The sequence below is a fragment of the Acrocarpospora macrocephala genome, from assembly GCF_009687865.1.
In the GTDB taxonomy this organism is placed as follows: Bacteria; Actinomycetota; Actinomycetes; order Streptosporangiales; family Streptosporangiaceae; genus Acrocarpospora; species Acrocarpospora macrocephala.
The window spans coordinates 175,516-219,848 of the sequence record NZ_BLAE01000012.1 but is presented as its reverse complement, the minus strand read 5'-3'; the positions used below and the strand labels follow the sequence as shown (position 1 = coordinate 219,848).

Sequence of the window (44,333 nt, the reverse complement as noted above, 5' to 3'; positions counted from 1 at the left end):
CCATCGGCCTGCACCTGACCCCCGACCTGATTTCCGCGACCCTGCCCCCCATCGGCCTGCACCCGACCCCCGACCTGATCTCCGCGTCCACGGACATGTCCGTCGATCGACCGGGTTCGCCCTTCCCGCGCATGTCCCCGGGACCCGAGCACGCGGTTTCCCCCTCCGCAGGCTCATCGGACTTGCTCGGCGTCGCCTCCTTCCTGCACGGGACCGTGGATCTGGGCACGTCCGGATGGCGTCGGGAGCTGGACCGGCTGGTCGCCGCCGAGCTCCCGCTCACGCTGAGCGCGGTGTGCTCGGCGCCGGGTCAGCTCGCCGCGCTGAGGGACGCCTGGCCGACCTCCGGCGGGGGCACGCTGCTGGTGTTCGACCGCGCGCACGGCACGCCCAGGGAGCTGGCGGCCGAGGCCCGGCACGCCTTCGCGGGCACGCCGGTGCGGATCGGCGGCGGCAGCCGGGCCCACTTCGCCGAGCTGAACCGGGCCGAGGACTTCCCGGCCGACCTCCTCGACCTGGTCGCCTTCCCGATCGCGGCCCAAGCGCACCACGCGGACGAGGCGAGCATCCGGGAGACGCTGCGGGTCCATCCCCTGGTCGTCCGCCAGGCCACCGAGCACGGCCGGCCGGTGTTCGCCGGGCCGGTCGGGCTGCTGCCGTCCTTCGGCTTCGCCGCCCCCGGCGACAGGCCCCCCTCCGCCCTCTTCCGCGCGGCCTGGCTGGTCGGCGCGCTGAGCGCCCTCACCGGGGCGGCGGCGGTCAGCCTGGACGCGGCGGCCCTGGCGGATTCGCCGGCCCACCACGTCCTGGCCGCGCTCCGCCCCTTCACCGGCGGCCGTCTCGCCGATCCCGCCCTGCCCGCGGGACTCACCGGCCTTGCCGTACGGCGCGGAGGGCGGCTGCTGGTCGTGGCCGCGGCGTTGGACGGCGGGGAGCCGATCGTCCTGGACGCCCGCGGCCAGAGTCTCACCACGATCACCGAGGCGGACTCCCGGACGGAGCCGGACACGCCCGCCAACTCGCGGGAGGACAGCGGGTGGATCGTGCGGGAGCGCCCGCGCGGCGCCCGCGTGAGCCTGCGCCCTCCCTCGATCGCGATCCTCGTCACACCCCCAGGAGGAGACCACTGATGCCTTTCAGGATCGGCCTGACCCGCGACTTCCTCGACTCGGACGGGAATGTCGGGTGGGGCGACATCGGCCTGGCCGCGCTCGACGAGGCCGACGGCGTCGCCTGGGACTTCATCGACGTCACCTCCGGCGATATCCCGCCGGAGGCCGTGCGCGGCTACGACGCGCTGATCGTGCTCACGCCGAGGGTCACCGAAGACACGCTCAAGGGCGCCGACCGCCTGGCGCTGGTGGCCCGCTTCGGCGTCGGCTACGACAACGTGGACGTCGAGGCCTGCACCCGGCACGGTGTCGTGGTCACCATCACCCCGGACGGCGTGCGCGTCCCGGTCGCCGTGTCGGCGCTGACCCTGCTGCTGGCCGCCGCGCACCGGCTCAGGGAGAAGGACGCCCTGGTCCGGACCGGACGCTGGGCGGACAAGCTGGCTTATATGGGCACCGGCCTCACCGGCCGGGTCCTCGGTCTCGTCGGGTGGGGCAACATCGGCCGCGAGGTGTCCCGGGTGTGCGCCCCGCTGGGCCTGCGGCAGCTCGCCGCCGACCCCTTCGCCGATCGGGACGCGGCAGAGGCGGCCGGGGTGACGCTGGTCGAGCTGGACACGCTGCTGGCCGAGGCCGACTTCGTAGTCGTCACCTGCGCCCTCACCCCCCAGACCCACCATCTCCTGAACGCCTCCCGGCTGGCCGCGATGAAGCCGAGCGCCTTCCTCGTCAACGTGGCCAGAGGCCCGATCGTGGACCAGGCCGCCCTCACCGAGGCGCTCACCGCGCGGCGGATCGCCGGGGCGGCCCTGGACGTCTTCGAGGTCGAGCCGCCCGACCCGGCGGATCCGCTGCTGGCGCTGGACAACGTGCTGCTCGCCCCGCACGCGGTCGCCTGGACCGACGAGCTCGCGCTGGGCAACGGCTGCGGCGCGATCCAGGCCGCCCTGGACGTGGCCGCCGGGCGCGCGCCCGCGCACCCGGTCAACCCGGCCGCCCTCGACCATCCCCGCTTCCTTTCCAGCCCCCGCTTCCTCTCCAGAAAGGCATCCCGTTGACCATCAAACAGGCCCTCCGCAGCGGAGAGCTCGTCCTCGGCACGTTCGTCTTCGAGTTCGCGACCACCGGTATCGGCAGGCTCGCGGCCGGGGCGGGCGCCCGTTTCGTCATCTTCGACGCCGAGCACACCGGCTGGGGCTGGGAGACGCTCGGCCGGGTCGTGGCCACCACCCGGCCCACCGGGGCCGAGCCGTACATCCGGGTGCCCACCGCCGAGCGGACCCAGATCTCGCGCGCCCTGGACACCGGGGCCCGCGGGATCATGATCCCGATGGTGGACTCGGCCGGGCAGGCGCGCGATGTGGTGCGCTGGGCGAAGTACCCGCCCGACGGGGTCAGGGGCGCGGCGTTCGGCGTCGCCCACGACGACTACGCGGCCACCGACAACGTGGCCTACATGCGGGCGGCGAACGCGGACACGATGGTGATCGCCCAGATCGAGACCGTCGCGGGCCTGGAGTCCGTCGAGGAGATCGCCGCCGTGGACGGGGTGGACGTGCTGTGGGTGGGGCACTTCGACCTGACCAACAGCATGGGGATACCCGGCCAGTTCGAGCACCCCGACTACCTGGCGGCGCTGGAGCGGGTGGCGAAGGCCGCGAGCGCGGCGGGCAAGTCCGCCGGTTTCATGGCCGGGAGCCCGCAGGAGGCGGCCACGCTGATCGCCAAGGGCTTCCGGATCCTCGCCTACGGCGGCGACCTGTGGATCTACCAGGCCGCGCTGCGGGCCGGACTGAGCGAGGTCAGGGGACTTGGCTGACGTGGTGGATCATGTCGATCACATCGGGATCGCCGTCCGCGATGCCGACCTGGCCCTGCCGTTCTACGTGGAGCGGCTGGGGCTGACGGTGATCGGTGACGAGCTGGCCGACGATCCCGGGGTGCGGCTGGTCTATCTCGACGGCGGCAACGTCATGCTCCAGCTCGTGCAGCCGTACCGGGAGGGGCCGGTGGCCAGCTTCCTGGCCGAGCGCGGGGAAGGACTGCACCACGTCTGCTTCTGCGTGGGCGACATCCCGGCCACGCTCGCCGCCCTGCCCGGGCAGGGCGACGCGCCGATCTTCATGGGCGGGCGGGGCCGCCGGGCGTGCTTCCTGCTGGCGGAGCCGAACGGCGTACGGGTGGAACTCACCGAGCGGGAGCCGATCCGATGACCCGCGTGATCGTCCTGGACGACGACCCGACCGGCACCCAGGCGGCGGCCGGGGTGCCGGTGCTGCTCGACCTCGACGCCGAACTTCCCCCGGACGAATCCTGCTTTGTCCTGACAAACACCCGCGCGATGGAGGAAGATCAGGCGGTGCGCCTGATCCTCGGCCTGCGCGAGCGTTTCGGCGACGCGGAGTACGTCCTGCGCGGCGACTCCACCCTGCGCGGCCACGTGTTCGCCGAGTCCGACGCGCTCGGAGCCGCCGCCGGGGTGCTGCTGTTCGTCCCCGCCTACCCGGCGCTCGGCCGGGTGACGCTCGACGGCGTCCACCTCGTCACGGTGGACGGCCGCCGCATCCCGGCCGCCGAGACCGAGTTCGCCGCCGACCCCGTCTTCGGCTTCACCGCACCGACGCTGACCGCCTGGGCGCGCGAGGTGGGCGACCGCGCCGCGGCCTCGATCCCCCTGGATTCGGTACGCCAGGGCGGTCTCGCCGCCGCCCTCCGCCAGGCCCCGCCGGGCAGCGTGATCATCCCCGATGTCGAGACCGACGCCGACCTCATGGCCGTCTCCGCCGCGCTGGATGAGGCCCGCTCGGCCGGGGTTCCGGTCGTGCTACGCTGCGCCGCGCCCCTGGCGGCCATCCGCGCCGGGAGGCCCGCCGGCGGCCTGCTGGCACGGCCCGTCCCACGGCGACCCGGCGGGACGCTCGTGGTCTGCGGATCCCACACCGAGGCCAGCGGTGATCAGCTGGCCGCGCTGGCGGACGTCCTGGCGGCCCCCGTGCGGACCGTGTCGACCGACGCGGTCTTGTCAGGCGGTCCATCCGGGCCTGAGATTGAGGGACGGCGGGTGGCCGGGCTGGCCCGGGGCGACCTGGCCGAGCGGGGGGTGGCTATCGTGGCGAGCGAGCGGGTCAGGCGGGCCGGGCACGGCACGCTACGGCACGGCGCGCGGGTCATGACGGCCCTGTGCGCCGCCGCGTCCGCGCTTCGCCCCCAGCTCACCGCGGTGATCGCCAAGGGCGGCATCACCTCGGCGCAGGTGGCCCGCGACGGCTTGGGCGCGGGCGCCGCGCAGGTGCTCGGGCCGCTGTATCCCGGCGTGGCCGTCTGGGAGTTGCGGCCATCGGGCGCGGCTACGATCTCCTACGCGGTGGTCCCGGGAAACGTCGGGGACGCGCGGACCCTCGTGCACGTGGCCCATGCCTTCGGCCTGGAATCATCGCCCGCGACCTCGGAAGCCCGGCTCGGAGTAAGGAAGGGATGACGGTGGTGGAGCCCGAAGACAAGGGCAAGCGGATGGGCCGGCCGGGAACGCCCGCCATCACGTTGGCCGCGCCCCAGCGCGAGAGCGCCGTGGTCGACATCGCCAGGCAGTTGCTGTCCCAGCTGCTGAACGGGCACCTGAGGCCGGGCACTCGCCTGCCGTCCGAGCGGCAGCTGTCGGAATCCCTCGGCGTGGGCCGCTCCACGGTCAGGGAGGCGCTGAAGGCGCTGGACGTCCTGGGCATCATCGAGGTCAGGCAGGGCGACGGCACCTACCTCACGCGGGGCACGTCCAGCCTGCTGCCCAGCGCCATCGAGTGGGGCCTGATGCTGGGCCAGCCGCAGGTCCTGGACCTCATCGAGGCGCGCAAGCACATCGAGGTGATCATCGCCGAGCTGGCCGCCCAGCGCGCCGGCGCCGAGGACGTGGCAGAGCTGCGCACCCACCTGGCGGGAATGCGGGCCGCCCCCGACGCCACGGCCTTCGTCGAGGCGGACATCGCCTTCCACCTCGCGCTGGCCAACGCGGCCGGGAACTCGGTGCTCAGCGACATCCTCGGCAGCATCCGGTCGCTGCTGCGCGTCTGGATCCGGCGGGCCATCCACGAGGCGGGCGAGACGCAGACCACGATCGACGAGCACGCCGCCGTCCTGGCCGCCGTCGAGACCCGCTCCCCGTCGGCGGCCGGTGCGGCGATGCGCGGCCACATGGACGCCGCCGGGGGCCGCCTTCACCGCTCCCTCCAGGACGAGGTCTGACAGAGCCGATTACTTGTCGATTTACTTGTCGATGTCGCCCACGACGAAGAACATCGAGCCCAGGATGGCGACCATGTCGGCGACCAGGTGGCCGGGGAGCATTTCGCGGAGGACCTGGATGTTGTTGAAGGAGGCGCTGCGGAGTTTCAGGCGCCACGGGGTCTTCTCGCCACGGGAGACCAGGTAGTAGCCGTTCAGCCCGAGCGGGCTCTCCGTCCACGCGTAGGTGTGGCCTTCCGGCGCTTTGAGGATCTTGGGCAGGCGCTGGTTGATCGGTCCAGGCGGGAGCTCGCGCAGGCGTTCCAGGCAGGCGTCGGCCAGGTCGAGGGAGACCTTCAGCTGGTCGAGCAGCACCTCGAAGCGGGCGTGGCAGTCGCCGGCCGAGCGGGTGACCACCTTCACCGGGAGTTCCCCGTAGGCCAGGTAGGGTTCGTCCCGCCGCAGGTCCAGGTCCACGCCGGAGGCGCGGGCGATCGGGCCGCTCACGCCGTACTGCAGGATGGTTTCGCGGTCGAGCACGCCGACGCCGGTGGTGCGGGCCAGGAAGATCTCGTTGCCCATGATCAGGTTCTCGATGTCGGGCAGGCGGCGGCGCACGTCGGCGACGGCCCGGCCGGTGCGCTCCAGCCAGCCGAGCGGCAGGTCCTCCTTGAGGCCGCCGACCCGGTTGAACATGTAGTGCATGCGCCCGCCGGAGATCTCCTCCATCACGGCCTGGATGGTCTCCCGCTCCCGGAACGCGTAGAAGACGGGGGTGATCGCGCCGAGTTCGAGCGGGTACGACCCGAGGAACATCAGGTGGTTGAGCACCCGGTTCAGCTCGGCCAGCAGGGTGCGCGCCCAGACCGCGCGGACCGGGACCTCCATGCCGAGCATGCGCTCCACCGCGATCACGACGCCGAGCTCGTTGGCGAACGCCGACAGCCAGTCGTGCCGGTTGGCCAGCACGATGATCTGCCGGTAGTCGCGCACCTCGAACAGTTTCTCGGCGCCCCGGTGCATGTAGCCGATGATCGGCTCGGCGGAGGCGATGCGCTCGCCGTCCAGGGTCAGCCGCAGCCGCAGCACGCCGTGCGTGGACGGGTGCTGCGGGCCGATGTTGAGCACCATGTCCTCGGTGGCGAGCTCCTTCGGCACGGCCGAGGCCCCCGCGCCGACCCCGACGACGATCTCCTGTGGCTCGCTCACCGTTTCATGCTCCCACGCGCGATCGATCACGAACAGGCGCGCAGGGCGGCCAGCAGCCGATCGATGTGCTCGTCGGTGCTGCCGATCCCGATCGAGGCCCGCACCGCGCCGCCGTCCTCGTCGCAACCGCCCTCGCCCGTGCCCAGCAGATGCCGTACGAACGGGTGCGCGCAGAATTTACCGTCCCGCACGCCGATGCCGTGCTCGGCCGACAACGTCTCGGCCACCTCCCGGGCCGACCGGCCCTCGACGACGAAGGAGACGATCCCGACCCGGGGATGGTCGGCCGGCCACAGCGCCAGCTCGTGCACGCCGTCGATGGCGGCGATCCCCGCCCGCAGGCGGCCGAGCAGGCGCTCCTCCTCGCTGATCACCGTGGCCCAGTTCGCGGCCAGATGATCGCAGGCCGCCGCCAGCGCGATCGCGCCCAGCACGTTGGGCGTCCCGGCCTCGTGCCGGGCTTCCGGGTCGGTGCTCCACTCGGCCTGCTCGCCGACCGCGCGCACCGCGCCGCCACCCTTCAGGTACGGCTCCGCCTGCGCCAGCCAGTCCCGTCGCCCGACGAGCGCGCCGGCCCCGAAGGGCGCGTAGAGCTTGTGCCCCGAGAACGCCACGTAGTCGAGATCGAGTGCGGCGATGTTCAGCGGGCGATGCGGGACCAGCTGGGCCGCGTCCACGGCGATGCGCGCGCCGTGCCGGTGCGCGATGTGGGCGAGACCGGCGATCGGCCACAGTTCGCCGGTGACGTTGGAGGCGGCGGTGACGACCAGCAGCGCGGGGCCCTCGATCGCGGCGAGCGCCTCGTCGGCCGCCCGGAGTGCTTCGCCGGGGAAGGCGGGGGGCGCGAGCCGTACGGGGGAGGGCCAGGGGAGGAGGGTGGCGTGGTGTTCGGTGTCGAAGACGACGACCGTGGTGCCGTCGGGGAGGCTGCGGGCGAGCAGGTTCATCGCGTCGGTGGTGTTGCGGGTGAACACGAGCGCGTCGTCGAGGCGGGCGCCGGTGAAGGCCTTGATCGTGTGCCGGGCCTGCTCGTAGCGGGCGGTGGTGACCTGGGAGGCGTACCCGGCGCCGCGGTGCACGCTGGAGTAGGCGGGCAGCGCGTCGGCGACCGCCTCCTGGACGGATTCCAGACAGGGCGCGCTGGCCGCGTAGTCGAGGTTCGCGTAGGGGACCAGCGCGCCGCCGCGCACCGGGACATCAAGGGACAACAGAGCGGACATGTACGCCTCCAGAGGCCACGCGCTTGCCCGCCGCACCCCGCGACAGGCCTGGTCCTCACCCGGGGCACCCCGCCGCGGACGCGAGGGTTGCCGGCCAGCAAGCCGGGGCTGTGCGCTGGCACTCATGACCTATGCGGAACTATAACCCACGCCGGACGCATGGGAAGACCCACCTACCATGTGATTTGTGAGGTTTGATCCGTGGAATCCCGCCTTCGTGGCCCACCCCTACGACGCCTACGCCGAGCTTCGTGACACGAGCCCGGTGAGTTTCTTCGAGCCCACCGGCCAGTGGCTGGTCGCCCGGCACGCCGACGTCAACGCCCTGCTCCGAGACCGCCGCCTAGGTCGCTCATATCTCCATATGGCCACCCACGAGGCCTTCGGCCAGGAGCCAGAGCCGGAGTTCCAGGAGCCGTTCTGGCGGGTGATCCGGGCGGGCATGCTCGACGTCGAACCCCCGATCCACACCCGACTGCGCCGCCTGGTCTCCAAGGCGTTCACTCCCCGGATGGTCGAATCCCTGCGCCCGCGAGTCAGGAAGATCGCTACCGAACTCGCTGAGGGCCTGGTCGAACGCGGCGGTGGCGACCTGATCAGCGAGGTGGCCGAACCGCTTCCGGTGACTGTGATCGCCGAGATGCTCGGCATACCAGAACAGGATCGGCCGTTGCTGCGGCCCTGGTCGGCGGACATCTGCGGCATGTACGAGCTCAACCCCACCCTGGACGTCCAGCACACGGCCGTCCGCGCCGCCCAGGAATTCGGCGACTACCTGCGCGACCTCAGCCGCACCCGCCGCGACAATCCCGGCGACGATCTGGTCTCCTCCCTCGCCCAGGTCCTCGACGAGGGCGACCGGCTCACCGAGGACGAGCTGATCGGCACCTGCGTGCTCCTGCTCAACGCCGGCCACGAGGCCACCGTGAACGTCACCGGCAACGGCTGGTGGTCCCTGTTCCGCAACCCAGCCGAACTCGACCGCCTGCGCGCGGACAGGTCACTGCTCCCGACCGCCGTCGAGGAGCTGATGCGCTGGGACACCCCGCTGCAGATGTTCGAACGCTGGGTGCTGGAGGACATCGAGATCGGCGGCGTCCAGATCCCGCGCGGCGTCGAGGTCGCCCTGCTGTTCGGCTCCGCCAACCGCGACCCCGAGGTGTTCGCCGACCCGGACCGGCTGGACGTCGGCCGCCAGGACAACCCGCACATTTCCTTCGGCGCGGGCATCCACTTCTGCCTCGGCGCCCCACTGGCCCGGGTCGAACTGATCGAGTCCTTCGGCGCGCTCCTCGACGCGAAACTGAATCTCGTCGAGGAGCCCACCTGGAAACCCGGCTACGTCATCCGGGGACTGCGATCGTTGCGGGTGACGGTCTAGGCGCGGTTGGCGATGGCGGTGACGAGTGGCTGGATCGCTCGCGCCGCCAGGGGGCCGAAGGCGGCCAGGATCAGCACGTAGCCGGCGGCCAGCGGGCCGAGGTCGGGGTGGACTCCGGCGCCTACCGCGAGACCGGCGATGACGATGTTGAACTCGCCCCGGGGGATGAGCGCGATTCCGGCGCGGACCCGTCCGGCCCGGGCGATCCCGGCCCGATGTGCGGCGTACGCGCCGGTCAGCAGCTTGGTGATCATGCTGACCAGAGCCAGCAGCGCGGCCAGACCGGCCACCGGCAAGATCTTGGCCGGATCCGTCTGCAGCCCGAAGAAGACGAAGAACACCGCCGCGAACAGGTCCCTGATCGGCATCAGCAGGGCTCGGGTCTCGTGGGCCAGCTCGCCGGACAGGGCGATGCCCACCAGGAACGCGCCCACCGCCGCCGACACCTGGAGCTCCTGAGCGATCCCGGCCACCAGCAACGCCAGGCCGATCACCTTCAGCAGCAGCACCTCGGAGTTGGGGCTGGACACGAACTTCTCGATGAGATTGCCGAACCTGAGCGCGATCACCAGCACGACCGTGACCGTGCCCAGCGCGATGGCCACGGTGATCGCCCCGGCCAGCAGCCCGACCCCGGCCAGCAGCGCGGTCAGAATCGGCAGGTAGATGGCCATCGTCAGGTCTTCGAAGACCAGCAGCGAGAGCACCACGGGGGTCTCCCGGTTACCGATCCACCCCAGATCAGAGATGACCTTGGCGGTGATGCCGGAGGAGGTGGCGTAGGTCACCCCCGCCATGGCCACGGCCCCGACCGGACCCCAGCCGAGCAGCAGCGCGGCGATCGCGCCGGGGGCGGCGTTGAGCACCAGGTCCACCAGGCCGCCGCGGGCGTTGCTCTTCAGGCTGGTCACGAGCTCGTCGGCGTTGTATTCCAGGCCGAGCGTGAGCAGCAGCAGGATGACGCCGAGTTCGGCGCCGACGTGGATGAACTCCTCGCTGGTGGCGAGCGGGAGGATGCCGCCGGTCCCGAAGGCCAGACCGGCGACCAGGTAGAGGGGGATGGGGGAGATGCCGACGCGCAGCGCGAACGCGCCGAGCACGCCGAGGGCGAGGATGACCCCGCCGAGTTCGAGAAAGAGGATTGCGACAGAATCCGATGATGCGATGAGTGCGGGCACGCGGCGGCCTATCCGTCGGTGAGGATGTTGGCGACGGCGGCGGTGTTCTCCTCGTCGCCCACCACGACGACCACGTCCCCGGCGAGGAACCGGAAGTCGGGTGTCGGGCTGGCGTTGACCTGGCCGCCCCGGACCACGGCGACCACCGAGGCCCCCGTCCTGGTCCTGATCGCGGCCTCGCCCATCGCCCTCCCGTCGTACGGCGAGCCGGAGACGATCGGGAGTTGCACGCTCACCAGGCCCTCCACTTCGCGATGCAGGTCGTTGAGGCGTTGCACGATCCGAGGCGCGCCGAGCAGTTCGACCAGCGCGTCCGCTTCGTCGTCGTTGAGTTGCACGTTCTCGCACGCGCGGTCAGGGTCGGCTTTGTCGTAAATGATCAGGTCACGCCGGCCGGTACGGTGCGAGACCACCCCGATCCTCCGGCCGGTGTGGGTGGTGAACTCGTGTTTGAGTCCGATCCCTGGTAGCGCAGTCTGTTCGATCTCCACACTGTTTACCGTAGATGAGCACGTAACCCGGCGGCCACCGGGCCGAGATCGGGATGGACTCCGGTGCCCACCGCGAGCCCGGTGATGACGATGTTGAACTTGCCCCCGTTACCTTTCACGTCCCCGCTGAAGGGCGGGGAGCCAGGTTACCCGGCCCTGTATGACTCAAGCCCCCTGTCGCACCCATGATCCGGGGGCGTTGTCACCGGGCCCGGGTGGCGTCGGTGGACCGCTGATAGGGACAAGGCGCCGGTCAGCAGTTTGGTGATCATTAGATGATCGGGTCACGGCGGCCGGTGCAGTCTGCGACGTCCCCGATCCTGCGCCCGCATTCCTTGATCATGATGTCCTCGCAACGGCGCAGAGTCTGTCGTCGACGGCAATCCGCCGATATGCGGTCATATGGATCAGGTGGAGGTGAGGCGCGCCGGTTATGTGCCGGTCACGCTGGTAGTCGGCTCCCGCTGCCATCGGCTATGCGTTAGTGTGTTCGAGTCGTGACGGTGTGTGGCTGGTGCGAGAGGGGGTTCGGGGTGAGGCTGCGCTACAACTATCGGCTTTACCCCGATGCCTTCCAGCGTCAGGCGTTGGCGCGGTTGTTCGGTTGTGTCCGGGTGGTGTGGAATGACGCGCTGGCGATGCGCAAGGCCGCGCGCAAGGCCAGGCTGCCGTGGATCGGCGGCGGTGATCTGCAGAAGATCTGCATCACCGCGGCGAAACGGACGCCGGAGCGGGAGTGGCTGGGTGAGGTGTCCGCGGTCCCGTTGCAGCAGTCGCTGCGCGACCTGGACCAGGCGTACCAGAATTTCTTCGACTCGGTCACTGGGAAGCGTAAGGGCCGACGGATGGGGTTGCCGGTGTTCAAGTCGCGCCGGGATCGTCGTCAATCGGCCCGGTTCGCCCGCAACGCATTCAGCTTGGGCGGTGACGGGACGCTGCGTCTGGCCAAGATCGGGAAGGTTGAGGTGCGGTGGTCGCGTGAGCTGCCGGCGGCGCCGTCGTCGGTCACGGTCGTTCAGGATGCGGCGGGTCGCTTTTTCGCCTCGTTTGTGATCGAGGTCGAGGAGGCCGGGCAGGTGCTGCCCGAGGCGGAGGCCGAGATCGGGATCGATCTGGGGTTGACCCATTATGCGGTCCTATCGGACGGCGCGAAGATCGCCAATCCGCGGTGGTTGCGCCGCCGGGCCAGGCGGCTGGCCCGGCTGCAGCGGGCGCTGTCACGCAAACAGAAGGGATCAAAGAACCGCGAGAAGGCACGGATCGCGGTGGCCCGCCAGCACGCCAAGGTGAGCGACGCGCGCCGGGATTTCCTGCACCAGACCAGCACATCGATCATCCGCGATAACCAAGTGGTTGCGATCGAGGATCTGGCTGTGCGGGGTCTGGCCCGCGGCCGGTTGGCCAAGTCGGTCAGCGATGCGTCCTGGGGTGCGTTCCGTACGCTGCTGGGTGGGAAGGCGGCCCGCTATGGGCGCACAGTCATCACGGTGGGCCGCTGGTTTCCCTCCTCTCAGCTGTGCCCGTGCTGCGGGTGGCGGAACGGGAAGGTGCCAGTTGAGGTGCGGGAGTGGGATTGCCCGTCCTGCGGGGAGCACCACGACCGCGACTTGGCGGCCGCGTTGAACATCCTGGCCGAGGGCCTCCGCCTGCGTGGGCAGGCGGAGGCGGCCTCTGCCGGGGGAGGGCAGGACAAGGAGATGGTGGCCGCCGGGCTGGCGGACACGCGAAACGACTGTGGAGGGCGGGTAAGACCAGGCGAGGCAATTCCGACCCTGGCACCGCCCGCAACCTATGACGCTCACGCGGCGTAGCAGAAGCAGTAAGGACTCCACGGTGACGTGGGGAGCCCCGGCTTCACGCAGGGGAGGATGTCAACGTATACAGGTCAGCCACCCGAAGGCACCCAGCCCTCCGCGGTCGATCAGCTCCGCCTCCGCGGCCGCGGCTGACAGCGCTCGCAGGTAACCCGCGGGATCCCGTCGTGCCTGGTCAAGCGGCGGTCGTTCACCGTGCACCCCCAGCCGCAGGAGGGCCTCGCGCTGGGTCGTCAAGGTGCCCGCGCAGGCGTCCAGCGCCACGTGCGCGGTGAGATCGCATGACCCGTCCGGCACCGGTCGCACCCATGATCCGTCCCGATACCCGATCAGCGTGCCCATCGGCGGGCGATCACTCCGTACATGCGAATAATCCACGGCCACGGCCATCCCCGCGGCCAGCCTGCCGACCAGCCCGGCCCACGCCTCGTCCCGAGGCCATCCGATCTCGGCCCGCTCCCCGACCGGCCACCACCGCTCCAGCCAGTCCCGATCCTTCGCGTCCAGGTCGCCCAGCCGCTCTTCCCCCGACGCGGGATCGACCAGCACCAGCCGGGGCCCTTCGGACGTCCACTCGGCGACGTCCACCGGCACGTTGTCCAGCCACTCGTTGGCGAAGATCAACCCCGTCACCCCGTCCGGTACGGCATCCGCCCATTGAACCCGCTCATCCAGGCCCTCCGGCCGAGCAGACAGATCCACGGCGGTCACACGGAGGCGGCTCGCCAGGTCGGCCGGGGCGCCCGCCAGAACCTGGGAGGCCAGCAGGCCGTCACCCGCGCCCATGTCGACGAACTCGATCACCCGCGGTCGGCCGAGGCGTTCGTCCACCTCGCCGAGCAGCCGGGTCACGGCCGCGCCGAAGGCGGGGGAGGCGTGCACGGACGTGCGGAAGTGGCGGTGCGGGCGTTCACGCCGGTAGAAACCGTCCGCGCCGTACAGCGCCTGGCGCATCGCCTCTCGCCATCTGAGCCACACAACGGTTGACCTTATCGCGACACGCAGAGTAGTTAGATGACTACGATCTGTATATTCTTTGCGGTAACGTTGCCTGGTGTCGGCGGCTGGCCCGGCCCGCTCCCCCAGCGGGCGCGGTCCGGCCACCCCACCCGGAAGGATCTGGAAGATGAGGCCGGGCAATCGGCGGATGACCGGCCTGCCGCGCGCGGGCTCTGGCGTCTGGAGGGACACCAGAGCCCGCGCCCGCTCCCGTTGCCGTAGTTATTCACCCCTCCCCGTTACGCTGGCGAGCGGGAGGACGGCATGGACACAAGCGATCGCCCCGCACGATTGGCCGTGGGGGTGCTCGGAGCCGGTCGAGTGGGTTCCGTTCTCGGGGCCGCGCTGATGCAGGCGGGCCATCGGGTGGTGGCCGCCAGCGGGGTCTCGGACGCGTCGCAGCGGCGCGCGAGTGAGACGTTGGGTGTGGAGCTGACCAGGCCGGAGATGGTCATCGAGCGGGCCGAGCTGGTCCTGCTGACCGTGCCGGACGATGTGCTGCCCGGTCTGGTCTCCGGGCTGGCGTCGACCGGCGTCGATCTACGCGGCAAGCTGCTCGTGCACGCCAGCGGAGCCTTCGGTCTCGGCGTGCTCGGGCCCGCGGTCGAGGCGGGCGCGGTGCCGCTGGCGCTGCACCCGGTGATGACCTTCACCGGCCGGGGAGACGACCTGAACCGGCTGACCGGCTGCTCGTTCGGCGTGACTGCGCCGGTGCCGCTGCGGCCGGTGGCCGAGGCGCTGGTGATCGAGATGGGCGGCGAGCCGGTCTGGATCGCCGACGCCGACCGGCCGCTCTACCACGCGGCCATCGCCGGGGCGGCCAACCACATGGTCACCCTGGTCGCCGAGTCGCAGGACCTGCTCGCCGGGATCGGGGTGGAACATCCGGGCCGGATGCTCGGGCCGCTGCTGGGCGCGGCGCTCGACAACGTGCTCAGGCTCGGCATCAACGGCCTGACCGGTCCGGTCGTGCGCGGCGACGCCGGGACGGTGCGCAAGCATGTGGACGCGCTCATCCTGGCCGCGCCGGAGGCGGCCGACGCCTACATCGCGCTCGCCAGGCTTACCGCGGACCGGGCGCTCGCCGCCGGGCTGCTCAAGCCCGAGGCCGCCGAGCTGCTGCTGGACGCTCTGGGAGGCAACATATGGACGTGATCGTCGCCGGAAACCGCGAAGAACTGGGCAAGGCCAGGGAGGCGGCCGGTCCTGGGCGGTATGCGCTGGTGCCCACGATGGGGGCGCTGCACGAGGGCCACCGCTCGCTCATCCGGCTGGCCCGGGAGCAGGCCGACCAGGTGGTGGTCAGCATCTTCGTGAATCCGCTGCAGTTCGGGCCGCATGAGGATTTCTCCCGATATCCGCGGACCTTCGAGGCGGACCTGGGGGTCTGCGCGGAGGAGGGCGTGCGGGTGGTGTTCGCTCCGGCGGTGGCGGACATGTACCTGCCCGACCGGCAGATCGCGGTGTCGGCCGGGGCGATGGGCTCGGTGGTCGAGGGGGCGTTTCGGCCCGGCCATTTCGACGGAGTGCTGACCGTGGTGCTGAAGCTGTTCAACCTCGTGCAGCCCGATGTGGCGGTGTTCGGGCAGAAGGACGCGCAGCAGCTGGCGCTGGTCCGGCGCATGGTCGCCGATCTGAATCTGCCGATCGCGATCGTGGGCGCGCCGACCGTCCGGGAGGCCGACGGGCTGGCGCTGTCCAGCCGGAACCGGTATCTGTCACCGGCGGATCGGGTGACCGCGCTCAATCTGTCGAAGGCGCTGCGGGCGGGAGCCGTGGCAGGGGCGCAAGCCCCACAAAGGGAGCCTGAGCGGATCAAGGATGCGGCGCGGGCCGTGCTGGAGACGGCGGCGCGGTTCGATCCGCCGTTGTTGCTCGACTATCTGGCGCTGGTCGATCCGGCCACGTTCACCGAGGTGACGGAAGATCACCGGGGTGAGGCGATCCTGGCGGTGGCCGCCAAGGTCGGGACCACCCGGTTGATCGACAACGTGGTGCTCACCCTGGGCTGACCTGGGCTGATACCGGGGTGGGTGCCCCGGGAAGCGATCACGGCGCGCGAGGCGTTATCGTCATGTTGACGAAAGGGGCTCGCGATGACCACCATGCCGAGAAAGCTGACCGCACCCTCACCCGGCTGGACGGTGACGGCGGACGTGGTCGTGGTCGGGTCGGGCATCGCGGGACTCACCGTCGCCCTGCGATATACCGAACTGTCGCCCGAGGGCCGCGTCCTCGTCGTCACCAAGGACGTGCTCTCCGCCGGTTCCACCCAGTGGGCGCAAGGCGGCATCGCGGCCGTGCTCGATCCCGAGGACACCCCGGCGGAACATCTCAAGGACACCCTGCTCGCGGGGGCCGGGCTGTGCGACGAGGAGGCCGTCCGGGTGCTGGTCACCGAGGGTCCCGACGCGCTCAAGCGGCTCATGGAGCATGGCGCCAGATTCGACCGGGACGCCGACGGGGAACTGCAGCTCACCCGGGAGGGCGGCCACCGCCGTAACCGGATCGTGCACGCGGGCGGCGACGCCACCGGCGCCGAGGTGCAGCGCGCCCTGATCGAGGCGGCGGCGCACGAGCCCAGGATCGAGGTCATCGAGCACGCCCTGGCGCTCGACCTGCTCAAGGACGCGGCAGGCCACACCTGCGGGGTCACCCTGCACGTGATGGGTGAGGGCGCCAGGGACGGCGTCGGCGCGGTCAGGGCGGGCGCGGTGGTGCTGGCCAGCGGGGGCATGGGGCAGGTCTACGCCGCCACCACCAACCCGATCGTCTCCACCGGCGACGGCGTGGCCCTCGCGCTGCGGGCCGGCGCGGCGATCAGGGACCTGGAGTTCGTGCAGTTCCACCCCACCGTGCTCTGGCTGGGCGAGGGCTCCACCGGCCAGCAGCCGCTCGTCTCCGAAGCCGTGCGCGGCGAGGGCGCGGTGCTGGTCGACGCGGCCGGGGAGCGCTTCATGGCGGGCGTGCACGAGCTCGCCGACCTGGCCCCGCGCGACGTGGTGGCCAAGGCCATCATGCGGCGGATGGCGGAAACCGGCGCGGACCACGTCTACCTGGACGCCCGCCACTTCGGCGCGCGGAAATGGCAGGCCAGGTTCCCCACCATCCTGGCCGTCTGCCGCGACCACGGCATCGACCCCGTCACCGAACTCATCCCGGTCGCCCCCGCCGCGCACTACGCCAGCGGCGGCGTCCGCACCGACTTAAAGGGCAGAAGCACCGTCCCCGGCCTGTACGCCTGCGGCGAGGTCGCCTGCACCGGCGTCCACGGTGCCAACCGCCTGGCCTCCAACTCCCTCCTGGAAGGCCTGGTCTTCGCCGAACGCATCGCCTCCGACCTGATCGCGGTACGGCGCAGCCCCGGAACCCCCCACGACGACGGCCATGAAAACAGCCTGATCGACCCCCGCGCGCGCGGCCGCATCCAGGCGTTCATGAGCCGGGGCGCCGGAGTGCTGCGCAGCCGGGAATCCCTGGCCACCGTGCACCGCGCGCTGGCCGACGCCCGCTGGACGCCGATCGCGGTCGAGCCCTGCACCGAATCCTGGGAGGCCACCAACCTGCACACGGTCGCCACCGCGCTGACCGTCGCCGCCGGGCTGCGCGAGGAGACCCGGGGCTCGCACTGGCGCGAGGACCACCCCGACCGCCGCGACGACCAGTGGCTCCGCCACATCGATCTGACCCTGACCGAGAAGGGCGAACTAGCCATGGAATCCGCCGACGCGCTCGACATCGAGAACCTGGTCACCCTCGCGCTCCGCGAGGACCTGGCCGGCGGCGAGGATGTCACCTCGGCCGCCACCATCCCGCCGGATCAGGAGTCGGTCGCCGACGTCGTCGCCCGCCGCGACGGCGTGGTCGCCGGGCTGCCGGTGGCGGAGACCGTCTTCACCCGCGCGGGTCTCCAGGTCGAGCGCCTGGCCAGGGACGGCGACGAGGTGCGCAAGGGCGACGTGCTGCTGACCGTGCGCGGCCAGACCCGAGCCCTGCTCACCATGGAACGTACCGCGCTCAACTTCCTCACCCACCTGTCCGGCATCGCCACCCAGACCCGCCTGTGGGTCCGCGCCATCGACGGCACCGGGGCCAGGGTCAGGGACAGCCGCAAGACCATCCCCGGCCTGCGCGCCCTGGAGAAATACGCGGTGCGCTGCGGCGGCGGCGTCAACCACCGGATGGGCCTGTACGACGCCGCCCTGATCAAGGACAACCACGTCGTCGCCGCCGGAGGCGTGGCCGAAGCCTTCCGGGCCGTACGCACGACGTACCCGGATATCACCATCGAGGTAGAGGTGGACAGGATCGACCAGATCGAGCCGGTGCTGGCCGAGGGCGCGGACGAGATCCTGCTCGACAACTTCACCGTGCCGCAGCTGGCCGAAGCCGTGAAACTGGTCGGCGGACGGGCCCGGCTGGAGTCCAGCGGCGGGCTTACCCTGGACGTGGCCCGCGCGGTCGCCGAGACCGGAGTCGATTACCTCTCCGTGGGCGCGCTCACACATTCCGCCCCCGCTCTCGATATTGCTTTGGATCTTCGTAGTGCATAATCAGGAGATGCTCCTCACCATCGACGTCAGCAACACCCACACGGTGCTTGGCCTGTTCGAGGGTGATGAGGTCCTTGAGCACTGGCGCATCGCCACCGACCCGCGCCGGACCGCCGACGAGATCGCCGTCGTCCTGCAAGGCCTGCTGTCCCAATCGCCAATCCTGAAAAATGCGGACATTGCTGGTTTGGCTATCTGTTCTACCGTTCCATCGGTTTTGAACGAGATGCGGGAAATGTCGCGTCGGTATTACGGTGATGTCACCACCGTGGTCGTCGAGCCGGGCGTCAGGACCGGAGTCCCCGTCCGGATGGATAACCCCAAAGAGGTCGGCAGCGACCGAATCGTCAACGCCCTGGCCGCCACCACCCTCTACGGCGGCCCCTGCGTCATCGTCGACTTCGGCACGGCCACCTCCTTCGACGCGGTCTCCGCCCGAGGGGAGTACATCGGGGCGGTGACCGCCCCCGGCCTGGAGATCTCCGTGGACGCGCTGGCCACCGCCGGCGCCCAGCTGCACAAGGTCGAGCTGATCCGCCCCCGCCAGGTGATCGCCAAGAACACCGTGGAGGCCCTGCAGTCCGGCATCATCTACGGCTTCGCCGGTCTGGTGGACGGCATCGTGGACCGGATGACCGCCGAGCTGGCCGACGACCCGGAGGACGTGACCGTCGTCGCGACCGGTCCGGGCGCGCCGCTGGTGGTCAGCGAGGCGCGGACCATCGACGAGCACGAACCCTGGCTGACCCTGATCGGCCTGCGCCTCATCTACGCCCGCAACACAGGGTGAAAGCCCACCCCCTCGCGCGAAGGGGCGGGCTCTCGATCTATATGGATCACTCGTTCTCGGCGGTGTAGAGGTAGTTCCAGTCGCCGCAGCTCGAGACGTGCTTGGTCTTGTGGTGGATCTGGCAGACCTTGAACCGCAGGCTGCTGACGCCCTTCTTGCCGAAGGCGAAGTGCTTGGCCGTGCCGTAGCCGCAGTGGGTGTACTTCTTGGTCGTGTACCAGTGGTGGCTGTACAGGTTGGAGACCTGGAACTTCACGTAAGCGCACTTGCCGCCGTGCTTGTAGTAACGGCTGTCGTCGTCCCACAGCTGGCCGGTCACCTGGACGAGGTTGTTGGTCTGCTGCTGGTTCCAGGTGATGTCGATCGTGCCCTTCACGCGGGCCAGATCGTTGTGCGAGTAGTACGGGCCCCACTCGTTGGCGGGGTTGGCGTTCGCGGCGGCGGGAAGGGCGAGGACCGCGGCGGCGGTGCCCGCGGCCAGAGCTACCATCGCTCGGGTCATGCGCTTCATTTCGGGGTCTCCTTCTCGGGGTGTGATACATGAGTACGCCCACCCCCTTTCACGCCCCCTGACGCGCGCTGTCACGGAACTTGCAATCGTGTTGCAGCGCCGTGCAATGGAGACAATCTTGTTCCGGCCGGGTAAGTCCGGCCGCCGCGGCCGGCGGCCTGGCGCGGGCTGGACCGTCCCTGATCGGCGGGGCACAGGGGCCGCCGATTCCGGGCCACCGGCATGATCGAGTTCTTCACGAAGTGATTGCCAAGTCAATGCGGCTGCTTGACGACCTTTCACGACGGCGTTTACCGTCCCCAAGGGTGGCGAAAATCATTCGTCGTGGGAGAGGGGCTCACGATGTCGTTTTCTGAGGTGGTTGCCCGGAGCGAGGTTGTCCGAAAAGAGTTGGACATGGAGCGTGCCGGTCTCACCGATGACGAACTGCTGCTTCTCGCCGAGCTGGCGAAAGGTGTCACGGTGGACCGGGTGGGCCGTCGGCTGGATGTGAGCGGCCGCACGGTCCGGCGCAGGCTCCGGGGTATCTGCGATCGGATTGGAGTCGCGACCGCGATCGAGGCGGTCGCCTGGGCGGCTCGCCGCCGGTTGATCTGATCCCGCTCCGGCGGGGTCGGATCAACCTGCTCAGTCGGCTATCCGGACAGCTCCGGCGAACGGCCGGTTGCCGATCGAGGCCACCCGGACCACGTCGCCGGTCCGCGGCGCGTGCACCATGTAGCCGCCGCCGATGTACATGCCCACGTGGTGCAGGTCGTTGTAGAAGAACACCAGGTCGCCCGGGCGCAGGTCGTCGCGGCTGATGTGGGCGCCGGCCGTCCACTGGTCGCCGGTGTAGTGCGGCAGGCTGATCCCCACCCGCTGGTAGGCGGCCATCACCAGGCCGGAGCAGTCGTAGGAGTTCGGCCCCTCGGCCCCCCACACGTACGGCTTGAGCTGCTGGGTGAGCGCCCACCGCACCGCCTGGGCGGCCTTGCCGTCGCCGACCACCGGCAGCGACAGCCGGGTGGCCCGGCTGACCTTGCCCGCGACCTGGCGGTAGAGCGAGCTCTCGGTCTTCTTGATCAGCTTGCGGATCTTGTCCTGCCGGGAGTCGATGCTCCTGAGCAGCTTCGCCACCTCGTCCTGGCGGGCCTTGGCGCCCGCTCTGGCCCGCTTGGCGGTCTCCATCGCCTTCTCGACCTGGAGCACCTGCTCGCCGGTCTGGAGTTGCAGCGCGTAGGTGGTGGAGGCGATGTCCAGATAGCTGTCCGGGTCGGCGGCGCGCATCAGGCCGAAGCCGGTCGCCGCGCCGCCCGTCATGTAGGAGTTCTGGGCGAACAGGCTGGCCTTCAGGCGGCGCTCCTCCAGGTCGGCCTCGCTCTTGGTCAGCGTGGTCTTGGCCAGCTGGGCCGCGCGCTCGGCCTCCTTGAGCCGGACCTTCTCGCCGTTGTGCTCCTCGGTGAGCGTCTCGATCTCGATGTAGAGGTTCTCCACCTCTTTGGTCAGCTCTTTGAGGGTGGGTTCCGGATCGGCTGTGGCCGAAACCAGCGGAGCGCCCACGGTGATGACGGCGAGCGCGGCGCCGAGGACGGCGAGCCGCCCAAGGATTCGAGTGCGCAAGCAATCTCCTTCTCCGGGGCCGTGGTCCCGCTGGACATTAGTGCACGTCCGGTTCGTCCTCAACCGAAACTGAGGATTCCGTCTAGATTCAGCAACTGAACGATCACGACCAGGTCACACGTGATATGCGCATAACGCGAGCGTGTGGCTACTCTGGGCGAACGTTTCGGGTTTTCGGCAGGACCGTTTTTCGCGAGCCATGAGCGCCGGGCTACTACGCTTCTCAGCATGGTGGTGCAGTCGGTCGAGCAGACAGTCCCGCAATCGGTGGTGGTGCGCCGGGCCCGCACGGCTGATGTGCGGGTGATCCGGCAGTTCGTCGACTCCCACTCCGGCAGCGAGCGGCGCCTGCTGAAGAAATCCACTGTCACGTTGTACGAGGACGTGCAGGAGTTCTGGGTCGCCGAGGTGGACGGGGTGGTGGTCGGCTGCGGCGCCCTGCACGTGCTCTGGGAGGACCTGGCCGAGATCCGGACCGTGGCCGTGGACCCGGGCTCCCGGCGGCTGGGCCTGGGGCACCGGATCGTCGCCGCGCTCATCGACACCGCCCGCGAGCTCGGCGTGCACCGCGTCTTCTGCCTCACCTTCGAAGTCGACTTCTTCGCCCGGCACGGATTCGTGCCGATCAACGGCACGCCGGTCTCGCCGGAGGTGTACGCGGAACTGCTCGCCTCCTATGACGAAGGTGTCGCGGAATTCCTCGACCTGGAACATGTGAAGCCCAACACGCTGGGCAACACGCGCATGATTCTGCACCTCAGGCCGCCGGTCTGACCGGTTCTTTGACCAGGGGGGAATGGTGACGGTGGAATCGGCGCTGGTTACCTTGGGTATATCTAACGTGTGCCATGCCCGAACGCGAAGTGAGGTGACACGGTGAGCACCCAGCCGCCGTACCCGCAGGACGATTCGGCCGGCGACGCGTCGGCGCCGCCCGAACGCGGGGAGCAAGGCGCGGAACAGCCCGCGCAGGAATTCGATCCCGACGTCACCATCATGAGCCGCAATCCCGCCGGGACCGGGTCGCGGCCGGTGTACGGCCCGCCGTCGTCAGGGGCGTACGGACAGGCGGGCGGCACCGGCGCCTACGGCCAGGGTTATCCGCGGCAGCCGGCTCCGCCACCACCACCGCCGCCGCCCGGGAGCGGGCAGAACGGCTATGGCCAGGGTTACGGCCAGTCCCAGCCCGGTCAGGGTTACGGGCAGGGGTATGGCCAGCAGGGGTACAGCCAGGAGCAGCAGTACGGGGGTTACGGTCAGCAGGGCGGGCCGCAGCCGTACGGTCAGCCTGGCCACACGCAGCCCGTACAGGCCCAGCCGGGTTACGGTCAGCAGCCTGGGTACGGTCAGCAGCCCGGCTATCCGCCGCCCGGTTACGGGCAGGGTTATCCGCCGCCCGGCTACGGGCCGCCGCAGGGCTACGGTCCGGGCGGTTACCCGCAGCCGCAGGGATACGGCTACGGTCCGGCGCCCATTCCGCCGGGCGCCCCGGCGCCGCTGGCCGAATGGTGGCAGCGGCTGGTCGCGCGGATCATCGACGTCGCGTTGTACGGCGTCGTGCTCATCGCGCTCGGAATCATCGCCGGAGGCATTTGGGCGAGCACCGACCGCTTCGACATCGAGACGCAAACAGTCACGCCAGGGACGTTCCTCGTCTACCTGGTGCCCGCGCTCCTCGCCACACTCGCGCTCTTCGGCTACGAATTCCTGATGCTGAAGCAGCGCGGCCAAACGCTCGGTAAGATCGTTATGGGAATCAAGGTGGTGCGCGTGGGTCGCGGCCTTGATGGCGGTCTCGACAATGACGCCGCCTTGCGCCGCGCGGGCGCGCTCGCCGGGCCGTTGGTGTTGACGTGGATTCCGGGAATCCGGGTGATTGGCGCCTGGCTCGTGTACCTGTACTGGCTCGTGGGTCTGCTCTGGCCACTCTGGGATAAGCCGTTGCAGCAGTCCCTTCTGGACAAGGCGGCGAACACGGTGGTCGTCAAGGTCAAATAGTGACATAGAACCGCCGCAAACAACGGAGCGGGGCCGATGGAACGAACCATTGGCCCCGCTTTCGTGCACGCAGCGTGTTCGCTTCGTTCCATCCGAAATAACACCGCAAAAGCCGTAACGGGTTACTGCTACCGTGCGATGGGACCTAGAACACCCCGTCCCCCATAGATGTCACGAGAGGTAACCAAATGAACCCGGAACCTCCCCCCGGCCAGAACCCTTATGGGTCGGCTCCCCCTCCGGGTGGATACCCGCCGCCTCAAGGCGGATACCCCCCACCCCAAGGCGGGTACCCGCCGCCTGGTGGATATCAGCAACAGCAGCCTGGTTATCAGCAACAGCCTGGTGGATATCAGCAGCAGCAGCCCGGTTATCAGCAGCCTGGCGCTTACCCGCCGGCTGGTGGATACCCGTCCGCCGGCGCCTACAACGCGCCGATGGGCATGCCACTCCCGCCGGGAGTCCCGGCGCCACTTGCCGAGTGGTGGCAGCGTTTGGTGGCACGCCTGATCGATGGCCTTATCCTCGGTGTGGTCGTCTACCTCATTATCAGCAGGATCATCCAGAGCGCGTTCTCCACGACCGAGACGATCGAGTTCCTGGGCACCAGCACAACGGTGTCCACTCCTTCCTTCCTCGGCCTGCTGATCTCGTCGATCGTCAGCTTCCTGCTGTACGCCGCTTACGAGTACTTCATGACCTCGCGTGACGGCCAGACAATCGGCAAGAAGGTCATGAAGATCCGCATCGTCAAGCTTGGCGGAAGCGTTCACGGGGGTCTCGACACCGAGACTCTGGCCAAGCGGATCGGCGTACTATGGGGGCCGCAGCTGCTCGCCTTCAATTGGATCCTCAACGGTCTGGGTGGGCTCTTCAGCCTGGTGAACGTCCTCTGGCCGCTCTGGGACAAGCCGCTCCAGCAGGCGATTCACGACAAGGTCGCCGGAACCGTCGTGGTGAAGCTGTAGTCAGGCGTCGCGTTCCAATCAGTGGGGTGACCGCCCTGGCGGTCACCCCACTGCCATTCCTGGGTACGATTTTGTTCTATCGGGTAAGCGTTCTGACCACCGCAGAGGATACTTCCCGCGCGGTGGAGGCTATGGACAGGCGCGCCTCGGTGGGTCATCAGGCGCCGGTTCCCCCTATTTCACAGGGCTTCCGGTTGAATCCGGCGGCAGCGGACCCCAAGGGAGTGATGAGGAATGACCGAGGTAATCTCCGCGTTGATACCGCCGCTGTTGGTCGGCGCGGCAGTCGTCTACGGCGTGGTTAAGTTGGTACGTTCGGACGCCGCCGGTCTGCGCGGAAGGCGCGAACCGGGAGAAGAGCCATCGGACAAGACCTCTTCCTGAGAATACCGCCGCTCGAATTGTCATCCGGGGTAACTGGGTATATGTTTGGCTGCAGAATCAAACTATGCTCTGCCGAAAGGATTGCCGGATGGCCAAGCACACGCAGGTGATTCTCATCGACGACCTCGATGGTGGCGAGGCCAATGAGACGGTCACCTTCGCGATTGACGGCCTGCCTTATGAGATTGACCTGAGCGACAGCAACGCCAAGAAGCTTCGGGAAGCCCTGGCGCCTTTCGTCTCCAGCGCCCGCAAGGGCGAAAGCGGGTCAACGCGGGGCCGTCGTCGTGGAAGCGGTGGGACCCAGCGGGCCATGACTCGGGAGAAGAGCGCGGAGATCCGCGCCTGGGCCAAGGCCAACAACCACCCGGTGAGCGAGCGCGGCCGGATTGCCGCCTCGATCGTCGAGGCCTACGACGCGGCGCACTAAGTCGCCGCTACTTCTTGATCGTGCGGTTATGCCGGCTGCCGGTTCTCTGGCGGCCTGCATGACCGCACGATCGCGTTATCAGGTAATAAACGTCGTTCGCTTGCGGCGTATCGGGAACACCTGGCCCCCGATCGGTAGTTGGATGGAGGGTGAACGCCCTGCGCCCGGGGAACGTCTCCTGTCATAGAAGCGGTCGCCGGGCCAGAGCTGGCATGCGGAACGACGGGGCCGGATCATCCGGGCTCGTCTGACCGCTCTGTGAGGAGCGACGAGATGTTCGAAAGGTTCACCGACCGTGCGCGTCGGGTTGTCGTCCTGGCCCAAGAAGAGGCCCGGATGCTCAACCACAACTACATCGGTACTGAGCACATTCTTCTTGGCTTGATCCATGAAGGTGAAGGCGTTGCCGCCAAGGCTCTGGAGAGCCTGGGCATCAGTCTTGAAGGCGTGCGTCAGCAGGTCGAGGAGATCATCGGCCAGGGCCAGTCGGCACCGTCGGGGCACATTCCCTTCACCCCACGGGCCAAGAAGGTCCTTGAGCTGTCGCTCCGTGAAGCCCTGCAGCTGGGCCACAACTACATCGGCACCGAGCACATCCTGCTCGGGCTCATCCGCGAGGGTGAGGGTGTGGCGGCCCAGGTGCTGGTGAAGCTGGGCGCTGACCTGAACCGGGTGCGGCAGCAGGTCATCCAGTTGCTGCACGGTTACCAGGGCAAGGAGCCGGCCGCGGCGGGTGGTCCCCAGGAGGCCGCGCCGTCCACCTCCTTGGTGCTTGACCAGTTTGGCCGCAACCTGACCCAGGCGGCCCGGGAGGGCAAGCTGGACCCGGTGATCGGCCGGGAGAAGGAAATCGAGCGGGTCATGCAGGTGCTGTCCCGCCGCACCAAGAACAACCCCGTCCTGGTGGGCGAGCCCGGCGTCGGCAAGACCGCCGTGGTGGAGGGGCTGTCCCAGAAGATCGTCAAGGGCGAGGTGCCGGAGACGCTCAAGGACAAGCAGCTCTACACGCTCGACCTGGGCGCGCTGGTGGCGGGCTCCCGCTACCGGGGTGACTTCGAAGAGCGCCTGAAGAAGGTGCTCAAGGAGATCCGTACGCGCGGCGACATCATCCTGTTCATCGACGAGCTGCACACGCTCGTCGGCGCGGGCGCCGCCGAAGGCGCGATCGACGCCGCCAGCATCCTCAAGCCGATGCTGGCCCGCGGCGAGCTGCAGACCATCGGCGCGACCACGCTGGACGAGTATCGCAAGCACCTGGAGAAGGACGCCGCGCTCGAGCGCCGCTTCCAGCCCATCCAGGTGGCCGAGCCGTCCCTGTCGCACACCATCGAGATCCTCAAGGGCCTGCGCGACCGGTATGAGGCGCACCACCGCGTCTCCATCACCGACGGCGCCCTGGTGGCGGCCGCCCAGCTGGCCGACCGCTACATCAGCGACCGTTTCCTGCCCGACAAGGCGATCGACCTCATCGACGAGGCCGGGTCCCGGATGCGCATCCGCCGGATGACCGCTCCGCCGGACCTCCGGGAGTACGACGAGAAGATCGCGAACGTCCGGCGGGACAAGGAGTCCGCGATCGACGCGCAGGACTTCGAGAAGGCCGCCGCCCTGCGCGACCAGGAGAAGCAGCTCCAGATCAAGCGGGAGCGCCGGGAGAAGGAGTGGAAGGCCGGCGACATGGACGTCGTGGCCGAGGTCACCGAGGAGCTCATCGCCGAGGTGCTCGCGACCGCCACCGGCATCCCCGTCTTCAAGCTCACCGAGGAGGAGTCCCAGCGACTGCTCCGGATGGAAGACGAGCTGCACAAGCGGATCATCGGCCAGGACGACGCCATCAAGGGCCTGTCCCGCTCGATCCGCCGCACCCGCGCCGGTCTGAAGGACCCGCGCCGTCCCGGCGGCTCGTTCATCTTCGCCGGCCCGTCCGGCGTCGGTAAGACCGAGCTTTCCAAGGCGCTCGCCGAGTTCCTGTTCGGGGACGAGGACGCGCTGATCATGCTGGACATGTCCGAGTTCATGGAGAAGCACACCGTCTCCCGGCTGTTCGGCTCCCCGCCCGGTTACGTCGGGTACGAGGAGGGTGGCCAGCTCACCGAGAAGGTGCGGCGCAAGCCGTTCTCCGTGGTCCTGTTCGACGAGATCGAGAAGGCCCACCCCGACATCTTCAACTCGCTGCTGCAGATCCTGGAGGACGGTCGCCTGACCGACGCCCAGGGCCGGGTGGTCGACTTCAAGAACACGGTCATCATCATGACCACCAACCTCGGCACCCGGGACATCTCCAAGGGCATCGGGGTCGGGTTCGCGAAGAGCAACGATGTCGAGGGCAACTACGACCGGATGAAGTCGAAGGTTCAGGAGGAGCTCAAGCAGCACTTCCGGCCCGAGTTCCTCAACCGCGTCGACGACACGGTCGTCTTCCACCAGCTCACCATGGGCGAGATCATCAAGATCGTCGACCTGATGCTGGCCCAGGTGGACGCCCGCCTCAAGGACCGGGACATGGGTCTCGACCTGACCCCCGCCGCGAAGAAGCTCCTCGCCGACCGGGGTTACGACCCCGTCCTCGGCGCCCGCCCGCTTCGCCGGACCATCCAGCGGGAACTCGAAGACTCCCTCTCCGAGAAAATCCTGTACGGCGAACTCCGCCCTGGCCAGATCGTCAAAATCGACATCGAAGGCGAAGGCGACGCCGCCATCTTCACCTTCGTCGGCGAAAACAAGACCCCTCAGGTCCCTGACTCCGCCGCGTCCATCGTGGAGACGATCCAGAAGTAATTGAACCGCTAAAGCACCCCTCGCCGTTGGACGGCGGGGGGTGCTGCGCTTTTGGCGGGGGGTTGGATCGGTGGCTGGGCACCTTGAGGGCGCGTCCTTCTTCGTGTCGCGGAGTGCTTTGCTGCCTCCGTCAGATGGTCCGGAGAGTGGCGAATTCCCTCATGCGCCGGCAACAGGCTCAGCGCGGCGACGGCAGTACGGACAGCTCGCAGGCGTAGGCGTCAGCCGGTGCGCTCAGCGCCCAGACGATCATCGCGGCCAGCGTCTGCGGCTGGATGCACAACTCAGGATCGTATGGGCGCCCGAAGGCGCTCCTGACCTCACCCAGCAGGTCGGTCGCCGTCGCCGCGGGATAGACCGTGGTGACGCGTATCCCATGGGCGGCCTCCTCCTCACGCAATGAGTCGGCCAGTTCCCGCAGCGCTGCCTTGCTGGCGACGAACGCCGACCAGCGAGGGACGCCGGTCATTCCGGGTGAGGCGTTAACGAAGATCACATGGCCCCGGGACCGCCGCAACGCGGGGAGCGTCAGCCGTACCAGTTCGGCGGCGGAGGCCACGTTCACCGCCAGCGTCCGCCGCCACGTCTCGGGGCCGGCCTCGGCGACGGCTTCGACGGGGGAGATTCCCGCGCAATGCACCACCGCTTGCACGTCCTCCAGTTCTCCCGCATCCTCCAGCGCTCCCACGGCGGCAGCCAGCGTCCCGGGTTCGGCCAGATCCGCCTCGATTCCGTGTACGTCCAGCCGCCCGACATCGCGCCCCACGGCGATCACCCGATGTCCGGCCGCCACGAGCGCGCTGACCAGCGCCGTCCCAATCCCTCCCGTGGCTCCAGTCATCAGCACATTTCCCATGACGGCTCCCGTTCTCCGCGTCGCAATGGCTGATCATCGCCAACAAGTCCACGATCGGCACGACCGAGCGTATCGACCTCGGCAACGGCACCATCGCCCTGCACTCCCGGGCCAACAACACGCGCCCAGGACGTCGGCGGCGTTGGCAAACCCGCCCCCGACCTGTTCCTCCATGCCGCCGCCTCGTTCGGCACCGACCCGCGCGACTGCCTGGTCGTCGAGGACCGTATGTCGCTCGGAGGCCGCTGGAGCCCAGCCGGGGATCGCCAACCGTACCGCCATCGGCCCCTGGGAACGGTTTGACCTTGGTGGCAGCTGAACCCGTATGCCTTCCGGAGCCGCGCGCCGAACGGTTCCGGAAGGCGTACGCGAATGTCGGCAACGGCACCATCGCCCTGCACTCCCGGGCCAACAACATGTATGTCGCTGCGGAGCCCGCCGGAGCCCAGCCGCGGATCGCCAACCGTACCGCCATCGGCCCCTGGGAACGGTTTGACCTTGGTGGCAGCTGAACCCCGTATGCCTTCCGGGGCCGCGCGCCGAAGGGCTCCGGAAGGCATAAGCAAATGTCGGAATTTTTCGGTATTCAAGAACCTTTATGATCTTTCTGGGCAAAGAGAGGGTTCGCGGAGTGTTCCGACAGCGGTTGGCGGCAATTGTCATCGGGCTCTACCTCGTCGTGACCGCGATAGCGGCGGTGCTCGGCGTGGTGAGCGACGATATCTACGCCATCCGGCGATTCGTGGCTTCCCTCCACTTCGGCTGGGAAATCGACGAATACTGGCAGAGCGAACGCGGCCTCGCGGTTACGCTGATCGTCGGGACCCTCGCCGTCAACCTCTGGACGCTCCGCCAGGTCTTCACCCTGCCGCCACGCGCCCCCCGCCCGGCCGACCCGCGGGTGCGCTGGCTGCGCCGCCTCCTCTACCTGGCTGTTGCCGACGTCCTGGTCCTCGACTCGCTCACCGACCTGCTGCTTCCCGATGGCCTGGCCGACACATTCACCCTGCTGGTGTGGGGCCTGATGCAGGTGCTCTTCGCTCTGGTGCTCACCGGTGTGCTCCGCGGACTGGCGCTCACGCTGGCCGTCCTCGACGTGCTGGGCATGGCGGTGGAGGTGGCCGACGAGTTCGGCGCGGACATCCCCAACGCGTTCGAAATCCTCGGCCTGGTCTACCCGTTCTGGCTCCTGCTGATCCTCATCGGCCAGCACCGGGACGGCCGCTGGCGCAGGACCACCATCATCACCGGCTGGACCTTCCTGATCACAGTGCTGGTCCTGCCATTCGTCGCCTTCGCTCTTGAGCGTTTCGGGGATATCCCCATTTTCTCCATCTTCACCGCCTTGGCGATGTTCACCATCCTGAACGCGGCTTGGATGGCCCGCTCCGCGCACGAACTCCACAACCTCGACCCCACGCCCACCCTTCCCCGCCGACGTTCCGGCGGCCTGCGCCTCCTGTCCGCCGTCGCCGTCCTCATCCCGGTCCTCGCGCTGGTCCACCCCGAGGAGACCGCCCGCTTCACCTACACCGGCTGGGAGGACGAATGCATGGACTGGACCGTCCTGCACAAGAAGTTCGGCGACACCCGCCCCCAGGACCGGGATAAAGCCTTCCTCTGCCTCGCCCGCAGCACCATGGACGGCGTCCCGCCGATGTTCGACGACACCGTCCCCGACCAGCGCATCCTCGCGTACGGCAGACGCCTGTGCGACGCCACGACCAGGGAGGAACAGGAAGCGCTGCTGACCCAGGCGGGCAGCCCGCGCCCGGCCTGGGGCGCCGACCCCTGGGACCTCGTTTTCATCTGCCCCGGCAAAATCAGCGAGCAACAGCCCCACCTGCTCGATTCGGAGGCTGCGGAAAAAGCCTCGGCCGCCGCCTGGATAGCCGAGGAGAACGCCAAATGCACCGACCCCTGGCCGAAAGTCCCTGCCAAACGCCAGGGCACGGCCGCCTACTTCCTCTTCGAGGGCGGCGGCTACTCCATCTTCGACGCCAATGACAACTCCGAGGAGGATTCCTTTTCCGCGGCGATCGACGACGGCTTCGTCGCGGTGACCGGCAGCTCCGCCTCCGTGATGACCTACAACGAGAACGAGCCGATCTGCCTGACCGCCAAAGCCTTCCCCACCGCACCCCCACTCCGCCTCAAAGGCTGGGACGAGGTGACCGAACTGAGCATCCTCAGCCGCACCGGCCACCTGGGCATCCCCCTCATGGAGGAAGGCATGGACGAAGGCGCCGGCGCATCCCTCCCCAACCTCGCCCTAACCGGCCCCGGCCGCTACCGCCTCCGCGTCTACGCCCGCGGCGAGGAATTCGCCCCCGAGCAACACCTCATCGTGATCTACCCCGGCCCCTCCACCAAAAAGATCGTCTACCGCCAGTGAACCACCATGACAACACCTGATTGAAGCTCCGGAGGTGTTGGGGTCTAGGCGGCGAGTTTGAGGCCTAGGGCGGTGAGGTTGCGGCGGGTCCAGTCGAGGTCGTCGGCTAGGCGGGCTACCAGGGCGGCGGGGCCCTTGGTTTTGGGGGTGGTCCAGTCGTGGGCCTCGACCTCGATGTGGGCGCTGCCGTTGACGGCGCCGGAGAGGAGGGCGGTGAGGGTGTCCTGGAGGACTGGCTGGGTGCTGGGGATTTCCTGGCTGTGGTTGTGGACGTGGCCGAGTTTGACGACGGGGGCGCCGGCCATGGCCAGGCCGCGGAGGGCCGAGGCGGTCTCTTCGGTGCCGCAGGAGAGGTGGCAGGCGTCCAGGCAGACGCCGAGGTGTTCGGAGTCGATGCCGCAGACACGCTGCAGGGCCTGCTCGGTGGTTTCCAGGACGCAGCCGGGCCAGGGCTCGAACCCGACGCGGATGGTCTTGCCGGTCACGCTGGAGAGACCGCGCAGCTCGCGGGAGAGGCGCTCCAGGCGACGTGAGGCGATCGAGTGCAGGTCGGCGGGCCAGTCCCGGCGCCACCCGATCGGAATCGTGGAGATGCTGCCGAACCGCACATCCTCGGGCAGCAGGAACGCCAGGATCTTCGCGAGCGACATCGTGTACCGGTACCGCTCGGGCTTGGCCCAGTCCGGGCCGGGCGCCTCCTGGTTACGCCCACCCGTCCCGTTGAGGCTCACGACCTCAAGGCCGCGCTCCTCAAGCGAGCGCCGGAGCCGTACCAGCTCGATACGGTCGGCGATCAGGTGGTCGGCCACCGGCGGCGCCAGCCACAGGCCGATGCCGAGCCGGTCCACACCCAGCCGCTTGCGCACAGGCACCGCATACCTGGTCAAGTGCGCGATCAAGTTCTCCAGGTCCTCCGCGGGATGCACACCCGCGTTGTAGGCCAGGTGAACGAGCGTCCCGTCGTCGTGGCGCAGCCGCATCGATGCCTCCAAGCTCCGACCCCATTGGCCCACACGACCTGTCCTGACCGCATGGGACACGAGTCCCTCCGTGCCGGGAATCCGGCCCGGTACGGCGAGCTTGCTCTCGTGCACCGGTCTACGCGTCCGCCCCGCAGCTGATTTCCCGGTAAGCCGCTAGGGTGACGTCGGCAGCGGTCTCACCGTAAGAACGGCGACTTGTGATCCACTTTGGGCGAGACTTGGCCGAATTCGCTCTACGCAGTGTAGTACTACAACCCGTCGCGCGAACACCTTACGTCGGCAAGGCGTAGAAATCGTTGTCGAGAAGTTCGGCGAGACCGTCCGTCAGCAGGCCGTCGAGGGCACGTTCGCGTTGCGCGGTGTTGGACCAGGCGGCGTCGAGAGCGGCCTTGGGCACCGGGCCGGGGGCGTCGCGGAGGACGGCGAGCAGGGCGCCGCGGCACTGGCGGTCGGTCCCCGCGTAGGTCTGGCCGCGGCGGGGCGGACCGTCATGGGCGGGTTTGCCGGTGAGCAGCCACTGACAGCGGCCGGAAACAGGGCAGTCGGCGCAACGGGGGGCGCGAGCCGTACAGATCAGGGCGCCGAGCTCCATAACGGCGACCGCCCAGCGAGGAGCGTCCACAGGCGGGATGAGGGATTCGGCGAGTTTGCGCTCGGGCGCCGTGGTCGCCGTCGGCGGGAACTCCTCGCCGCGGATCGCCCGCGCCAGGACTCGGCGCACGTTCGTGTCGAGTACGGCATGACGCCCGCCATACGCGAAACTGGCCACGGCGGCTGCCGTGTAGTCCCCAATCCCCGGAAGCGTGCGCAACTCGTCGTACGTCGCGGGGACGGTGCCGTCGAAATCGGCCGTGATGGCTTTCGCGCAGGCGTGCAGGTTCAGGGCCCGGCGGGGGTAACCCAGGCGTCCCCAGTGGCGTACGGCTTCGCCTGGGGGTTCCTTGGCGAGAGCGTCAGGGGTGGGCCAGCGGGTGAGCCATTCCTCCCAGATCGGGAGAACCCGGATGACCGGGGTCTGCTGGAGCATGATTTCGCTGACCAGGATGCCCCACGGGGTGGCCTCGGGGCGGCGCCAGGGGAGGTCTCTGTTGTGCTCCGCGTACCAGTCGAGGATCGGGGCATGAAGAGTCACGGTCAGACTCTAGCGGTGTGTGACACCGTACATACTCCGCATCTCGATCTCCCTCGGCGAGGCGTGACGGAGAGTGGACCACGACTCTCCATACTGTCCGTATGGATCCGGACACGTTCCGTGGTGATGTTGGAGTCGAGGGCGGTGACGTCTACTGGCGTCGCCGGGTGTCGGTGCTCACCGGCATGCTCGTGGTGGTGGCCGTCGTGGCCTGGGGCTGCGCCAGCGGCTCGGACAAGCCGACGACCACTCCGAAGGCGGGGTCGGGCGGAACCGACGCGATGGTCGTCTCGCTCCCGTCGCCCAAGGTCTCGCCACCGGCCGCGTCACCACAGCCTTCCGGTAGCCCCACCCATGGACCGCATGGATCGCCGTCCCCGTCGCTCCCGCCGCGCAAGAACGGCGAACCCTGCGTCGCGAACGACCTGGTCGTGAGCCTGAGAGCCAGCCAGGAAATCTACAAAGGCGACCAGATCCCAGGATTCCTCCTCACCGTCGTCAACATCGGCCAGATCGCCTGCACCGCCGACCTGGGCCCCCGCGCCCTCGAAATGCGCATCTCCACCGGCGGCCAGCGCATCTGGTCCACCGCCGACTGCGTGGCCGGCGAAGGCGTCGACCGCCAACTCCTGCACCGAGGCGTCCCCTTCGTCCGCTCCATCCAATGGCCCCGCTACCTCTCCGGAAACGACTGCGCCGCCGACCCCCCCACCGCCCGCAAAGGCAAGTACGTGGCCTTGGCCCGCTTCGGCACCTTGAAAAGCTCCAGAAACGTCTTCCAACTCAAGTGATGTGGAGATCGGCTTAGACGTACCGCTCGAGGATTGAGGATTCGGCGAGGCGGGAGAGGCCTTCGCGGACGTTTCTGGCGCGGGTTTCGCCTACGCCGCCGACGACCTGGAGGTCGTCGATGCTGGCGGCGAGGAGTTTCTGCAGGCCGCCGAAGTGGTCGACGAGGCGGTCGACGATCGTGGTGGGGAGGCGGGGGACTCGGGCCAGGAGGCGGAAGCCGCGCGGGCTTACCGGGGTGTCGAGGGGGTCGGGGCCGGTGTGGCCGAGGATCTGGGCCACGCGGGTGAGGTCGAGGAGGTCCAGGGCGGAGAGGTTGTCGAGGTCGTGGATGGCTTCGGTGAAGCGGCGCGGGCGGCGGGCGCTCGGGGCCGGGAGGTAGTCGCGGATGGTCAGGGCGCGGTCCTCTTCCACGCCGCTGACCAACTCGTCGAGCTGCAGGGAGATGAGGCGGCCGTCGGTGCCCAACTCCACGACGTACCCTTCGATCTCGACGGAGATCCGGCGGACCATCTCCAGGCGTTGCACCACGGCGGAGACGTCGCGAACGGTCACCAGGTCCTCGATTTCGAGGGCGGACAGGGTGCCGGAGACCTCGTCGAGGCGGAGTTTGTAGCGTTCTAGGGTGGCGAGAGCCTGGTTGGCCTTGGACAGAATGGCGGCGGATTCCTCCAAGACGTAGCGCACGCCGTCGAGGTAGAGCGCGATGATGCGCATCGACTTGCTGATCGCGATGACCGGGAACTCGGTCTGGCGGGCCACCCGCTGGGCGGTTCTGTGGCGGGTGCCGGATTCGTCGGTGGGGATGCTCGGGTCGGGCACCAGGTGCACGGCGGCGCGGACGATGCGCAGGTCGCCGCTGTTGAGGACGATCGCGCCGTCCATTTTGGCGAGTTCACGGAGCCGGGTGGCGGCGAACTCGACGTCCAGTTCGAAACCGCCGGTGCAGAGTTCTTCCACGGTGTCGTCGTAGCCGAGGACGATCAGGCCGCCGGTGTGGCCGCGCAGAATGCGTTCTAGCCCGTCGCGAAGCGCGGTTCCAGGGGCGAGGGAGGCCAGTGTGGCTCGTCGGCGCTCGTCCCAGGCTTTGTCGTTGTGCACGTCATGACCCCCGCTGGTCGTGTCTCTGCGCCCAGACGGTCTATCCGCCTCGCGACCGTTCGGTCCGGCCCCGCCGCGGCCCAACTCAGCAGACCCATAGCACCGTCCAGTTTAACTGGGTAACGACATGCTCACCGGATGTGCGTCGGACGCTCCAGACGTTCTCTGCCTCTGTAACGTCGAAGCCGCGCGAGAAGTTCGTGGGGACGCGGTCAGCGGACGTGTTTCAGGGCGTCCCAGACGTTCTCCGCTTCGGTGACGTCGAAGCCGGGTGAGAAATTCGTGGTGCGGATTCCGGTGGGGCGGACTGCCACGAGCTCGCCGCGGCTGGGGGCGGGGTTGAGTTTGAGGGTGTCTTCCACGAGTGAACCGGTGGGGACCAGGGCTCGGGTGAAGCCGAGGCGGGCGGCTTCGGCGAGGCGGCGGCGGACGTCTCGGACTGGGCGGAGTTCACCGGCCAGGCCGACTTCGCCCAGGGCGACCAGGCCGTGCGGGAGCGGTTCGTCGCCGGCCGCGCTGACCACCGAGAGCAGCAGGGCGAGATCGACGGCGGGGTCGGTGAGCCTGATGCCGCCGACGGTCGCGGTGAACACGTCGCATTTGCCGATTTTGGCGTTCAGGCGGCGTTCCATGACGGCTAACACCATGGCCACTCGGTACGAGTCGAGCCCGGAGGACGTCCGGCGGGGTTGCGGGGCTTCGGTCGGGCCGACGAGGGCCTGAAGTTCGGCGGGGATCGGGCGGGTGCCTTCGATGGTGACGGTGACGCAGGTGCCGGGGACCGGTTCCGGGTGGCGGGAGATGAACAGGCCGCTGGGGTCGGTGATGCCGGTGATGCCGCGTTCGTGCAGGTCGAAGCAGCCGACTTCCTCGATCGGGCCGAACCTGTTCTTGATCGCGCGGACCATTCGCAGGCGTGAGTTACGGTCGCCTTCGAAGTGGAGCACGACGTCGACCAGGTGCTCCAGGACGCGAGGGCCGGCGATTGAGCCGTCCTTGGTCACGTGGCCGACCAGAACGGTGGACATGCCGCGTTCCTTGGCCAACCGGGTCAGGTTGGCGGCCACTTCGCGGACCTGCGTCACGCCGCCGGGCACACCCGTGGCGTCGGCGGACCCGATGGTCTGCACGGAGTCGACGATCAGCAGCCGAGGTTGAACCTTCTCGACATGAGTGACAAGGGCTCCCAAATCGGTCTCGGCGGCCAGATAAAGCTGGTCCTCCACGGCACCAATCCGGTCAGCGCGCATCCGGACCTGGGACGCTGACTCCTCGCCCGTCACATACAGAACCGTGTCGTGCTGGGCGGTCCTGGCAGCGGCTTCCAGCAGCAGAGTTGACTTCCCGATCCCAGGCTCCCCGGCCAGCAACACCACCGCACCCGGCACCAGACCACCGCCGAGCACCCGATCCAGCTCGCCCACCCCGGTGGGCCGCGCATGCGCAACCTCCGCCTTCACCTGCCCAATCGGCACGGCCGGCGCCGAAACCGCCCCACCCCTGACCACATTGACGCCCTGCCTGGCCCCCGCCTCCTCAACCGTCCCCCAGGCCTGGCACTCCCCACAGCGCCCCACCCATTTGGCGGCCACCCAGCCACACTCGCCACACCGATACGAAGGCTTCGCAGCTTTACTCACGCCCGGAGGCTACCGGCCCCGACCGACATTCCCACCCCACAAGCCTTCACCGCTCACCCGTGCCCAGTGCTTGCCGTGGTTGTCCCACCCTCCCTCCCTTTGTTTCCTTCCGGGCTCCGCCCGGCCCCGTCGACACGCTGACGGGGTAGGAGAACCACGGCGACCGACAGGGCGGGCGGAAGCCCGCAAGCAATAAAGGGAGGGTGGGTGGGAGAACCACCGCAGACGTTGAGGGTCGGCCGAGCGTCGCGAAGTAGTCGTGCGGAGACCTCACCGGCCGAATGTCAGAAGAGGCGCCAGCGGAGGATTGTCGGGTAGGGCAATTCCAGGCCCGGGATCTCTCTGATGGCGCGTGCTGACACTCCTGGGGTGAACTCGATTCGGAGGACCGCTTCGAGGTCGGCGCGGCGGGTGAACACCATGCGGGGGTCGAGTTCGGCTCGTTGCCAGCCCTGCCGGGACCAGAAGTCTTCCACCGTCCGTGCCGAATATGTCGGCACCGTCGCTCGAAACCATGCCCCGAAGGATCCGCGGGACCCGTCCAGGTCGACCATGAACGCGGCCCCGCCGCGCCGTACGGCCCTGGAGAGCTCTTTCAGACCCGGTTCGCAGCCGGGCCCGAAGAAGTATGCCCAGCGGGCCACGGCCACGTCCACGGACGCGTCAGGGACGGGGAGCGCCTGCGCGGTGGCCACGTGGACGGCGACGTTCCGTAGCTGGGAGCATCGGCGGGAGGCTAGGGCGGCCAGGTCGGGGTGGGGCTCGACGCCGATCACCTGAGCGGCGGACGACGCGTACGCAGGCAGGTGGTAGCCCGTGCCGCAGCCGATGTCGAGAACGGTGGCAGACTCCCAGGGGCGTACCGCGCGGATGGCCATGTCGATCACGCCGTCGGGGTCGACCGCACGGTTCTCGAGCTCGTAGATCTTCGGGTTGTGCCAGATGTTCGGGCTCGGTACGGCGCCCTTCGGAATGCGCGGCATCGCACCACGATAGGCGGCTAGCCCGCCAGAGCGGTTCGCTCGCTTAGTCTGGAATGGTGAGCGAGCGAGCGAGCGTCCGGGTGGGGAGCCGGGGATGAGCCCCGGCGAGCGGACCTACATCGGCGGAGACGACCCCGCGGACGGTGTCCAGCGGGGGGACGCGCGGGTCCCCAACCCCCAGGCGGACGGTGTCCGGCGGGAAGTTGTACGCGTCCCCAATGCCAAGATCGCGCTGTCGACCGCGTCGGTCTACCCCGAGCGAACGCCGGACGCGTTCGAGCTCGCGGCGCGGCTCGGCTACGACGGTGTCGAGATCATGGTGGGGCAGGATCCGGTCAGCCAGGACGTCGAAGTCCTGGAGCGGCTGCGGGATCATTATGAGCTGCCCATTCTGGCCGTGCACGCGCCCTGCCTGCTGGTCACCCAGCGGGTGTGGGGGCGCGATCCGTGGGCCAAGCTGGAGCGGGCCAGGGACGCGGCGCAGCGGCTGGGCGCGCAGACGGTGGTGGTGCATCCGCCGTTCCGCTGGCAGCGGGACTACGCCCGGGACTTCGAGGTCGGGCTGGCCAGGATGCGGGAGGAGACCGACATCGTGTTCGCGGTGGAGAACATGTTCCCGCTCCGGGCCCGGGGCAACGAGGTCGTGCCGTACGCGCCGGACTGGAATCCGGTCGATCACGACTTCCCGCAGGTGACCCTGGATCTGTCGCACACGGCGGTGTCCGGGTCCGACGCCATGGAGATGGCGGCCAAGCTGGGGGATCGCCTCGCCCACCTGCATCTGGCCGACGGGACCGGGATCACCAACAAAGACGAGCATCTGGTGCCGGGCCGGGGGAACCAGCCGTGCGCGCAGATGCTGGAGCGGCTGGCGAACGCGGGCTATGGTGGATTGATCGTGCTGGAGATCAACACGAGGAAGGCGGTCGGCCGGACCGAGCGGATCGACGATCTGGCCGAGGCGCTGGCCTTCGCCCGGCTCCACTTCGCCGCCTCCTCCGCGAAGAGATGAGCCTCCGCGAGATGAGCCTCCGCGAAATGAGCCACGGCGAGAGATGAGCCACCAGGTCTTCGACGTCGACCGGGTGGCGGAGGCGTATGACGCCGCGCGCCCGGAATATCCGCCTGCCCTCTACGCGGCGCTGACCGAACTGTCCGGCATCCGGTTCGAGGGCGCGTTCGCCGTCGACGTCGGCGCCGGCACCGGGATCTCGACGCGCGGGCTGCTGGATCGCGGCGTCCGGGTCGTCGCGGTGGACCGCGCCGCCCGGATGCTCGCCTTCCTCCGCTCCCGTACGGCCGGCGCCGCCCTGCTCGCCGACGGCAACGCGCTCCCGCTCCGGGACGGCCTGGCCGACCTGGTGACGTACGCCCAGTCCTGGCACTGGCTGGACCGTACGGTCTCGATCGCCGAGGCGATCCGGGTGGCCCGCCCGGGCGGCGCGGTGGCGGGCTGGTGGAACACGGTGGACGCGCGCAAGGCCGACTGGCTGGCCGCCTGCCAGGTACGGCTGGCGGACCTGCCGGGCTATACCGGTCCCGCGCAGCCGGGCTGGAGCATGCCGCCGATCGGGGCCGCGATGGCCGCCGCGGGGCTGCGGGTTTCGGAGACCTGGGTGTACTGGACGCGCCGGATCCGGGTGGAGGACTTCCTGACCGATCTGCGTTCGCACTCGTACGTGGCGTCGATGCCGGAAGCCGCCGCCGACGAACTGCTCGACCGGGAGCGCGGCGAGATCCTCCGCGTCTTCCCGGACGGCGAGATGACCATCCCAATGCGGGTATACCTCGCGGTCGGCGTGAAACCTCTCACCCACCGGGCAGTCCCCGCGCTCACCGAACCCGCGGGCCTCCAGGAGCTCAAGCAGCTGGCCGTGGGCCTGACGGAGGGCGCGTGAGCGAACGATCCGGCGGAAGGCATATCGTCGAGCCCACCATGCCCAGACATCCGCGGGAGCGTAAGCAGGCGAAGAGCATATGAGCGAGTCACGCGGCCCCGGGCGTCGTCCCGGGCGTCGTCCCGGTGTTTCCGACACGCGCGGCCAGATCCTCACCGCCGCCCGTGCGATCTTCGCCGAGAAGGGTTTCGACAAGGCGACCATCCGCGGCATCGCCCGCGCGGCCGGCGTCGATCCCGCGCTCGTGCACCACTACTTCGACACCAAAGAGGGCGTCTTCGTCGCCGCCATGCGGCTCCCCTTCGATCCCGCCGTGGTCGTCCCCGTCCTGGTCACCGGACCCCGCGAGGAGGTGGGTGAGCGCCTGGTGCGTTTCATCCTCACCCTCACCGCCGACCCGCAGGCCCGCGAGCCGGTCCTCGCCCTGATCCGGTCCGCCGTCTCCAACGACCAGGCCGTCGCGATGCTCCGCGAGTTCATGGTGGAGGCCATGCTGGGCCGGGTGGCGGCCGCCCTCGGCGTGCCCCTGCTGCGGCTGGAGGCCGCGTTCGCCCAGATGTTCGGCCTGGTTATGGCCCGCCATATTATCCGGATGGAACCGATGGCCTCGGCCGACCCGGAGGAGATCGTCGCCCTGGTCGGACCGACCATCCAGCGTTACGTCGACCCCTGAGTAATTGCTACAGAGCATTGTTCTATGGTGGTCACGTGTCGGAGATGGAGGAGCCATGCTGCTGGTAGCGATTATCGGGCTGGTCATGACGGTGGCGGTGGTCGCCCTGGCGGCCCGTCGGGTGCTGTTCCTCTACCGGCTGGCCACCGTCGGCCAGCCCGCCCCCCAGCGTATCGAGTACGCGAGGAAGAACGCGGGCGCCGAACTGAAAGCCCAACTGGTCGAGGTATTCGGTCAGAAGAAACTGCTCAAGTGGACGCCGTCGGGCGTAGCGCACTTTTTCGTCATGTGGGCGTTCATCATCCTGCTGACCGTCTACATCGAGGCGTACGGCGCGATCATCCAGGGCGCCATCACCGGTCGCCCCAACTTCCACATCCCGTTGATCGGGACCTGGCCGGTGCTGGGCTTCCTCCAGGATTTCATCGCGCTGGCCTGCGTGGTCGGCCTGATCGCCTTCGCGGTCATCCGGGTCAGGAACGCGCCGACGAAGCTCGGCCGCGAGTCCCGGTTCTCCGGCTCGCATCTGGGCGGCGCCTGGCTGATCCTTTTCATGATCTTCAACGTGATCTGGACGCTGTTCCTGGCCCGCGCCGCCGCCGTCAAGACCGGCAACTTCCCGTACGAATCGGGCGCCTTCTTCACCCACGCCGTGGCGAAGATCCTGCCCTCCAGCCAGCTGCTGGAAGAGATCGCGCTGCTGCTGCACATCGGTGTCATGCTGGTGTTCCTGCTGATCGTGGTGCATTCCAAGCACCTGCACATCTTCACCGCGCCGCTGAACGTGCTGTTCTCGCGCCGCCCCGACGGCCTGGGCCCGGCGCAGGAGATGCGCAGCGGCGGCAAGGTGCTGGACTTCGAGGAGGCCGACCCGGAGACCGACGTGTTCGGCCGGGGCAAGCTGGCCGACTCCACCTGGAAGGACTTCCTGGACTTCTACACCTGCACCGAGTGCGGGCGTTGCCAGTCCCAGTGCCCGGCGTGGATCACCGACAAGCCGCTCTCCCCGAAGATGCTCATCCTGGATCAGCGGGACCACGCCTTCAAGGTCGCGCCGTATCTGCTGATGAGCGAGGAGCAGCGCTCGCACCAGGGTGAGGACGTGCTGGCCCTGCTGGACAAGCCGCTGGTCGGGGTGGACGGGGTGATCCACCCGGACGTGCTGTGGTCGTGCACCAACTGCGGCGCGTGCGTCGAGCAGTGCCCGGTGGACATCGAGCACATCGACCACATCCTGGACATGCGCCGCTACCAGGTCATGATCGAGTCCTCGTTCCCGTCCGAGGCGGGGGTGATGCTGAAGAACCTGGAGAACAAGGGCAACCCGTGGGGCATGCCGGAGATGAAGCGGGCCGAGTGGGTGGCCGAGCTCGACTTCGAGGTCGAGATCGTCGACGAGAAGATGCCCGAGGATGCCGAATACCTGTTCTGGGTCGGCTGCGCGGGCGCGCTGGAGGACCGCGCCAAGAAGACCACCAAGGCGGTCGCTGAGCTGCTGCACATCGCGGGTGTGAAGTTCGCGGTGCTCGGCCCGATGGAGGCCTGCACCGGTGATCCGGCGCGGCGGCTGGGCATGGAGTTCCTGTTCAACATGCTGGCCCAGCAGAACATCGAGACGCTGAACGAGGCCGGGGTCAAGAAGATCGTGGCCACCTGCCCGCACTGCTTCAACACCCTGGCCAACGAGTACCCGCAGCTCGGCGGGACCTACGAGGTCGTGCACCACACCCAGCTGCTGGCCCACCTGGTCGACACCGGCAAGCTCACCCCGATCACGCCGATCGAGGAGAAGATCACCTACCACGACCCGTGCTTCCTGGGCCGCCACAACAAGGTCTACGCCCAGCCGCGCGACATCATGGCCAAGGTGCCCGGCGTGCAGACCCAGGAGATGCACCGCTGCAAGGACCGCGGCTTCTGCTGCGGCGCGGGCGGCGCCCGCATGTGGATGGAAGAGCGCATCGGCAAGCGCATCAACACCGAACGCGTGGACGAGGCTCTGACCACCGACCCGGACACCGTCTCCACCGCCTGCCCGTTCTGCCTGGTCATGCTCGGCGACGCCATCAACGAGAAGAAGAACACCGGCGCCGCCAAGAGCACCCTGGAAGTCGTGGACGTGGCCCAACTCCTGATCAAGTCGGTAAAGTCCGAAGGGTAATCGCCGCACCGTTAGTCGTATGTCCCGGCTTGGCCGCGCCTGTGTCGGGACTGAGGAACGCAGGTCGCGGAGCGGCCGGAGTGACGAGGGAAGACACAGGCTGAAGGCGGCCAAGCCCGCCGATCCGGAGGATCGGCCAATGTCACAGCATCACAAAAAGCTTTCTCCACATAACGGGAAAATCACGGTAACCTCAACGTTGGCTCAATCAACGGGGAGGGGGCTGAAAGTGGGTGTGGTCGTCACTGATGCTGAGGTAACCCTGGCGGACGTCCTCTCCCTGAAGATGGCCATCCAAGAACCCTTGGCGGCGGGAACCCAGCTCGTGCTTCGGCACCGGGGGAGCGGGGCGGAACGGCGGGTGATGCTCGGCACGCCGGGTCGGCGTGCCCGGGAGGCCAGCGTGGCCGTCTCGCTCGGTCCGCTCGCGTTATTGCCCGGCCGCTGGGACGCCTACCTGCAGCAGGATGGCCCGCGCACCCGGATGCAGAGCGTGGATCCGGGTTTCTCGCTGGACCGCCTCGACGCGTACGCGCTGGGTCGCCGCACGATGGCCTACCGCGCCTACCGGACCCGCAACGGCTTCCTGGCCATCAAGATCGCCGAAGCCGCGCCGGTCGCGGATGTCCGGGCGGTCTGGTTCCGGGAAGGTCGTTTCGAGGTGACCGGGCTGCTCGCGTACACCGGCCTGATCGACGACGACCAGCATCACACCGCCCGGCTGGCGCTGCGCCACAGCGACGCCCAGGTGATCGCCACCGCGACCGTTCAGGGCGTGCGGTTCCATGCCGCGCTCTCGCTGTGCGACGTGCTGGCCGCCACGCCGGACTCGCAGGGCGTCTGGGAGCCCTCGCTGGAGGTCGAGGGGGTGGACGAGCCGCTGGCGCTCGGCGCGAGCCTGGACGACGTGGAGGGCAAACGCCGCAGGGTGCACTATCCGGCCACCCGCATCGACGGCGTGCCGATCAAACCGAGCTTCACCGCCGACGACCAGCTCCGCCTCGAAGTCGGCCCGGGGATGAGCGCGGCGTGAAGATCACGTTCCTGATGCCCTCCGCCTACGGGATGCGCGGCGACGTCCGGGCCACGCTCAACCTGGCCGCCGCCCTCGCGGACCGGCAGGACGTCGAGATCATCAGCGTCAAGCGCACCAGGGACGCGCCGTTCTTCCCGATCGACGGCCGGATCAGGCTGCGCTGGCTGGTCGACGCCCGCCCCGGCCCGCACCTGCTGCCCCGCGGCCAGGTCCGCACCGAGGTGGCCCTCTGGCGGGCCATCCGCGCCGTCCGCGCCGACGTCCTGATCACCGCCCGCCCGGGCCTGAGCGTGCAGTCCGCCCGGTACGCCCCGCGCGAGACCATCAGAATCGCCCGCGAATGGACCAGACCGGCCGTCCCTGGACCGGTCCGCCGGTTCTACCCCCGCCTGGACGCCGTGGTCACCAACACCGAGACCGGCCGCGACGAGTGGTCCCGCCTGCTCGACGACGAGCTCTCCGTGCACACCATCCCCGACGCCCTCCCGGCGGGCCCCTGGCCACGTTCCAGGATGGACAACCGCATCATCAGCGCGGGCGGGCGCTGGGTCGCCCCCAAAGCCTTCGACCGGCTGGTACGGGCCTTCGCCGTGGTCGCCGACAAACGCCCCGACTGGCGGCTGCGCCTCTACGGCGCCGGCTCGGAGGAGAAGCGCCTGCGCGCCCTGGTCGCCGAGCTGAGCCTGCACAATCACGTCTACTTCATGGGCACCACCCCCGATCTGCCCGGCGAGTTCGCCAAGGCGTCGATCGTGGCGGTGCCGTCCCGGCACGAGGTGCTCGGCATGACCGTGGTCGAGGCGCTCGGCTGCGGCGTCCCCGTCGTCGGATTCGACGGCCCGCGCGGCCTGAGCGAGTTCGTACGCCCCGGCAGGGACAGCGTCCTGGTCCAGCAGGGGTCCGGCGAGACAGAGGCGTACGCGGCCGCGCTGCTGTCCCTGGTGGACGATGAGCGGCGCCGGATGACCCTCGCCGCCGGTGCCCTGGAGTCGGCCGCCGCGCACGCCGCCCCCGCCGTCGCGGCCCGCTGGCAAGAACTGATGTTCGGCCTAC

At 69.0% G+C, this 44,333-nt stretch carries 40 protein-coding genes and 1 riboswitch (1 of these 41 running past the window's edge); of the genes, 27 read left to right on the top strand and 13 right to left on the bottom strand.

Annotation, left to right across the window (positions count from 1 at the left end; genetic code table 11):
- The 6 genes from Amac_RS57285 to Amac_RS12485 form a co-directional block, all read left to right on the top strand.
- The coding region (locus tag Amac_RS57285; protein WP_218041036.1) for a D-apionate lactonase family protein at positions 1 to 1,130 on the top strand (1,130 nt) is incomplete at its 5' end.
- Positions 1,130 to 2,170, top strand: coding sequence for an NAD(P)-dependent oxidoreductase (locus tag Amac_RS12505; protein WP_155354506.1), 1,041 nt, complete (start codon positions 1,130 to 1,132; stop codon positions 2,168 to 2,170). The genes Amac_RS57285 and Amac_RS12505, both read left to right, overlap by 1 nt.
- Positions 2,167 to 2,931 (top strand): HpcH/HpaI aldolase family protein, encoded by a 765-nt coding sequence (locus Amac_RS12500; protein WP_218041035.1) that lies wholly within the window; start codon positions 2,167 to 2,169, stop codon positions 2,929 to 2,931. The genes Amac_RS12505 and Amac_RS12500 overlap by 4 nt, the downstream gene beginning before the upstream one ends.
- A 1-nt stretch (position 2,932) precedes the next feature.
- A complete protein-coding gene (locus tag Amac_RS12495; protein ID WP_246268278.1) occupies positions 2,933 to 3,325 on the top strand; it encodes a VOC family protein in 393 nt (130 codons plus the stop codon).
- Positions 3,322 to 4,590: a four-carbon acid sugar kinase family protein gene (locus Amac_RS12490; protein ID WP_155354504.1), complete on the top strand. Its 1,269-nt coding sequence runs from the start codon at positions 3,322 to 3,324 to the stop codon at positions 4,588 to 4,590. Before Amac_RS12495 ends, Amac_RS12490 begins: the two co-directional genes overlap by 4 nt.
- Positions 4,587 to 5,348: a FadR/GntR family transcriptional regulator gene (locus tag Amac_RS12485; protein ID WP_246268272.1), complete on the top strand. Its 762-nt coding sequence runs from the start codon at positions 4,587 to 4,589 to the stop codon at positions 5,346 to 5,348. Before Amac_RS12490 ends, Amac_RS12485 begins: the two co-directional genes overlap by 4 nt.
- Positions 5,349 to 5,369: 21 nt before the next feature.
- Here Amac_RS12485 and Amac_RS12480 read toward each other — a convergent pair whose 3' ends face one another.
- Together Amac_RS12480 and Amac_RS12475 are read right to left on the bottom strand one after the other, a co-directional pair.
- Complete coding sequence (locus tag Amac_RS12480) at positions 5,370 to 6,536, bottom strand: NADH-quinone oxidoreductase subunit D (protein WP_155354503.1); 1,167 nt, start codon at positions 6,534 to 6,536, stop codon at positions 5,370 to 5,372.
- 26 nt (positions 6,537 to 6,562) lie between these two features.
- Complete coding sequence (locus Amac_RS12475; protein ID WP_155354502.1) at positions 6,563 to 7,756, bottom strand: aminotransferase class V-fold PLP-dependent enzyme; 1,194 nt, start codon at positions 7,754 to 7,756, stop codon at positions 6,563 to 6,565.
- Positions 7,757 to 7,770: 14 nt separating this feature from the next.
- A riboswitch (SAM riboswitch) is annotated at positions 7,771 to 7,886 on the bottom strand.
- A gap of 57 nt (positions 7,887 to 7,943) precedes the next feature.
- Between Amac_RS12475 and Amac_RS12470 the strand changes: the two genes are divergently transcribed.
- Positions 7,944 to 9,137, top strand: a complete 1,194-nt coding sequence (locus tag Amac_RS12470) for a cytochrome P450 (RefSeq protein WP_155354501.1) — start codon at positions 7,944 to 7,946, stop codon at positions 9,135 to 9,137.
- On the opposite strand, the gene Amac_RS12465 is transcribed toward Amac_RS12470, so the two are convergent.
- Positions 9,134 to 10,315 (bottom strand): cation:proton antiporter, encoded by a 1,182-nt coding sequence (locus Amac_RS12465; protein ID WP_246268270.1) that lies wholly within the window; start codon positions 10,313 to 10,315, stop codon positions 9,134 to 9,136. The genes Amac_RS12470 and Amac_RS12465 overlap by 4 nt on opposite strands.
- Positions 10,316 to 10,323: 8 nt before the next feature.
- Positions 10,324 to 10,806, bottom strand: coding sequence for a cation:proton antiporter regulatory subunit (locus Amac_RS12460; RefSeq protein ID WP_155354500.1), 483 nt, complete (start codon positions 10,804 to 10,806; stop codon positions 10,324 to 10,326).
- A gap of 533 nt (positions 10,807 to 11,339) precedes the next feature.
- On the opposite strand from Amac_RS12460, the gene Amac_RS12455 reads away from it, so the two are divergent.
- On the top strand, positions 11,340 to 12,617 hold the full coding sequence (locus Amac_RS12455) for an RNA-guided endonuclease InsQ/TnpB family protein (protein WP_155354499.1): 1,278 nt from the start codon (positions 11,340 to 11,342) through the stop codon (positions 12,615 to 12,617).
- A gap of 60 nt (positions 12,618 to 12,677) precedes the next feature.
- Here the strand turns inward: Amac_RS12455 and Amac_RS12450 are convergent, their stop codons facing one another.
- Positions 12,678 to 13,574, bottom strand: a complete 897-nt coding sequence (locus tag Amac_RS12450; protein WP_155354498.1) for an SAM-dependent methyltransferase — start codon at positions 13,572 to 13,574, stop codon at positions 12,678 to 12,680.
- 309 nt (positions 13,575 to 13,883) lie between these two features.
- On the opposite strand from Amac_RS12450, the gene Amac_RS12445 reads away from it, so the two are divergent.
- The 4 genes from Amac_RS12445 to Amac_RS12430 all read left to right on the top strand — a co-directional run bounded on the left by Amac_RS12445 (position 13,884) and on the right by Amac_RS12430 (position 18,962).
- Positions 13,884 to 14,774, top strand: coding sequence for a Rossmann-like and DUF2520 domain-containing protein (locus Amac_RS12445; protein ID WP_155351053.1), 891 nt, complete (start codon positions 13,884 to 13,886; stop codon positions 14,772 to 14,774).
- Positions 14,765 to 15,631 (top strand): pantoate--beta-alanine ligase, encoded by an 867-nt coding sequence (gene panC, locus Amac_RS12440; protein WP_155354497.1) that lies wholly within the window; start codon positions 14,765 to 14,767, stop codon positions 15,629 to 15,631. Before Amac_RS12445 ends, panC begins: the two co-directional genes overlap by 10 nt.
- A gap of 84 nt (positions 15,632 to 15,715) precedes the next feature.
- Positions 15,716 to 18,172 (top strand): L-aspartate oxidase, encoded by a 2,457-nt coding sequence (locus Amac_RS12435; RefSeq protein WP_155354496.1) that lies wholly within the window; start codon positions 15,716 to 15,718, stop codon positions 18,170 to 18,172.
- Between the two features lie 7 nt (positions 18,173 to 18,179).
- Positions 18,180 to 18,962: a type III pantothenate kinase gene (locus Amac_RS12430; RefSeq protein ID WP_155351056.1), complete on the top strand. Its 783-nt coding sequence runs from the start codon at positions 18,180 to 18,182 to the stop codon at positions 18,960 to 18,962.
- A 46-nt stretch (positions 18,963 to 19,008) separates the two neighbouring features.
- On the opposite strand, the gene Amac_RS12425 is transcribed toward Amac_RS12430, so the two are convergent.
- Complete coding sequence (locus Amac_RS12425; RefSeq protein WP_155351057.1) at positions 19,009 to 19,473, bottom strand: hypothetical protein; 465 nt, start codon at positions 19,471 to 19,473, stop codon at positions 19,009 to 19,011.
- Positions 19,474 to 19,869: 396 nt separating this feature from the next.
- Between Amac_RS12425 and Amac_RS12420 the strand changes: the two genes are divergently transcribed.
- Complete coding sequence (locus Amac_RS12420; protein WP_155354495.1) at positions 19,870 to 20,070, top strand: LuxR C-terminal-related transcriptional regulator; 201 nt, start codon at positions 19,870 to 19,872, stop codon at positions 20,068 to 20,070.
- A 30-nt stretch (positions 20,071 to 20,100) separates the two neighbouring features.
- Here Amac_RS12420 and Amac_RS57280 read toward each other — a convergent pair whose 3' ends face one another.
- Positions 20,101 to 21,075, bottom strand: a complete 975-nt coding sequence (locus tag Amac_RS57280; RefSeq protein ID WP_155354494.1) for a C40 family peptidase — start codon at positions 21,073 to 21,075, stop codon at positions 20,101 to 20,103.
- A gap of 228 nt (positions 21,076 to 21,303) precedes the next feature.
- On the opposite strand from Amac_RS57280, the gene Amac_RS12410 reads away from it, so the two are divergent.
- From Amac_RS12410 to Amac_RS12385, 5 genes are all read left to right on the top strand, one after another.
- Positions 21,304 to 21,849 carry an amino-acid N-acetyltransferase gene (locus tag Amac_RS12410; protein WP_155354493.1) on the top strand — a complete coding sequence of 182 codons (546 nt, stop codon included), beginning with the start codon at positions 21,304 to 21,306 and terminating at the stop codon, positions 21,847 to 21,849.
- A gap of 102 nt (positions 21,850 to 21,951) precedes the next feature.
- Positions 21,952 to 23,073 (top strand): RDD family protein, encoded by a 1,122-nt coding sequence (locus tag Amac_RS12405; protein ID WP_155354492.1) that lies wholly within the window; start codon positions 21,952 to 21,954, stop codon positions 23,071 to 23,073.
- 437 nt (positions 23,074 to 23,510) lie between these two features.
- Positions 23,511 to 24,041 carry an RDD family protein gene (locus Amac_RS12400; RefSeq protein WP_170321996.1) on the top strand — a complete coding sequence of 177 codons (531 nt, stop codon included), beginning with the start codon at positions 23,511 to 23,513 and terminating at the stop codon, positions 24,039 to 24,041.
- A 472-nt stretch (positions 24,042 to 24,513) separates the two neighbouring features.
- Positions 24,514 to 24,855, top strand: a complete 342-nt coding sequence (locus tag Amac_RS12390; protein ID WP_155351063.1) for a histone-like nucleoid-structuring protein Lsr2 — start codon at positions 24,514 to 24,516, stop codon at positions 24,853 to 24,855.
- Between the two features lie 273 nt (positions 24,856 to 25,128).
- The gene (locus Amac_RS12385) at positions 25,129 to 27,633 is read left to right on the top strand and encodes an ATP-dependent Clp protease ATP-binding subunit (RefSeq protein WP_155351064.1); all 2,505 of its coding nucleotides are present in this window, start codon (positions 25,129 to 25,131) and stop codon (positions 27,631 to 27,633) included.
- 178 nt (positions 27,634 to 27,811) lie between these two features.
- Here Amac_RS12385 and Amac_RS12380 read toward each other — a convergent pair whose 3' ends face one another.
- Positions 27,812 to 28,489, bottom strand: coding sequence for an SDR family NAD(P)-dependent oxidoreductase (locus Amac_RS12380; RefSeq protein WP_155354489.1), 678 nt, complete (start codon positions 28,487 to 28,489; stop codon positions 27,812 to 27,814).
- 308 nt (positions 28,490 to 28,797) lie between these two features.
- Between Amac_RS12380 and Amac_RS12370 the strand changes: the two genes are divergently transcribed.
- Positions 28,798 to 29,001: a fascin domain-containing protein gene (locus tag Amac_RS12370; protein WP_155354488.1), complete on the top strand. Its 204-nt coding sequence runs from the start codon at positions 28,798 to 28,800 to the stop codon at positions 28,999 to 29,001.
- Between the two features lie 119 nt (positions 29,002 to 29,120).
- Positions 29,121 to 30,884, top strand: a complete 1,764-nt coding sequence (locus Amac_RS12365; protein ID WP_170322453.1) for a hypothetical protein — start codon at positions 29,121 to 29,123, stop codon at positions 30,882 to 30,884.
- 44 nt (positions 30,885 to 30,928) lie between these two features.
- Here Amac_RS12365 and Amac_RS12360 read toward each other — a convergent pair whose 3' ends face one another.
- Together Amac_RS12360 and Amac_RS12355 are read right to left on the bottom strand one after the other, a co-directional pair.
- Complete coding sequence (locus Amac_RS12360) at positions 30,929 to 31,864, bottom strand: TIM barrel protein (RefSeq protein WP_155351072.1); 936 nt, start codon at positions 31,862 to 31,864, stop codon at positions 30,929 to 30,931.
- Positions 31,865 to 32,138: 274 nt separating this feature from the next.
- The gene (locus Amac_RS12355) at positions 32,139 to 33,005 is read right to left on the bottom strand and encodes an HhH-GPD family protein (RefSeq protein WP_155354486.1); all 867 of its coding nucleotides are present in this window, start codon (positions 33,003 to 33,005) and stop codon (positions 32,139 to 32,141) included.
- Between the two features lie 95 nt (positions 33,006 to 33,100).
- Here Amac_RS12355 and Amac_RS12350 point away from each other — a divergent pair, with 95 nt between their 5' ends.
- Positions 33,101 to 33,790 carry a hypothetical protein gene (locus Amac_RS12350; protein WP_155354485.1) on the top strand — a complete coding sequence of 230 codons (690 nt, stop codon included), beginning with the start codon at positions 33,101 to 33,103 and terminating at the stop codon, positions 33,788 to 33,790.
- A 13-nt stretch (positions 33,791 to 33,803) separates the two neighbouring features.
- Here the strand turns inward: Amac_RS12350 and disA are convergent, their stop codons facing one another.
- From disA to Amac_RS12335, 3 genes are all read right to left on the bottom strand, one after another.
- The gene (disA, locus tag Amac_RS12345; RefSeq protein ID WP_155354484.1) at positions 33,804 to 34,889 is read right to left on the bottom strand and encodes a DNA integrity scanning diadenylate cyclase DisA; all 1,086 of its coding nucleotides are present in this window, start codon (positions 34,887 to 34,889) and stop codon (positions 33,804 to 33,806) included.
- 212 nt (positions 34,890 to 35,101) lie between these two features.
- Positions 35,102 to 36,529 carry a DNA repair protein RadA gene (radA, locus tag Amac_RS12340; RefSeq protein ID WP_155354483.1) on the bottom strand — a complete coding sequence of 476 codons (1,428 nt, stop codon included), beginning with the start codon at positions 36,527 to 36,529 and terminating at the stop codon, positions 35,102 to 35,104.
- Between the two features lie 284 nt (positions 36,530 to 36,813).
- A complete protein-coding gene (locus Amac_RS12335) occupies positions 36,814 to 37,512 on the bottom strand; it encodes a class I SAM-dependent methyltransferase (protein ID WP_155354482.1) in 699 nt (232 codons plus the stop codon).
- A gap of 94 nt (positions 37,513 to 37,606) precedes the next feature.
- Here Amac_RS12335 and Amac_RS12330 point away from each other — a divergent pair, with 94 nt between their 5' ends.
- The 6 genes from Amac_RS12330 to Amac_RS12305 all read left to right on the top strand — a co-directional run.
- Positions 37,607 to 38,524: a sugar phosphate isomerase/epimerase family protein gene (locus Amac_RS12330; protein ID WP_155354481.1), complete on the top strand. Its 918-nt coding sequence runs from the start codon at positions 37,607 to 37,609 to the stop codon at positions 38,522 to 38,524.
- Between the two features lie 43 nt (positions 38,525 to 38,567).
- On the top strand, positions 38,568 to 39,410 hold the full coding sequence (locus tag Amac_RS12325; RefSeq protein ID WP_155354480.1) for a class I SAM-dependent methyltransferase: 843 nt from the start codon (positions 38,568 to 38,570) through the stop codon (positions 39,408 to 39,410).
- A 79-nt stretch (positions 39,411 to 39,489) separates the two neighbouring features.
- Positions 39,490 to 40,083 carry a TetR/AcrR family transcriptional regulator gene (locus Amac_RS12320; RefSeq protein ID WP_155354479.1) on the top strand — a complete coding sequence of 198 codons (594 nt, stop codon included), beginning with the start codon at positions 39,490 to 39,492 and terminating at the stop codon, positions 40,081 to 40,083.
- 55 nt (positions 40,084 to 40,138) lie between these two features.
- Positions 40,139 to 42,244, top strand: a complete 2,106-nt coding sequence (locus Amac_RS12315) for a (Fe-S)-binding protein (protein WP_155354478.1) — start codon at positions 40,139 to 40,141, stop codon at positions 42,242 to 42,244.
- A 229-nt stretch (positions 42,245 to 42,473) separates the two neighbouring features.
- Positions 42,474 to 43,277: a hypothetical protein gene (locus Amac_RS12310; protein WP_155354477.1), complete on the top strand. Its 804-nt coding sequence runs from the start codon at positions 42,474 to 42,476 to the stop codon at positions 43,275 to 43,277.
- A protein-coding gene (locus Amac_RS12305; protein WP_155354476.1) for a glycosyltransferase crosses the window boundary here: on the top strand, positions 43,274 to 44,333 show its 5' portion. 14 nt of this gene lie beyond the right edge of the window; 1,060 of the gene's 1,074 nt are visible here — the first part of the coding sequence; its start codon is at positions 43,274 to 43,276; its stop codon lies beyond the right edge, outside the window. Before Amac_RS12310 ends, Amac_RS12305 begins: the two co-directional genes overlap by 4 nt.

What these genes read in the sequence shown, in the direction of transcription:
- Amac_RS12505 (WP_155354506.1), top strand. Translation starts at nt 1,130, where the DNA reads ATGCCTTTCAGGATCGGCCTGACCCGCGACTTCCTCGACTCGGACGGG.
- Amac_RS12490 (WP_155354504.1), top strand. Translation starts at nt 3,322, where the DNA reads ATGACCCGCGTGATCGTCCTGGACGACGACCCGACCGGCACCCAGGCG.
- Amac_RS12485 (WP_246268272.1), top strand. Translation starts at nt 4,587, where the DNA reads ATGACGGTGGTGGAGCCCGAAGACAAGGGCAAGCGGATGGGCCGGCCG.
- Amac_RS12475 (WP_155354502.1), bottom strand. Translation starts at nt 7,756, where the DNA reads ATGTCCGCTCTGTTGTCCCTTGATGTCCCGGTGCGCGGCGGCGCGCTG.
- Amac_RS12450 (WP_155354498.1), bottom strand. Translation starts at nt 13,574, where the DNA reads ATGCGCCAGGCGCTGTACGGCGCGGACGGTTTCTACCGGCGTGAACGC.
- Amac_RS12445 (WP_155351053.1), top strand. Translation starts at nt 13,884, where the DNA reads ATGGACACAAGCGATCGCCCCGCACGATTGGCCGTGGGGGTGCTCGGA.
- panC (WP_155354497.1), top strand. Translation starts at nt 14,765, where the DNA reads ATGGACGTGATCGTCGCCGGAAACCGCGAAGAACTGGGCAAGGCCAGG.
- Amac_RS12435 (WP_155354496.1), top strand. Translation starts at nt 15,716, where the DNA reads ATGACCACCATGCCGAGAAAGCTGACCGCACCCTCACCCGGCTGGACG.
- Amac_RS12430 (WP_155351056.1), top strand. Translation starts at nt 18,180, where the DNA reads ATGCTCCTCACCATCGACGTCAGCAACACCCACACGGTGCTTGGCCTG.
- Amac_RS12425 (WP_155351057.1), bottom strand. Translation starts at nt 19,473, where the DNA reads ATGAAGCGCATGACCCGAGCGATGGTAGCTCTGGCCGCGGGCACCGCC.
- Amac_RS12420 (WP_155354495.1), top strand. Translation starts at nt 19,870, where the DNA reads ATGGAGCGTGCCGGTCTCACCGATGACGAACTGCTGCTTCTCGCCGAG.
- Amac_RS12410 (WP_155354493.1), top strand. Translation starts at nt 21,304, where the DNA reads ATGGTGGTGCAGTCGGTCGAGCAGACAGTCCCGCAATCGGTGGTGGTG.
- Amac_RS12400 (WP_170321996.1), top strand. Translation starts at nt 23,511, where the DNA reads ATGGGCATGCCACTCCCGCCGGGAGTCCCGGCGCCACTTGCCGAGTGG.
- Amac_RS12390 (WP_155351063.1), top strand. Translation starts at nt 24,514, where the DNA reads ATGGCCAAGCACACGCAGGTGATTCTCATCGACGACCTCGATGGTGGC.
- Amac_RS12385 (WP_155351064.1), top strand. Translation starts at nt 25,129, where the DNA reads ATGTTCGAAAGGTTCACCGACCGTGCGCGTCGGGTTGTCGTCCTGGCC.
- Amac_RS12380 (WP_155354489.1), bottom strand. Translation starts at nt 28,489, where the DNA reads ATGGGAAATGTGCTGATGACTGGAGCCACGGGAGGGATTGGGACGGCG.
- Amac_RS12360 (WP_155351072.1), bottom strand. Translation starts at nt 31,864, where the DNA reads ATGCGGCTGCGCCACGACGACGGGACGCTCGTTCACCTGGCCTACAAC.
- Amac_RS12350 (WP_155354485.1), top strand. Translation starts at nt 33,101, where the DNA reads ATGGATCCGGACACGTTCCGTGGTGATGTTGGAGTCGAGGGCGGTGAC.
- Amac_RS12335 (WP_155354482.1), bottom strand. Translation starts at nt 37,512, where the DNA reads ATGCCGCGCATTCCGAAGGGCGCCGTACCGAGCCCGAACATCTGGCAC.
- Amac_RS12330 (WP_155354481.1), top strand. Translation starts at nt 37,607, where the DNA reads ATGAGCCCCGGCGAGCGGACCTACATCGGCGGAGACGACCCCGCGGAC.
- Amac_RS12325 (WP_155354480.1), top strand. Translation starts at nt 38,568, where the DNA reads ATGAGCCACCAGGTCTTCGACGTCGACCGGGTGGCGGAGGCGTATGAC.
- Amac_RS12320 (WP_155354479.1), top strand. Translation starts at nt 39,490, where the DNA reads ATGAGCGAGTCACGCGGCCCCGGGCGTCGTCCCGGGCGTCGTCCCGGT.
- Amac_RS12315 (WP_155354478.1), top strand. Translation starts at nt 40,139, where the DNA reads ATGCTGCTGGTAGCGATTATCGGGCTGGTCATGACGGTGGCGGTGGTC.